The organism is Micromonospora sp. NPDC047762 (genome assembly GCF_043204655.1).
Taxonomy (GTDB): domain Bacteria; phylum Actinomycetota; class Actinomycetes; order Mycobacteriales; family Micromonosporaceae; genus Micromonospora.
Genome location: NZ_JBIDCQ010000001.1, coordinates 223,135 through 279,617, shown reverse-complemented (window position 1 = coordinate 279,617; position 56,483 = coordinate 223,135). Strand labels below are relative to the sequence as shown.

At 70.7% G+C, this 56,483-nt stretch carries 51 protein-coding genes and 1 tRNA gene (2 of these 52 only partly in view); 28 read left to right on the top strand and 24 right to left on the bottom strand.

The window, feature by feature from the left end:
• Window positions 1-1,027, top strand: partial view of a DUF2855 family protein gene (locus ACGF3C_RS01370; protein WP_393217673.1) — the 3' portion only. Its footprint begins 41 nt before the window's first position; 1,027 of the gene's 1,068 nt are visible here — the last part of the coding sequence; the start codon falls outside the window, past its left edge; its stop codon occupies window positions 1,025-1,027.
• 6 nt (window positions 1,028-1,033) lie between these two features.
• On the opposite strand, the gene ACGF3C_RS01365 is transcribed toward ACGF3C_RS01370, so the two are convergent.
• Window positions 1,034-1,852: an RNA polymerase sigma factor SigF gene (locus ACGF3C_RS01365; protein WP_357221944.1), complete on the bottom strand. Its 819-nt coding sequence runs from the start codon at window positions 1,850-1,852 to the stop codon at window positions 1,034-1,036.
• A gap of 245 nt (window positions 1,853-2,097) precedes the next feature.
• Window positions 2,098-2,283: a hypothetical protein gene (locus ACGF3C_RS01360; protein ID WP_393217671.1), complete on the bottom strand. Its 186-nt coding sequence runs from the start codon at window positions 2,281-2,283 to the stop codon at window positions 2,098-2,100.
• Between the two features lie 322 nt (window positions 2,284-2,605).
• Here ACGF3C_RS01360 and ACGF3C_RS01355 point away from each other — a divergent pair, with 322 nt between their 5' ends.
• From ACGF3C_RS01355 to ACGF3C_RS01345, 3 genes are read left to right on the top strand one after another with little or no spacing between them, the layout of a single operon-like run.
• Complete coding sequence (locus tag ACGF3C_RS01355) at window positions 2,606-4,489, top strand: sigma-70 family RNA polymerase sigma factor (protein ID WP_357221948.1); 1,884 nt, start codon at window positions 2,606-2,608, stop codon at window positions 4,487-4,489.
• Window positions 4,490-4,503: 14 nt separating this feature from the next.
• Window positions 4,504-5,166: a DUF305 domain-containing protein gene (locus ACGF3C_RS01350; protein WP_393217669.1), complete on the top strand. Its 663-nt coding sequence runs from the start codon at window positions 4,504-4,506 to the stop codon at window positions 5,164-5,166.
• A gap of 24 nt (window positions 5,167-5,190) precedes the next feature.
• Complete coding sequence (locus tag ACGF3C_RS01345) at window positions 5,191-5,889, top strand: hypothetical protein (protein WP_393217667.1); 699 nt, start codon at window positions 5,191-5,193, stop codon at window positions 5,887-5,889.
• Window positions 5,890-5,899: 10 nt separating this feature from the next.
• Here the strand turns inward: ACGF3C_RS01345 and ACGF3C_RS01340 are convergent, their stop codons facing one another.
• A complete protein-coding gene (locus ACGF3C_RS01340) occupies window positions 5,900-6,460 on the bottom strand; it encodes a GNAT family N-acetyltransferase (RefSeq protein WP_357221954.1) in 561 nt (186 codons plus the stop codon).
• Window positions 6,461-6,541: 81 nt separating this feature from the next.
• On the opposite strand from ACGF3C_RS01340, the gene ACGF3C_RS01335 reads away from it, so the two are divergent.
• From ACGF3C_RS01335 to ACGF3C_RS01270, 14 genes are all read left to right on the top strand, one after another.
• Window positions 6,542-7,252 carry a siderophore-interacting protein gene (locus ACGF3C_RS01335; protein ID WP_393217664.1) on the top strand — a complete coding sequence of 237 codons (711 nt, stop codon included), beginning with the start codon at window positions 6,542-6,544 and terminating at the stop codon, window positions 7,250-7,252.
• Complete coding sequence (locus ACGF3C_RS01330; RefSeq protein ID WP_393217662.1) at window positions 7,249-8,520, top strand: MFS transporter; 1,272 nt, start codon at window positions 7,249-7,251, stop codon at window positions 8,518-8,520. The genes ACGF3C_RS01335 and ACGF3C_RS01330 overlap by 4 nt, the downstream gene beginning before the upstream one ends.
• A complete protein-coding gene (locus ACGF3C_RS01325; protein WP_393217660.1) occupies window positions 8,517-10,016 on the top strand; it encodes an MFS transporter in 1,500 nt (499 codons plus the stop codon). Before ACGF3C_RS01330 ends, ACGF3C_RS01325 begins: the two co-directional genes overlap by 4 nt.
• A 50-nt stretch (window positions 10,017-10,066) precedes the next feature.
• Window positions 10,067-11,236: an acetyl-CoA carboxylase biotin carboxylase subunit family protein gene (locus tag ACGF3C_RS01320; protein WP_393217658.1), complete on the top strand. Its 1,170-nt coding sequence runs from the start codon at window positions 10,067-10,069 to the stop codon at window positions 11,234-11,236.
• Complete coding sequence (locus ACGF3C_RS01315; RefSeq protein ID WP_393217656.1) at window positions 11,233-12,861, top strand: IucA/IucC family protein; 1,629 nt, start codon at window positions 11,233-11,235, stop codon at window positions 12,859-12,861. Before ACGF3C_RS01320 ends, ACGF3C_RS01315 begins: the two co-directional genes overlap by 4 nt.
• Entirely contained in the window at window positions 12,858-14,456 is a 1,599-nt protein-coding gene (locus tag ACGF3C_RS01310) for an IucA/IucC family protein (protein ID WP_393217654.1), read from the top strand. The genes ACGF3C_RS01315 and ACGF3C_RS01310 overlap by 4 nt, the downstream gene beginning before the upstream one ends.
• Window positions 14,453-15,598 carry an alanine racemase gene (locus ACGF3C_RS01305; protein ID WP_393217652.1) on the top strand — a complete coding sequence of 382 codons (1,146 nt, stop codon included), beginning with the start codon at window positions 14,453-14,455 and terminating at the stop codon, window positions 15,596-15,598. Before ACGF3C_RS01310 ends, ACGF3C_RS01305 begins: the two co-directional genes overlap by 4 nt.
• A 211-nt stretch (window positions 15,599-15,809) precedes the next feature.
• The gene (locus ACGF3C_RS01300; RefSeq protein WP_357221971.1) at window positions 15,810-17,105 is read left to right on the top strand and encodes a cellulose binding domain-containing protein; all 1,296 of its coding nucleotides are present in this window, start codon (window positions 15,810-15,812) and stop codon (window positions 17,103-17,105) included.
• Between the two features lie 131 nt (window positions 17,106-17,236).
• Entirely contained in the window at window positions 17,237-18,355 is a 1,119-nt protein-coding gene (locus ACGF3C_RS01295; protein ID WP_393217650.1) for a sensor histidine kinase, read from the top strand.
• On the top strand, window positions 18,352-19,011 hold the full coding sequence (locus ACGF3C_RS01290; protein WP_357221975.1) for a response regulator transcription factor: 660 nt from the start codon (window positions 18,352-18,354) through the stop codon (window positions 19,009-19,011). Before ACGF3C_RS01295 ends, ACGF3C_RS01290 begins: the two co-directional genes overlap by 4 nt.
• A gap of 105 nt (window positions 19,012-19,116) precedes the next feature.
• Window positions 19,117-21,192, top strand: a complete 2,076-nt coding sequence (locus ACGF3C_RS01285) for a multicopper oxidase family protein (protein WP_393217647.1) — start codon at window positions 19,117-19,119, stop codon at window positions 21,190-21,192.
• A gap of 87 nt (window positions 21,193-21,279) precedes the next feature.
• Window positions 21,280-22,725, top strand: coding sequence for an adenosylhomocysteinase (gene ahcY, locus ACGF3C_RS01280; protein WP_393217645.1), 1,446 nt, complete (start codon window positions 21,280-21,282; stop codon window positions 22,723-22,725).
• Window positions 22,726-22,739: 14 nt separating this feature from the next.
• On the top strand, window positions 22,740-23,717 hold the full coding sequence (locus tag ACGF3C_RS01275) for a carbohydrate kinase family protein (RefSeq protein WP_357227928.1): 978 nt from the start codon (window positions 22,740-22,742) through the stop codon (window positions 23,715-23,717).
• A 56-nt stretch (window positions 23,718-23,773) separates the two neighbouring features.
• Complete coding sequence (locus ACGF3C_RS01270) at window positions 23,774-24,697, top strand: hypothetical protein (protein WP_393217643.1); 924 nt, start codon at window positions 23,774-23,776, stop codon at window positions 24,695-24,697.
• A 24-nt stretch (window positions 24,698-24,721) separates the two neighbouring features.
• Here ACGF3C_RS01270 and ACGF3C_RS01265 read toward each other — a convergent pair whose 3' ends face one another.
• From ACGF3C_RS01265 to ACGF3C_RS01245, 5 genes are all read right to left on the bottom strand, one after another.
• A complete protein-coding gene (locus ACGF3C_RS01265; RefSeq protein ID WP_357227923.1) occupies window positions 24,722-25,768 on the bottom strand; it encodes an NlpC/P60 family protein in 1,047 nt (348 codons plus the stop codon).
• A 25-nt stretch (window positions 25,769-25,793) separates the two neighbouring features.
• Window positions 25,794-26,279 carry a poly-gamma-glutamate biosynthesis protein PgsC/CapC gene (locus tag ACGF3C_RS01260; RefSeq protein WP_355005071.1) on the bottom strand — a complete coding sequence of 162 codons (486 nt, stop codon included), beginning with the start codon at window positions 26,277-26,279 and terminating at the stop codon, window positions 25,794-25,796.
• Complete coding sequence (pgsB, locus tag ACGF3C_RS01255; RefSeq protein WP_355005072.1) at window positions 26,276-27,553, bottom strand: poly-gamma-glutamate synthase PgsB; 1,278 nt, start codon at window positions 27,551-27,553, stop codon at window positions 26,276-26,278. Before pgsB ends, ACGF3C_RS01260 begins: the two co-directional genes overlap by 4 nt.
• 2 nt (window positions 27,554-27,555) lie before the next feature.
• A complete protein-coding gene (locus ACGF3C_RS01250; RefSeq protein ID WP_393217641.1) occupies window positions 27,556-29,760 on the bottom strand; it encodes a HAMP domain-containing protein in 2,205 nt (734 codons plus the stop codon).
• A 154-nt stretch (window positions 29,761-29,914) separates the two neighbouring features.
• Window positions 29,915-31,126 (bottom strand): CapA family protein, encoded by a 1,212-nt coding sequence (locus ACGF3C_RS01245; protein ID WP_393217639.1) that lies wholly within the window; start codon window positions 31,124-31,126, stop codon window positions 29,915-29,917.
• Between the two features lie 217 nt (window positions 31,127-31,343).
• On the opposite strand from ACGF3C_RS01245, the gene ACGF3C_RS01240 reads away from it, so the two are divergent.
• Window positions 31,344-32,714, top strand: a complete 1,371-nt coding sequence (locus ACGF3C_RS01240; RefSeq protein WP_393217637.1) for a glycoside hydrolase family 6 protein — start codon at window positions 31,344-31,346, stop codon at window positions 32,712-32,714.
• A gap of 112 nt (window positions 32,715-32,826) precedes the next feature.
• Here ACGF3C_RS01240 and ACGF3C_RS01235 read toward each other — a convergent pair whose 3' ends face one another.
• Window positions 32,827-34,059, bottom strand: coding sequence for an MFS transporter (locus tag ACGF3C_RS01235; RefSeq protein ID WP_357227915.1), 1,233 nt, complete (start codon window positions 34,057-34,059; stop codon window positions 32,827-32,829).
• A gap of 202 nt (window positions 34,060-34,261) precedes the next feature.
• Here ACGF3C_RS01235 and ACGF3C_RS01230 point away from each other — a divergent pair, with 202 nt between their 5' ends.
• Window positions 34,262-34,912 carry a CGNR zinc finger domain-containing protein gene (locus tag ACGF3C_RS01230; protein ID WP_393217634.1) on the top strand — a complete coding sequence of 217 codons (651 nt, stop codon included), beginning with the start codon at window positions 34,262-34,264 and terminating at the stop codon, window positions 34,910-34,912.
• Between the two features lie 189 nt (window positions 34,913-35,101).
• A tRNA-Arg gene (locus tag ACGF3C_RS01225) sits at window positions 35,102-35,177 on the top strand.
• 405 nt (window positions 35,178-35,582) lie between these two features.
• On the opposite strand, the gene ACGF3C_RS01220 is transcribed toward ACGF3C_RS01225, so the two are convergent.
• The 7 genes from ACGF3C_RS01220 to ACGF3C_RS01190 form a co-directional block, all read right to left on the bottom strand.
• On the bottom strand, window positions 35,583-36,857 hold the full coding sequence (locus tag ACGF3C_RS01220; RefSeq protein WP_393217632.1) for a hypothetical protein: 1,275 nt from the start codon (window positions 36,855-36,857) through the stop codon (window positions 35,583-35,585).
• A gap of 17 nt (window positions 36,858-36,874) precedes the next feature.
• Window positions 36,875-37,384, bottom strand: coding sequence for a SigE family RNA polymerase sigma factor (locus ACGF3C_RS01215; RefSeq protein ID WP_357205553.1), 510 nt, complete (start codon window positions 37,382-37,384; stop codon window positions 36,875-36,877).
• Between the two features lie 569 nt (window positions 37,385-37,953).
• Window positions 37,954-39,270 carry a M23 family metallopeptidase gene (locus ACGF3C_RS01210; RefSeq protein WP_393217630.1) on the bottom strand — a complete coding sequence of 439 codons (1,317 nt, stop codon included), beginning with the start codon at window positions 39,268-39,270 and terminating at the stop codon, window positions 37,954-37,956.
• Between the two features lie 84 nt (window positions 39,271-39,354).
• Window positions 39,355-39,954: a ClpP family protease gene (locus ACGF3C_RS01205; protein WP_393217628.1), complete on the bottom strand. Its 600-nt coding sequence runs from the start codon at window positions 39,952-39,954 to the stop codon at window positions 39,355-39,357.
• A 136-nt stretch (window positions 39,955-40,090) separates the two neighbouring features.
• Window positions 40,091-40,588, bottom strand: coding sequence for a helix-turn-helix domain-containing protein (locus tag ACGF3C_RS01200; RefSeq protein WP_393217626.1), 498 nt, complete (start codon window positions 40,586-40,588; stop codon window positions 40,091-40,093).
• Between the two features lie 112 nt (window positions 40,589-40,700).
• Window positions 40,701-41,819 carry a hypothetical protein gene (locus ACGF3C_RS01195; protein WP_393217624.1) on the bottom strand — a complete coding sequence of 373 codons (1,119 nt, stop codon included), beginning with the start codon at window positions 41,817-41,819 and terminating at the stop codon, window positions 40,701-40,703.
• A gap of 11 nt (window positions 41,820-41,830) precedes the next feature.
• The gene (locus ACGF3C_RS01190; RefSeq protein WP_357221860.1) at window positions 41,831-42,343 is read right to left on the bottom strand and encodes a SigE family RNA polymerase sigma factor; all 513 of its coding nucleotides are present in this window, start codon (window positions 42,341-42,343) and stop codon (window positions 41,831-41,833) included.
• A gap of 166 nt (window positions 42,344-42,509) precedes the next feature.
• Here ACGF3C_RS01190 and ACGF3C_RS01185 point away from each other — a divergent pair, with 166 nt between their 5' ends.
• Window positions 42,510-43,523 carry a TrkA family potassium uptake protein gene (locus ACGF3C_RS01185; protein ID WP_112603739.1) on the top strand — a complete coding sequence of 338 codons (1,014 nt, stop codon included), beginning with the start codon at window positions 42,510-42,512 and terminating at the stop codon, window positions 43,521-43,523.
• Window positions 43,524-43,581: 58 nt separating this feature from the next.
• Here the strand turns inward: ACGF3C_RS01185 and ACGF3C_RS01180 are convergent, their stop codons facing one another.
• The gene (locus ACGF3C_RS01180; protein ID WP_357221858.1) at window positions 43,582-44,061 is read right to left on the bottom strand and encodes a MarR family winged helix-turn-helix transcriptional regulator; all 480 of its coding nucleotides are present in this window, start codon (window positions 44,059-44,061) and stop codon (window positions 43,582-43,584) included.
• Window positions 44,062-44,143: 82 nt separating this feature from the next.
• Between ACGF3C_RS01180 and ACGF3C_RS01175 the strand changes: the two genes are divergently transcribed.
• On the top strand, window positions 44,144-44,788 hold the full coding sequence (locus ACGF3C_RS01175; RefSeq protein WP_357221856.1) for an NAD(P)H-dependent oxidoreductase: 645 nt from the start codon (window positions 44,144-44,146) through the stop codon (window positions 44,786-44,788).
• A gap of 72 nt (window positions 44,789-44,860) precedes the next feature.
• Here ACGF3C_RS01175 and ACGF3C_RS01170 read toward each other — a convergent pair whose 3' ends face one another.
• From ACGF3C_RS01170 to ACGF3C_RS01160, 3 genes are all read right to left on the bottom strand, one after another.
• Entirely contained in the window at window positions 44,861-45,895 is a 1,035-nt protein-coding gene (locus tag ACGF3C_RS01170) for a 2-oxoacid:ferredoxin oxidoreductase subunit beta (RefSeq protein WP_357221853.1), read from the bottom strand.
• Window positions 45,888-47,735, bottom strand: coding sequence for a 2-oxoacid:acceptor oxidoreductase subunit alpha (locus ACGF3C_RS01165; RefSeq protein WP_196920913.1), 1,848 nt, complete (start codon window positions 47,733-47,735; stop codon window positions 45,888-45,890). The genes ACGF3C_RS01170 and ACGF3C_RS01165 overlap by 8 nt, the downstream gene beginning before the upstream one ends.
• A 280-nt stretch (window positions 47,736-48,015) precedes the next feature.
• Entirely contained in the window at window positions 48,016-49,494 is a 1,479-nt protein-coding gene (locus ACGF3C_RS01160) for a hypothetical protein (RefSeq protein ID WP_357221851.1), read from the bottom strand.
• A 129-nt stretch (window positions 49,495-49,623) separates the two neighbouring features.
• On the opposite strand from ACGF3C_RS01160, the gene ndhC reads away from it, so the two are divergent.
• Window positions 49,624-50,001, top strand: a complete 378-nt coding sequence (gene ndhC, locus ACGF3C_RS01155; RefSeq protein WP_357221849.1) for an NADH-quinone oxidoreductase subunit A — start codon at window positions 49,624-49,626, stop codon at window positions 49,999-50,001.
• A 67-nt stretch (window positions 50,002-50,068) separates the two neighbouring features.
• Here the strand turns inward: ndhC and folP are convergent, their stop codons facing one another.
• The gene (gene folP, locus ACGF3C_RS01150; RefSeq protein ID WP_357221847.1) at window positions 50,069-50,938 is read right to left on the bottom strand and encodes a dihydropteroate synthase; all 870 of its coding nucleotides are present in this window, start codon (window positions 50,936-50,938) and stop codon (window positions 50,069-50,071) included.
• Window positions 50,939-51,094: 156 nt separating this feature from the next.
• Between folP and ACGF3C_RS01145 the strand changes: the two genes are divergently transcribed.
• Both ACGF3C_RS01145 and ACGF3C_RS01140 read left to right on the top strand, forming a co-directional pair.
• On the top strand, window positions 51,095-51,709 hold the full coding sequence (locus tag ACGF3C_RS01145; protein ID WP_393217619.1) for a DivIVA domain-containing protein: 615 nt from the start codon (window positions 51,095-51,097) through the stop codon (window positions 51,707-51,709).
• A complete protein-coding gene (locus ACGF3C_RS01140) occupies window positions 51,706-52,203 on the top strand; it encodes an SRPBCC family protein (RefSeq protein ID WP_355005087.1) in 498 nt (165 codons plus the stop codon). Before ACGF3C_RS01145 ends, ACGF3C_RS01140 begins: the two co-directional genes overlap by 4 nt.
• Here ACGF3C_RS01140 and ACGF3C_RS01135 read toward each other — a convergent pair.
• A complete protein-coding gene (locus ACGF3C_RS01135; protein ID WP_393217616.1) occupies window positions 52,148-53,068 on the bottom strand; it encodes a sterol desaturase family protein in 921 nt (306 codons plus the stop codon). The genes ACGF3C_RS01140 and ACGF3C_RS01135 overlap by 56 nt on opposite strands.
• A gap of 113 nt (window positions 53,069-53,181) precedes the next feature.
• On the opposite strand from ACGF3C_RS01135, the gene ACGF3C_RS01130 reads away from it, so the two are divergent.
• Together ACGF3C_RS01130 and ACGF3C_RS01125 are read left to right on the top strand one after the other, a co-directional pair.
• The gene (locus tag ACGF3C_RS01130) at window positions 53,182-53,763 is read left to right on the top strand and encodes a DNA-3-methyladenine glycosylase I (RefSeq protein ID WP_357195534.1); all 582 of its coding nucleotides are present in this window, start codon (window positions 53,182-53,184) and stop codon (window positions 53,761-53,763) included.
• Between the two features lie 13 nt (window positions 53,764-53,776).
• Window positions 53,777-54,400, top strand: coding sequence for a hypothetical protein (locus tag ACGF3C_RS01125; protein WP_393217613.1), 624 nt, complete (start codon window positions 53,777-53,779; stop codon window positions 54,398-54,400).
• Here ACGF3C_RS01125 and ACGF3C_RS01120 read toward each other — a convergent pair.
• Window positions 54,397-55,638, bottom strand: coding sequence for a DUF1501 domain-containing protein (locus ACGF3C_RS01120; protein WP_357221841.1), 1,242 nt, complete (start codon window positions 55,636-55,638; stop codon window positions 54,397-54,399). The genes ACGF3C_RS01125 and ACGF3C_RS01120 overlap by 4 nt on opposite strands.
• 14 nt (window positions 55,639-55,652) lie before the next feature.
• Window positions 55,653-56,483, bottom strand: partial view of a DUF1800 family protein gene (locus ACGF3C_RS01115; RefSeq protein WP_393217611.1) — the 3' portion only. Its footprint extends 468 nt past the window's final position; only the last 831 of its 1,299 coding nucleotides appear in the window; the start codon falls outside the window, past its right edge — the gene reads right to left on this strand; it ends in the stop codon at window positions 55,653-55,655.

Sequence of the window (56,483 nt, the reverse complement as noted above, 5' to 3'; positions counted from 1 at the left end):
CGGGCAGACCACGCTCGTCGATGGCTCCACCCCTGTCCTGTCCGACGGCGAGGCGCTGCTGCGCGTGGACCGCGTCGGCCTCACCGCCAACAACGTGACCTACGCGGTGCTCGGCGACTCGATGCGGTACTGGCAGTTCTTCCCACCGGCGGCCCAGGGCCTCGGGCCGCAGTGGGGTCTGCCACCGCTCTGGGGCTTCGCCGAGGTGGTCGCCTCGGCGGTGGCCGGTGTCGAGGTGGGGCAACGGATATACGGCTACCTCCCGCCCGCCGGTCACCTCGTGGTGCGGCCGGACCGGGTGGACGCGTCCGGGTTCCGCGAGGCGAGCCCGCACCGGGCCGAGCTGCCGTCGCCGTACAACGCGTACCGGTCGACCACCGGCGACCCGGCGTACCAGCGCGACCAGGAGGACCTGCTGATCCTGTTCCGGCCGCTGTTCTTCACCTCGTTCATGCTGGCCGACCAGGTCGTCGACAACGACTTCTACGGTGCCGAGGCGCTGCTGGTGTCGTCGGCGTCGAGCAAGACCGCGTACGCCGCCGCGTTCGAGCTGCACCGGCGTGGGCCGCGCCTGGTCGGTCTCACCTCACCGGGCAACCTGGCGTTCACCCGGTCGCTCGGCTGCTACGACGAGGTCGTGTCGTACGACGACATCGACTCCCTCGACGTGGTCCCGAGCGTCTACCTCGACCTGTCCGGCGCGCCCTCGACCCGCGCCGCCCTGCGTCGACGTCTCGGCGACCGGCTCGTCCGGGACATCGCGGTCGGGCTCACCAACCAGACGCCGAACGCCGACGCCGCCGAGGAGGTGTTCTTCGCGCCGGTGCAGATGCGCAAGCGCAGCCACGACTGGGGCCGCGACGGGCTCGACCAGCGGTTCACCGAGGCGTGGCAACGCTTCGCCGCCGTCGTGAGCCGGTGGCTCGACGTTCGGGTGGGTGCCGGGCCGGCGGCCCTCCAGCACGCGTGGCTCGACGTCCTCGCCGGTCGTACGCCGCCACGGGTGGGCCACGTCGTCCAACTGTGAACCGGCTCAGGCGATGATGTCGTCGCTGAGCTGGTGACGCAGCGTGGCCAGTGAGCGGGTGATCAGCCGGGACACGTGCATCTGTGACACGCCGATCCGATCGGCGATCTGGGCCTGGGTCAGATTGCCGTGGAAGCGCAGGCTGAGGATCTGGCGCTCGCGTTCCGGCAGCGTCGCGAGCGCCGGGCCGAGGGCGACGCGGATCTCGACGAGGTCGATCTCGTGGTCGTCGTCGCCGAGGGTGTCGCCGAGTTCCCGGCTGCCGTCGGCTCCGATCGGGGTGGACAGCGACGTGGCCCGGTAGGCACGCGCACCCTCCAACCCTTCCAGGACGGTCTCCTCGGACACGTCGAGGTAGGAGGCGATGTCGGCCACCGTGGGCAGGCGGCCGAGGGTCTGGGTCAGGACGCCGTTGGCCGCGCTGATCGACAGGCGTAGCTCCTGTAGGCGGCGAGGCACCCGCACCGCCCAGGTGCGATCCCGGAAGTATCGCTTGATCTCGCCGATGATGGTGGGGATGGCGTACCCGCTGAAGTCGATTCCCCGGCTGTGGTCGAAGTTGTCGACGGCCTTGATGAGCCCCACCGAGGCGGTCTGGGCCAGGTCGTCGTCGGGGGCGCCGCGTCCGCTGTAGCGGCGCGCCAGGTGCCGGGCGAGCGGCAGCCACGCCTCGATGGTGCGCTCCCGCAGCGCCGGGCGCCGGGGGTCGTGCGGCGAGGTCGCCGCCAGGGCGGCGAGGAGGTCCTCCGGGCTCTGGTCGCTGTTGCGCTGGCCGACCCGGGTGCTCGTGGCGATGGGTGTGGCGTTCTCGACGATCGTGGACATGGGTGGTCCCTCCGGCGTTCGCCCGTCGATCGGATCGACCGGAAGGATCTCCGAACCGGCTTGTCGCCGGGGGCGCACCTGCGGGCAGGAGCGCGCTGTCGCAAGACCACGATCACGGGCCTGGCCACCGCGTCATGCCGTTCACGTGATGAAGCGACCCTACCCGAACGCCCGACTGATTACTAGCCGAAAGTATGAATCGTGGCAGGTCTAGGCCGTCCGGAGAGAAGGAGTTGCGCCCCAGCTCAGCCGCGCTGGGCGTTGGCGTCGACAGCAGCCGAGGCCGGCTGGGCGGGCTCCACCGCGAACGGGTGACGCAGTCGCCGCATGGCCTCCTCGCTGCTGTCGAAGGTCACCGCCGGTCCGTCCAGCACGTCATTGTGCGACGTGGCGAGGAACAGTGCGGGTCGACCGTTGTCGTTCGATGTCATGCAGGGATCCTGTCTCTACGAAAGGGGTGCGTCTGGGGCCTCGGCAACATCGGCCGTGCGACCTGGTGACGCTTCGGCGCACACGCTGGCGCCCGAATGCTGGTGTCCTGTTGCACGGGCGAGAGCCCGGCGACACCGACACCCCGCACCATACCCGCCGCCGCCGACACATATGCGCCGCCGACGGACCCGCCTCGCTTGTGGCGAACCGACCGCCCGGGAATTCTGTAATCCCACCCGCTGCCGCGAGTCTCCGATCTTGAGGGCGGTCAGCACAACCAGCGTGGGCGCCGCGCGGATGAGCACCAAAGGAGTGAGACCCATGTCGTCAGCCGGTCGAGCACTGCCCGATGTCGGGTTGGTCGTCGCGGCCCGGCAGGGCGACCAGCGCGCACTCGACGACGTCGTCGCGGCCTCGCTCCCGCTGGTCTACAACATCGTCGGGCGTGCGCTGCGCGGGCACGCCGACGTCGACGACGTCGTTCAGGAGACGTTGGTACGGGTGATCCGGTACCTGCCCGCGCTCAACGACCCGGCGGCATACCGGTCCTGGCTGGTGGCGATCACCATCCGCCAGGTGCGTGACTGGGAGACGCGCCGACGTGTCGCGCTCAACCGGGATGCCGGGCTGGACGCGATCCACAACGTGCCCGACCCCGCCTCCGACTTCGCGGGGATGACCATCCTCCGGCTCGGCCTCACTGACCAACGACGCGAGGTCGCCGAGGCGACCCGCTGGCTCGACCCGGACGACCAGGAACTGCTCTCGCTGTGGTGGCTGGAGGAGACCGGCGAGATCGACCGGAACGAGGTCGCCGACGCGCTCGGATTGTCGCCCGGGCACGTCGCGGTGCGGATCCACCGGATGAAGGAGCAGATCCACAGCGCCCGGGGCGTCGTACGCGCGCTTCGCGCCCGCCCCGGCTGCCCGGACCTGGGCGCCGTGACCGCCGAGTGGGACGGCACGCCCAGCTCGCTGTGGCGCAAGCGACTGGCTCGACACGTCCGTGACTGCGCGTTCTGCGGACGGCTGGGAACCACCCTCCTGCCGATCGATCGACTGCTCGCCGGCATGCCGTTGCTGCCGCTGCCGGCGGGTCTCGGCGCCCACCTGCCGAGCGCTGCCGCCCCCGCAGCCGCCGCGCAGGCAGTCCCGCCGCCCGGCCCGACTGCCGCACCCGCCGCCGGACCGACGGCACCCGGCACGGTGCCCACCGACGCGGGCGGCGGCCCGAGCGTCGTCGACCTCGCGGTGAACCGGCCCCGTGGCCTCGTGCCGTCCCTCGCCGCCGGGGTGGCCGCCGCCGTCCTGGCCATCACCATGGCGGTGGTGATCCAGCCGGACGACCCCTCCGCGCCCTCGTGGGCGGCGCCGCCGTCCGCCGCGCCCACCGCCGTCGCCACCCCGAGCGTCGCGCCCTCGCCGAGCGCACGCCCCTCGTCGAAGGCTCCGGTAGCGCCGGCGGTCAGTTCCGCCCGCAAGGGCGTCGGGGTGTGGAACTTCGCCGGGGCGAGTCAGGCGTTGGCGAGCTCCAAGGCCGGCTGGTACTACACCTGGGGCACCCAGCACCCGGGGATCAGCACGCCGCGCGGTGCGACATTCGTGCCGATGATCCGCAGCGCGGAGAACGTCACCGCCGCAGAGCTGGCCCGGGCCAGGGCCGCCGGGCCGTACCTGCTCACCTTCAACGAGCCGGACATGCCCGAGCAGGCGAACATGACCGTCGAGCAGGCGTTGGACCTGTGGCCGCAGCTGATGGCGACGGGCAGCAAACTGGGCAGCCCGGCGGTCGCCTGGGGTGGGCCGGACCCGCAGGGTTGGCTGGACAGGTTCATGACCGGGGCCCAGGCCCGCGGCCACCGGGTGGACTTCATCACGCTGCACTGGTTCGGCGCCGACTTCACGACCGCCGCAGCGGTGGCCCAACTCCGGCAGTATCTCCAGGCCGTCTACCAGCGGTACCGGAAGCCGATCTGGCTGACCGAGTTCGCGCTGATCCGCTTCGCCGGGGGCGGTTCGCAGTTCCCCGGTCAGCAGCAGCAGGCGGCCTTCCTCACCGCGGCCACCGCCATGCTCGGTCAACTCCCCTACCTGCAGCGCTACGCCTGGTTCGGGCTGCCCGCCACGGACAAGGACCGGTCCGGACTGTTCAGCGACGGGGCCGAGGCGACAGTTGTCGGCCGCGCGTTCCAAGCCGCCCGTTGAGCACCGACGAACGGATGGACGAGCAGATCATGGCGGAGCGCCGAGGCTTTCGCGTACGGGCCGGGCGGCTGATCGGCGTCGTCGCGACCCTGGTCGCCACGGCGGTGGCCGTCGGGCTCAGCCAGGGCTGGGGCCGCACCAACCCGGCACCAGCAGCGTCGACGGTGGCAGCGTCGTCGGCCGTTGCGGCACCGACCGCCCCGGTGGTGCTCAACGGCACCGATGACGCCTTCATCCAACTGCTGATCCCGATGAACGAGGGCGCGCTCGCGCTGATCGACCAGCTCGACACCCGCCCGGCGGACCCGTCGTTGCGGGCCCTCCTCGGCGAGGTCCGGAAGGCTCATCAGGCGGAATTGCGGGACCTGCGGGGGCTCCTGGCCGCGGGCAACGTGCCGGAGCTGAACATCCACGAGGGGCATCAGATGCCCGGCATGGTCACCCAGGCCAGCCTCGCCGAGCTACGTGCCGCATCCGACACGGAGGTGTCGTCCCGGGCGGCCGGTCTGATCCGGGCGCACCTCGCGCAGACAGTGGTGCTGTGCCGGGGCGAGCAGACCGCCGGGGGAAGCCCGGAGCTGAAGGCGCTCGCCGGCCGGATCCAACAGGCGCGGGCCGCCGAGCTGAACACGCTGGACAACCGGCCCGGCGCGCCCACCGCCGCACCGGGCGGCTGAGCATGCGGCCCGGAGGTCCGGCCGATGCGGACGTCTGACCTGTACGTCGACGTCCACCCACAGTCCCGGGCGTCCCGTCCCGCCCACCGTGCCGTCGCGTCGGACGCCGTCCGCCCGGTGCGGCGCGCGACGCACCGGACCCGCAGCGCGTCCCTGCCCGAGGCGGTCGCCCCGACGCCGGTCGCCGGCTGGCGCGGTGGCCACCGGCGCGCCGCCGGCCGGGCCACCATCGTTGCCTCGGTCCTGACGGTCAGCCTCGGGTGGCTGATTGCCATCCTGGTCGCGCCGCACGTCACCCTCTCTCCGGGTGCGCGGATGGTCGCCCTCTTCTGCCACCTGACCTGCCTGGTGGTGGGTTTCGGCGCGGTGCTGACGGTGGACTGGTTCAGCCTTCGCTGGCTGCTGCGCCGGGAACCGCTCGGCACCGTGCTGACCGCCGCCCGTGGCGCGCACCTGCTCATCTGGCTGGGTCTGGTGGGTCTGCTCGCCAGTGGGGCCGCCCTCGGACCGGACACGTCGTCCGGGCTGGTCTGGGTCAAGTTGCTCGCGGTGCTGGTGGTCGGCATCAACGGGCTGTTCCTCGGCCGGGTCCGGGATCGGCTCGTGGCGGTGCAGGGCCGCACACAGTGGTCCGCCCTGCTGCCCGGTGTCGCCGCCGCCACGGTCTCGCAGCTCGCCTGGTGGACCGCGACCCTCGTCGGCTTCTGGAACGCCAACGGCTGACGGCCGGTGGTCAGGCCGGCGTCGGGTGCCTCTCCGCGAACCGGGCGCGGGTCAGGAACGCGAGTTGAGCCCGCTTGTCCGGCATGTCGATCTCGGAGTCGAAGGTGAAGCCCTCGATCTCCAGTCGGCGCAGGGCGAGGTGGTTGCGGACGTCCGGCTCCACAACGATGCGCTGCGCGGCCGGGTCGCGGAACAGGAAGCGGGCGACGGCCGGGCCGGCCGCGTTGGTGAGGCTGCGGGCGAGGCGTCGGTCGGGGCTGAGCAGCAGGTGCATCCCCACGTCGCCGGGCTGGACGGAATAGCGCTCGCCGACCGGGTCCGCCTCGGGCTGATAGCTCTGGAAGAGGCCGACCGGCTCTCCGTCGACCGTGATCAGGTACGCGTGGTGCGTTGGCAGACTGTCCACAAAGGCGTAGATCTCGCGTACCTCGTCGAGGGTGTGCGAACCCATGCCCCAGAAGGAGTTGCGGGGCATGGTCACCCAACCGTGCAGGAGAGCGGCGTCCCGGTCCGGGTCGACTGTCACCAACGACAGCTCGCCGAGACCGGCGATCTTCTCCTGGTACGTCATCGGGCGCTGTCCTCTGTTCCATCCGGGGCGCAACTTAGGTTAACCTCCCCTAACCAAGGATGACCTTACCTGGAGGGGTGCGTGAAACGGAACTGGGAGGCCCTGGTCCTCAAGGCCATGGGCGGGCGGGACTTTCAGTTGACCGTCCTGGGCACCGAGTCAGTCGACGGGCACTACCAGCGACTCCTCCTGGACGGGGGCGGCCTGCTGGAGGCGTGCGGGGTGCACCCCACGATGTGGATCCGGCTGTGGTTCGACAACGACGGCCGAGCCCACCAACGCGCGTACACGCTGGTTGACCCCGACCCCGCCACCGGCCGATTCACCCTCGAATTCGCCATCCACGACGGCTGCGCGGCCCGCTGGGCCACCACGGCCACTGTCGGCGACACCATCAGCGCGACAGTGCAGGGCAGCGCCTTCGAGCTGCCCGACCCCGCGCCTGAGCACCTTTACCTGGTCGGTGACGCGGCCTCGCTGCCCGCGGTCAACAGCCTGCTCGACGCCGGTGCCGACATCCCGGCGACGGTGTGGCTGGAGTACGCCCACGAGGGCGAGAAGGCACTCGCGCTGCGGGCCCGGGCGCACCACGACATCACCTGGGTGCCGCGGCGCGACGAGGGTCAGCACCTCGTCGACACGGTCTGCGCGGCCCTGCCGACCAGCGGTGCGGGCCACTACTGGGTGGCCTGCGAGGCGGCAACCACCCGGGGCATCACCCGGCACCTCCGCAAGACGTTGGGCGTCGACAAGGACCGGTTGACCTCCCTCGGCTACTGGAAAGCGGCATGAAGGGCCGCCTCGGCACCCTGACCGCGCTGTACGTCACCCAGTACCTCGGCGTCGGCTTCATCACCGTCGGGCTCACCGCCATCCTGCGCGACGGTGGCACCTCGCTGGACACGTTGGCGCTGTTGCAGATCGTCGGTCTGATCTGGCCCGTCAAGTTCCTCTGGGCACCGATCCTCGACCGGTACGGCTCACGGCACCGCGGCCACTACCGCTCCTGGTTGCTCGTACTCCAGACCGCTCTGGTGCTCGCCCTGCTGGCGTTGCTGCCCTTCGCCAGTCCGGCCGACGCGCTCGGCCCGATCGTCGCGATCTGCGCCGCGTACGTGTTCTTCTCGGCCACCCAGGACATCGCCGTGGACGCCGTCGCGGTCCGGATGCTGGCCGAGTCGGCCCGGGGGACCGGCAACGGCATCCAGGTAGCGGCGAGCTACCTCGGCAACCTGCTCGGCGGCGGCGCCTGCGTCCTGGTCTACGACCAGTTCGGCTGGGCGTCGGCGATCGGCCTGCTGGTCGCGATGACGGCGGTCGGCCTGCTGGTGGTGTGGCGGTTCCAGGAGCCACCCCGTACCGACCGGGTGGAACGGGTCGGCACTGCCTACCGGGCGTTGCTGTCGGTGTTCGGCCAGCCGGGCTGCCGGTGGTGGACCTTCGGCGTGGTGCCGCTGGTCTACGTCGGGGCGGGCATGGCGTACGCCCTGGTCACCCCGGCGCTGGTCGACGCCGGGTGGTCGTTGGGTCGGATCGGCGTCGTCACCGGTGTGGTGACCAGCGTCCCGGCCATCGTGGCGGGCCTGGTGGCGGGGCTCGGGATCGGGCGGTTCGGTCGCGGTGGCGTGCTCGTGGTCGGCGGCGTCGCGCTCACGGTGTCGACGTTGCTGCTGCTGCCGCTGATGAACGGCCGCGCACCGCTGGGCGGGACGGTCGCCGCGCTCTGCTGCTTCATGGTGGCCTACACCATCGCCAACGTCGTGCTCTACACGGTCAACATGGACTACTCCCGGCCCGACACCGGCGGTACCGACTTCACGGTGCTGTCGTCGTTCGGCCTGGTCTGCTCGTTCGTGGCGGCGTCCATCGGTCTCGCGGCGGCCGACCGGGTCGGCTACCCGGCGGTCGCGGTCGCGGCCATCGTCCTGGTGGCCGCCGGCGTCGCCCTCGGCCTCGTCCACCAGCGGCGGTTCCCGCACCGGCCCGGCCCCGCCGTCGGCCCGGCGGTCGAGCAGCCCTCCGAGCAGCCGGCAGTGGACGGCGTCAAGGCGGTGGCGTGACAACGGTCCAGCCGGCCACCGACACCGCGACATCGGCACGACTTCCACAGCGATGGCTCATCCTGGCGGTGCTGTGCGTCGCGCAACTGGTAGTGGTGTTGGACAACACCGTGCTGACCGTGGCGGTGCCGGTGCTCACCACCGAGTTGGGCGCCAGCACCGCCGAGGTGCAATGGATGATCAACGCGTACGCGTTGGTGCTGTCCGGGTTGCTGCTCACCGCCGGTAGCGCCGCCGACCGGTACGGCCGCCGCCGGATGCTGCTCGCCGGGCTGGTCCTGTTCGGGGTCGGCTCGCTGGCCGCCGGTCTGGCCAGCACCAGCGGGCAGTTGATCGCCGCGCGGGCCGGGATGGGCGTCGGTGGGGCGCTGTTGGTCACCGCGACGCTCGCGGTGGCGATGCAGGTCTTCGACGCCACCGAGCGGTCCCGGGCGATCGGCATCTGGGCGGCCACCAGCGCGTTGGGCTTCGCCGTCGGGCCACCGATCGGCGGCACGATCCTCGCGCATCTGCCGTGGGGCGCGATCTTCCTGATGAACGTGCCGATCGTGCTGGTCTGCCTGCTCGTCGCTCGCGCGCTGGTCCCAGAGTCCCGCGGGCCGGCCGGCGGCCGACTCGACGTGCTGGGCGCCGTGCTCTCCACAGCCGGTCTGACCGCTGTCGTCTGGGCGATCATCTCCGGGCCGGAGCGCGGCTGGGCGTCGACCGAGGTGGTCGGCGCGGCGGTCGTCGGCGTACTCCTGCTCGGGATCTTCGTGCGGTGGGAGCGACGGATCGCGCACCCGATGCTGGACATGCGCTTCTTCCGGGACCGGCGCTTCGTCGGTGCGATCTCCGGCGTCGTGCTGATCACGTTCGGCGCAACCGGCGCGCTGTTCCTGCTCACCCAGCACCTCCAGTTCGTCAGGGGTTACCCCGCCTGGGAGGCCGGTCTGCGGATGGCGCCCTTCGCGCTGTCCATTGTGCTGCTCAACGTCAGTGGCGTCGTCGCGAGCGTGATCCGTCGGCTCGGCCTCGCTGTCGCCATCGCCGTTGGCATGACGCTGCTCGCGGCCGGTCTCGCGCTGGTCACAGTCTTTCCGTCCGACGGGTACGGGGTGCTGCTGGTCGGGTTGCTCGTCATGGGTGTCGGCTGCGCATTGGCCAACCCCGCGATCGTCGAGGCGGTGATGAGCGCGATCCCGACGGCGAAGGCAGGCGCGGGCGCGGGTGTCGACGGCACCATGACCGAGGTCGGCAGCAGCCTCGGCATCGCGGTGCTGGGTGCCGTGCTGAACGCCCGGTTCGCGGCGCTGCTGCCGGCGGCCCTGGCCGGCGCCGGGTCGTTTCCCGCGGCCCTCGCCGCAGCCCGTGGAGAAGCCGAGCGGGAGGTGGTGACCGTCGCCTTCGCCTCGGCACTGGAGACGGGGCAGTTGGTGGGCGCGGCTGCGGTGTTGATCGGTGGCCTGGTGGCCGCCGGGTTGCTACATAGGGCAGACCGCATCAAATCCGTCTAATAAGGGTAGGCTACCCTAATAGTGGCATCGTGGTAGTCGACGGAGGCGGTATGCAGCTGTACCTGACCGCGCTCAACCCCACCGACGCGCTCCTGGACGGGTTACTCCCGGCGGCGGCGTCGCTCGGGCTGTCGGCGACAGTGCTGACCGACCGGCCCGCCGAATGGCCGGCCGACGTGCGGGTGGCGCGCTGCGCCGTCCGCGACCCGGCCGCCGTGGTAGCGGCGGCGGCCCCCGCCCGGCCCCTGGCGCTACTGTCCAACAGCGACCATCTCCAGGAGGCCACCGCGATCGCCGCCCGAAAGCTCGGCCTGCCCGGCAAGGACCCGGACGCCGCCCGTCTCTGCAAGGACAAGGCCGCGGCCCGCCGGGCGATCGCCGCTGCGGGCCTCGATCTGGTACGCACCGTCACCGTCGACCCCGGCGCCACGCCGGACGTGCCGACAGTGATGTTCCCGGCGGTGGTCAAACCCCGCGAGGGGGTGGCCAGTGAGGACGCCTACCTGGTGACCGACCACGCCGAGCTGGTCGCCCGGGTCGCCGAGATCCGTGGCCGGCGGCCGGAGGTGGCACTGGTGGTCGAGGAGTACCTCGCCGGTGAGCTGCGGACCTTCGAGACCCTCGGTGACGGCACCGAGCTGGCCTCCCTCGGCGGATGGCGCACCGGCCTCGGCCCGCCGCCGACCTTCACCGAGGAGAGCCTCGCCTGGTCGCCCCCGGCGGAGCAGGCACGCACCCAGTTGCGGGAGCGGCTCGACGCCCTCGGGGTCGGCTTCGGCGCCTGCCACACCGAGTACGTCGTCTCCGACGGCCGGGTCCGGCTCATCGAGGTGAACTACCGTCTCATCGGCGACCGGATGGACCTGATCCTCGCCGACCTGCTCGGTGTGCCGTTGTTCGAGTACGTCATCCGGCTGCACCTCGGCGAACCGCTGGCCGCCCTCGGCCTGCCCGACACCGTCGACCGCTACGCCCGGGTCGAGTACGTCTGCGCGGACCGGTCCGGCCGTCTCGTCACCGCACCGGGCCTCCTCGACACCGTCGACGGCGACGTCCGGCTGGGCTGCCGTCCGCTGCGCGAGGTGGGCCGCACCGCCGAGCACACCGGCACGAACCGCGACTACCTCGCCGTGCTGCACGGAATCGGCCCCGACGAGGCCACCGTCCGGCAGTCGCTGACCGCCCTCCGCGACAACCTCCAGTGGATCATCGTCGGGTGAGCGACGACTGTGAGCGGGAGGTCCTCGCCCGGGTGCTCGACGCCCTGCTGCGCGAGGATCACCTCGGTCTGTGCAGCGCCGGCCGAACGGACGGCCCCGGCTGGTGGCAGGGGCCGCACCCTGACGGCCTGCTGCGCATTCCGGTCCGGGCGGACGGGTTTCAGCAGGCCCTGCGCAGCGCCGCGCCGATGGTGCTGCTGGTGACCCACGCCGGCGAAACGCAGCGCGCGGAGACGCTGGACAGACTGTTGACGCTGCTCGCCCCGTACGACAACGCCGAGGCCGAGGCCGGCTGGCGGGACTTCGGCGTCGAGTGCCGCGCCGACCTGCGGGCCCGACGCCTCGCCGCCCGCAACCGGGCACGGGTGTTCACCGAGGTGGCCGCCGAACGCGGGCACACCCCGACCGGCCTGCCGGCGGCGCTCCTGGACGACGTGCTCGCCGCCCACCACGGCCACCCGCTCTACCCCACCGACCGGTGCCGGCACGGTCTTCGCGACGACGAACTGCTCCGGTACGCCCCGGAGCACGCCCCACGGTTCGCGCTGCGCTGGTACGCCGCCCCGGCCGACGACGTGCGACTCGCTGGCGAGCTGCCATCGTGGTGGCCGAGCGCGCCCCGACCGGATCAGCTGCTGCTGCCAGCGCATCCGATCACGGTGGCCCGCGACGCGCTCCCGGTGGTCGACCTGCCGGTGACCCCGGTGCGACCCACCCTCTCCATGCGGACGGTGGCGCTCGACCACGACCCGTACCTGCATCTCAAACTGCCGCTGCCGACCGCGAGTCTCGGCGCGCGTAACCGACGCACGCTGCAACCGGGCTCGCTCGCCGACGGCGCGGCCGTCGCCGGGCTGCTCGACCGGATCGCCACCGCCGAACCCAGCTTCGCCGGCCGGATCCGGCACGCCGACGAGAGCACCTGGGCGCACGTCGACGGCGACGAGCGCCGTGGTTTCCTGCTGCGCCGATTTCCGCGCGACCTGGGCGACGTCCAGGTGGTGCCGGTCGCGGCCCTCGCCGCCGCCGACCCGGTGGCGGGCACTGTCCTCGAACGGATCAGCCCGCAGCGGCCCGTCGCGCTGCTGGAGTCCTACCTGGACCTGCTTCTCGACTGGCACGTCTTCCTCTGGCTGCGCCACGGGATCGCGCTGGAGGCGCACCCGCAGAACATCCACCTGCTGGTGCACCCGGACGGCGCTGTCGCCCTGCTCTACAAGGACAACGACGGCGCCCGGCTCGACCCACGACACGACGGCGTGAACGGGCTCGCCCTGCACGACGACCGGATGTGGGCGCGCGACCCGCACGAGTTGGCCGACGTGTTCATCACCATCACCCTGCACCTGGCCGCTGCCGCGCCACTGGTCGCCCTGGCCGCCCGAGGACTGCCCGTGCCGACACCCGCCGAGGCGCTGGTGCCCCGGCTCGCCGCCGCCCGCGACCGGTGGGGCGACGGACCGGCGGTGCGGACCTTCACCGAGCGGGTCCTGCACGCCGCCCAGTTGCCCATCAAGGCGATGCTCACCGCCGGCACCCTGCTGCCCAAACAGCGGCTCGGCTGCGCCGACATCAACAAGTACTACCTGCGTACCGGCCCTAACTACCTCCGGGAGACACGATGACGAGCGCCCAGCTGCGCTCCCGGCCGGTCAGCGACACCGGTCAGCGCGCCGACCTGGCCGCCGCCCACGCCCTCTTCGGCTGCCTGTTGCGCGAGCTGACCCCGCCGGTGGGCACCCCGACCGTTGTCGACGGCGCGGTACGGCTGCTACTGCGGCACCTCGACGTCACAGTGCGCTGTGCGGTCGCGCGAACCTCGCCGCTCGGCGCGCACCGCTACAGCGGCCCGGTCCAACGCAACACGGGCAGCGGACGGTGGGAAGACCTGGACGCGGACGGGTTGGCCGCCCTGGTCACGGCGGAACTCACCACCCGTACCGGCCTGGCCAACGACGAGTTCGCCGAGCAGGTCAGGGCCAGCCGGGACACCGTGGCCCGGCTGCTGGCCGACCGACCGGCCGAGGATCCGACCCCCACCGGTGATCCCGCCATCGACGCGTACGTCGACTCCGAGCAGTCGCTGGTCTTCGGCCACCCGCACCACCCCACTCCGAAATGGCGTAGCGGCGACCCGGACAGTTGGCGGGCGTACGCGCCGGAGCTGCGCACCGCGTTCCGGCTGCACTGGCTGGCCGTACCGGACGACCTGACCGCCGACGCCGGGCCGTTCGATCCGCTGGTGGCCGCGCTCGACCCGCCACGTCCCCCGCGCGGGTACCGCGTCCTGCCGGTGCACCCCTGGCAACTGTCGCTGATCCCGCCCACCCATCCACGGCTGCGTGACCTGGGGGCGGCCGGTGTGCCGGTACGACCCACGGCGAGCGTCCGTACCCTCTACGCCCCCGAGGCCGACCTGTTCGTGAAGACCAGCCTGCACGTGCGGATCACCAACTGTCTGCGCAAGAACGCCCGCTACGAGCTCACCGGAGCGGTGGCCCTGACCGACCTGCTGGCCCGGGTGCCGCTGCCGGACGGGGTGGGGCTGCTCGCCGAGCCCGCCTACCGCACTGTCGACGTCCCGGGCCCGGACGAGGCGTACGGGACGATCCTGCGCGGCGGTTTGCGTCCGCACCTGCGTCCCGGCGACACCCCGGTGCTGGCGGCGGCTCTGGCCGTGACGCCGCTGGTGACGTCGGATCCGGTGGCCTGGTGGCGCGCGTACGTCGGCCTGCTGGTGCCGGCGGTGCTGCGCAGCTGGCTCAGCCACGGCGTCGTGCACGAGGCGCACCTGCAGAACGTGGTCGTCGTGCTCGACCGGGATCACCATCCGGTACGGATGCTGCTGCGCGACCTGGAGGGGGTGAAGCTGGACGCCGACCGATGGGATACCTGGCCGGACGGTGTCCCGGCGCAGGTCCGCTACGGTCCCCGGGCCGCCCACCGCCGGATCGTCTACTGCCTGTTCGTCAACCACCTCGGGGGGATCAGCGGGGCCCTCGCCGACGCGCGGCCGGGAATCGAACGGCGGCTGTGGCAGGAGGTGCGCACCGTCGTCGATGCGGTGGCCGCCGACCTCGGGGAGCCGGCGGAGCTGCGCGCACTGCTGACCGGGGAGCCGCTGCTGGCCAAGGCGAACCTGCTGGTCCGGTGGCGGCGAGACGCCGACCGGGCCGCGCCGTTCGTACTGGTGCCGAACCCGATGGGTGGGCCACGATGACCCGACCGGTCTACGTCCACGACCTCGACGCGCTGGCCGGGCAGGCCCGCGCCATCCGGGCGGCGCTGCCCCGGCCGGTCGAGCTGCTCTACGCGGTCAAGGCCAATCCGGATGCCGGTGTGCTGCGCACCCTCGCGCCGATCGTCGACGGGTTCGAGGCCGCCAGCCGGGGCGAGCTGCGCAGGCTGGCGGAGGTGCTGCCCGGACGGGCGCCGGCCGCGTACGCCGGACCGGGCAAGACCGACGCGGACCTCGCTGCCGCTCTCGCCGCCGGGGTGCGCCGCATCCACGTCGAGTCCCCCACCGAGCTGGCGCGACTCGGCGCGCTGGCCACCGCGGCGGGCCGGTCGGCCCAGGTGCTGCTGCGGGTGAACCTGCCCGTCGACGCGCCGGGCGCGAGCCTGGTCATGGGCGGTGGACCCAGCCCGTTCGGCATGGACCCGGCCGACGCGGTGGCGTGCGCCCGCCGCCCGCCCGCCGGCATCGACGTACGCGGAATCCACGCCCACCTGGCCAGCGGACTGGACGCACCGCTCGCCGCGACGGTCGCCGCCGCCGTGGTCGACTGGGCGGCGGCCGAGGTCGACGCCTCCGAGGTCGACGTCGGCGGCGGCATGACCGTCGACTACACCGACCCGGACGCGCGGTTCGACTGGGCGGGTTACGGCCAGGCCCTGACGGACGTCCTCGACAGGCACCCGGGCGTGCGGCTGCGCATCGAGCCGGGCCGGTCGGTCACCGCCTACTGCGGGGCGTACCTCACCGAGGTCGTCGACGTGAAGCGTTCCTACGGCGAGTGGTTCGTGGTGGTGGCCGGTGGGACGCACCATCTACGGACTCCGGCGGCGAAGGGCCACGCGCAGCCGTTCACCGTGCACCCACGGCCGGATGCCGGCGGCCCCCGCACCGACGGCGGGCCGGTCACCGTGGTCGGGCAACTCTGCACCCCGAAGGACGTGCTCTCCTTCTCGGCCACCGCGGGGCCGATCGGCGTGGGTGACGTGCTGGCCTTCACCATGGCCGGGGCGTACGCCTGGAACATCAGCCACCGTGACTTCCTGCTGCACGAGCCCCCGCACTTTCGCACCGGTGACCTGCACGAAGTGGCTGTCGAGTGGGCGGCCCGGCCGCTCGGGACGTGAGCCCGGGAGGCTCGATCGGCTCGGTGTGTTATCGATAACATGCTATCTTTCACCCGGGAGTGAAGGGCACGCTCCCGGTCACCCGAGCCAGCGGCGAAGACGCGCCGAGGGGCCCGCCCCCTCCCGCCGCCTTCCCGGTCGGTGACCAGTCCGGGCCCCCGTCGATGCCAGGCGACCACTGTTGGTCGTCGAACGGCAAGGAGCCCCAGCAATGCTGAGACGTAGGTTCTTCCTCCCATCCATCGCGGCCGCGGCGCTTGTTCTCGCGGCCACCACCGGCGGCGTGTTGAGCGGCGGCTTCGGTGCGACGGCGGTGGCCGCCACCAACGGCACCCTCGCGGCGACCGCCGGCTGCGGCAAGGCCCCCACGCTCGCCAGCGGGACGCGGACGATTCAGAGCAGCGGACAGAGTCGTACGTACAACCTGCGGATCCCGGACGGTTACGACCGGAACCGCCCCTACCGGCTGATCTTCGGCTTCCACTGGTTGAACGGCTCGGCCAACAATGTCACCTCGGCCGGTTACTACGGGCTCCAGCCGCTGTCGAACAACAGCGCGATCTTCGTCGCCCCGCAGGGTCTCAACGCCGGCTGGGCCAACACCAACGGTCGGGACCTGACCCTCTTCGACGACATCTCCCGGCAGATCGAGAACGATCTGTGCGTGGACACCACCCAGCGCTTCGCCCTGGGCTGGAGCTACGGCGGAGCGATGAGTTACGCGGTGGCGTGCGCCCGGCCCACGATCATCCGCGCGGTCACCGTCCTGTCCGGCGCGAACCTCAGCGGGTGCAACGGGGGCACGCAGCCGGTCGCCTACTTCGGCATCCACGGCATCTACGACAGCGTGCTAAACATCTCCCAGGGTCGGCAACTGCGCGACACGTTCGTACGAAACAACGGCTGCACCGCGCAGAGCCCACGGGAGCCGAGCCGAGGCAGCCTCACCCACATCACCACGACGTACGCGGGTTGCCGGGCCGGCTACCCGGTGCAGTGGGCGGCGTTCGACGGGGACCACACCCCGAGCCCGGTGGACGGTTCGGGCAGCCCCAACGACTCGCGGACCTGGACGTCGGGGGAGATCTGGAGGTTCTTCAGCCAGTTCGCGTCGACCACGCCGCCGACGACCGACCCGCCGACCGATCCGCCGACTGACCCGCCGACCGATCCGCCGACCAGCCCGCCGCCGACCGGGGGGCCCGGCACCTGCGCTGCCACCTACCGGACGACCAACACCTGGCCCGGCGGCTTCCAGGTCGAGGTGACAGTGGCCAACACCTCCACCGCGCCCTTGAACGGCTGGACGGTGGGCCTGACTCTGGCCAGTGGTCAGGCCATCAGCAGTCTGTGGAGTGGCGTCAACACGGGCACCACCGGCAGCGTCACGGTCAGAAACGCCGCCTACAACGGCACAGTTGGCCCGAGCGCGTCGACCACCTTCGGGTTCACCGCCACGGGCAACGGTGCCACGGCACCCAGCGGCGTCACCTGCACCAGCCCCTGAGTCCGGCAGAGGGGGGCCCGGAGCCGACCGGCTCCGGGCCCCGCGGCTGAGCCGACGGGCCTTTGCGGACAGTTCACGGTCGGGAAGGGCCCTTCGCTGACGGACCGTGCGCGCGTCGTACCGTTGCGGACATGAACCCGGCCGCCAGGCGAATCGCGATCGATGCCCTCATCGCGGTCGTCGTCGCGGCCGTGGTCGCGGTGGCGATCCGGGTCGCCGACGAGCCCGGCGCCCGGCCGCCGGACGCGCGCGCCTACGCGATCGGCGCGGTGATCGGGCTGCTGCTGGTCTTCCGGCGCCGCTGGCCGCTGCTGGTGCTGGTCGGCTCGGTCACCGCGCTGATGATCTACTACATCCTCGAGTACCCGGGCATCCCGCCCGCCCTCCCGCTGGCCGCCGCCCTCTTCTCCGTCGCGGCCGCCGGCCGGTTCACCTGGGCGCTCGTCGTCGCCGGGTTCTTCGTCGTCCTTGAGCTGATCATGCGGTACACGCTGCTCGGCGAGGGTTTCTTTCCCGCTCTCTCGGCCACCCTCGAAGAGGGCTCGCTGCTCGCGGCAGTGGTGCTGCTCGCCGAGACGATCCGCACCCGCCGGGTCCGGTTGGCCGAGGCACAGCAACGTCTCGCGGTGATGCGCCAGGAGCGTCAACACGAGGTCGCCCAGGAGCGGCTCCGCATCGCCCGCGAGGTCCACGACGTACTTGGTCACACGATCGCCGCGATCAGTGTGCAGGCGAGCCTCGCCGACGACGTCTTCGACAGCAAGCCGGCCGAGGCGCGGGCGGCGCTGCGGAGCATCCGGGGCGCGGCCCGTGACGCCATGCACGAGGTCCGCTCGGCGATCGGCATGCTCCGCGACGCCGGTGAGGTGCCCGATCTGGCGCGGGTCTTCGCGGTCGCCGAACAGGCCGGCGTGAAGGTGCGGTCGGGAATCGCGGGCACTCCGCGCCCGATCCCGCCGGAGGTGGCGCTCTCGGTCTACCGGATCGTGCAGGAGTCGATCACCAACACCGTCAGACACGCCGGAGCGACGACCGTCGACGTCACGATCGCCTACGCGGGCGACGCCGTCACAGTGGAGATCGTCGACGACGGAGTCGGGTCCGGGGCTGGCCGGCGGGGGCATGGGGTGGCCGGCATGCGGGAACGGGCCACCGCTGCCGGCGGATCCCTTGAGGCCGGGCCCCGGCCGGAGGGTGGGGGGTTCCGGGTGGCCGCGCGGCTGCCGGTCGAGGTGGGGGAGACAGCGTGACGATCCGGATCGTGCTGGCGGACGACCAGACGCTCGTGCGGGCCGGCTTCCGGGGCCTGCTCGACCACAGCGACGACCTGGAGGTGGTCGGTGAGGCGTCCAACGGCGCCCAGGCTGTCGAGATGGTCGCCGCGACCCGGCCGGACATCGTGCTGATGGACGTGCGAATGCCGGTGCTCGACGGCGTGCGGGCCACGGCCGCGATCGTCGAACGGTTCCCGGCCGTGCGGGTCATCGTCCTGACCACCTTCGAGCTCGACGAGTACGTCTTCGAGGCGCTGCGGGCCGGCGCGAGTGGCTTCCTGCTCAAGGACATCGAGCCCGACGAGCTGCGCCAGGCGGTACGGGTGGTGGCCGGCGGCGACATGTTGATCTCGCCGCGGGTGACGAGCCGGCTGGTGAGCGCGTTCGTCAGCACTGTCGCACCGACGCCCGTCGACGGCGGCCGACTGGCGGTGTTGACCGACCGCGAGCGCGAGGTGATGAGCCTGGTGGCCATCGGGCTGACGAACGAGGAGATCGGACGCAGGCTGTCGATGAGCCCGGCCACGGCCCGTACCCACGTCCACCGAGCCATGGTGAAGCTCCGCGTCCGCGACCGTGCGCAACTCGTCGTCCTCGCCTACCAGACGGGGCTCGTCGCGCCCGGCCGCTGACTACGGCCCCTGTTTCCCGGGTGGTGCTGGCTACGGCGATTCCCGTACGCACCGGCCGTTCCTCAGCGGATGCCACGCGGTACGCAGCCTTCGTACGTTGGCGTCATGTTTGAGGTCGGAGAGAACGCCGACGGGATCCTGGCCGGGGTCCTGTTCCTGATCTGGCTGTCCGCGGCGATCCTCGCCACGCGGCTGGCCTGGCGGCCGACGCCCGATGCGCTGCACAAGAGCGCCCGTCGGTTGCTGCGTCTGCTCGTCGCCGCGCTGGTGGTGCTCGCAATCAAGTGCGTCGCGATCGGGCTGATGCTCGCCGTCGACTGGATCTTTGCCGACAACCGCGTGATCGTGCAGATGCCGCTCCTGCTGCTGCCGATGCTGGCCGTCGCACTCTGGACCGTGCCGGGCCTGCGCGCCCTGGCCAACCGCGTCGACGCACCGGTCGACGCCGGGATGCGCTCCGCCGTCGCCGACCCCCGATTCGTCGTGCCGGTTCAGGTGGCGGCCGTGGCGACAGTGGTCGGCGTCCACGTCGCGTACGTGTCCCGTCCGGTCCCGTCCTACCTCGACGACATCGCGACCCACTCCGCGCCGATCCTGTTGTCGGCGGTGGTGCTGTGGTTCTGGCAGGGGCGTCGCCTGCGGGTCGTCACCGCCACCGACTTCGCGCGCCGGGACCGGCGGGCCCGCGGTCTGCGCGCCACCGCGCAGGCCGCCGTCGTGGTGCTGGTCGTCGCCGCCGGCATCACCTACGTGGCGCAGAGCAGCAGGCTGCCCGACCGGATGAGCATGATGTCGCACGACAACGTCGACTACGGCGGAGGCCCGTCGTTCGGTCACGGCGGTCATGGCGGGGTGTCCGTCGACGACCTGCGTGGGCCGCGGACCGGCAAGCCCGACAGGGCCTTCACGCTGACCGCGAAGAACGCGACGGTACGGCTGTCGTCGGGCGCGGAGATCGATGCGCTGACATACAACGGACAGTCGCCCGGGCCGGAGCTGCGGGTCCGCGAGGGAGACCTCGTCGAGGTGACGCTGCACAACGAGATCCCCGACGAGAACGTGACCATCCACTGGCACGGTCTCGACGTCCCCAACGGTGAGGACGGCGTGGCCGGCGCGACGCAGAACGCGGTGGAGCCGGGCGGCAGCTTCACCTACCGGTTCCTCGCCGAGCAGGTCGGCACCTTCTGGTACCACACCCACCAGAACCCACTGGAGGCGATCAGGCGGGGCCTGTTCGGCGCGCTGATCGTCGAGCCGCGCGACGGCCCACCACCCGGCGAGCGTGACTTCGTCGTGCAGGCCCACGAGTGGCGTACGCCGACCGACACCATCGTCTCGTTCGGCACGAGTGACACGCTGCAACGCCAGGAGGTCGCCCCGGGCACGCCGGTGCGGCTGCGTCTGGTCAACACCGACAACAACCCGTCCACCGACAGCCGTCCGCGGTCCCTGACGGTCAACGGCGCACCGGTGCGGGTGGCGGCGATCGACGGGGTCGACGTCAACGGTCCGACCCCGCTGACCGACCCGCGGTTCGGGCTGGCGACCGGTGGACGCTACGACGTGACGTTCACGATGCCGGCGGTCCCGGTGCGGCTGACGGACCTCGCCAACCGCGACGCCGGGCTGGTCCTGGCGCCACCGGACGACACGTCGACGCCGAGGATCGTCGACGACGGGGACCGGTTCGACCCGCTGTCGTACGGCTCCGGCGGCTCCCGGCCCTTCGACGCCGGCTCGTCGTACGACCGCTCGTTCACCCAGCTCCTCGACGACCGGCTGTCCTTCTACAACGGGGGTCTCCACCTGGTGCCGATCATCAACGGGCACAGCTTCCCCGACACGCCGACGCTCATGGTCCGGACGGACGACGTGGTCAAGGTGCGGATCGTCAACCGCAGTCACCAGAACCACCCGATGCATCTGCACGGCCATCACGCGTTGGTCCTGTCCCGCAACGGTGTCGCCGCGACCGGGTCACCGTGGTGGATCGACAGCCTCGACGTGATCCCGGGCGAGATCTACGAAATCGGCTTCACGGCGGACAACCCGGGTCTCTGGATGGACCACTGCCACAACCTCGACCACGCGGCCAACGGCATGGTGATGCACCTCGCCTACGAGGGCGTGACGTCCCCCTATGAGCTGGGTCGCGGCACTCCCAACCAGCCGGAGTAGACGGACCCGTCGCGTCTTCCCCACCGAGCAAGTGCGCGGTTGAACCGAGCTCCATCGGTTCTCGACACTGGTGGGGGAGGTGCGGACATGACTGGTGACTTCAGCGATTTCAAGGTGGCGGATCTGTCGCTGGCAGCCTTCGGGCGTAAGGAGATCGAGCTGGCCGAGCACGAGATGCCGGGTCTGATGTCGATCCGGAGGGAGTTCGCCTCGCGACAGCCGTTGAAGGGCGCACGGATCACCGGCTCGCTGCACATGACAATCCAGACGGCCGTGTTGATCGAGACGTTGGTGGCGCTCGGCGCTCGGGTCAGGTGGGCGTCCTGCAACATCTTCTCCACCCAGGACCACGCGGCGGCGGCGATCGTGGTCGGCCCGACCGGCACCCCGGACGCCCCGGCGGGTGCCCCGGTCTACGCCTGGAAGGGCGAATCCCTCGACGAGTACTGGTGGTGCACCCAGCAGGCGTTGCTCTGGCCGGACGGCCAGGGCCCGAACATGATCCTCGACGATGGTGGTGACGCCACGCTGCTGGTGCACAAGGGCGCCGAGTTCGAGGCGATCGGCGCGGTCCCGTCGCCGGAGAGCGCGGACTCCGAGGAGTACGAGGTCATCCTCGGTGTGTTGACGCGGTCGTTGCGCGAGGACAACCGCCGCTGGACGCGGGTCGCGGCCGGGATCAGGGGAGTGACCGAGGAGACCACCACGGGCGTGCACCGGCTGTACGAGATGCAGCAGGCAGGGAACCTGCTCTTCCCGGCGATCAACGTGAACGACTCGGTGACCAAGAGCAAGTTCGACAACAAGTACGGCTGCCGGCACTCGCTGATCGACGGGATCAACCGGGCCACCGATGTGCTGATCGGCGGGAAGGTCGCCGTGGTGTTCGGCTACGGCGACGTCGGCAAGGGATGCGCCGAGAGTCTGCGTGGTCAGGGTGCGCGGGTCATCGTGACCGAGGTGGATCCCATCTGCGCCCTCCAGGCGGCGATGGACGGCTACCAGGTCGCAACCATCGACGACGTGGTCGAGACCGCGGACATCTTCGTGACCGCGACGGGCTGCCTCAGCGTGATCACCAACGAGCACATGGCGCGGATGAAGCACCAGGCGATCGTGGGAAACATCGGCCACTTCGACAACGAGATCGACATGGCAGGTCTCGCGAAACGCGACGATGTCGAGCGGATCACCGTCAAGCCGCAGGTGGATGAGTGGCGGTTCGCCGACGGCCACTCGATCATCGTGCTGTCCGAGGGCCGGCTGTTGAACCTGGGCAACGCCACCGGGCATCCGAGCTTCGTGATGTCGAACAGCTTCGCCAACCAGACCATCGCGCAGATCGAGCTGTTCACCAGGACCGACCAGTACCCGATCGGTGTCCACACTCTCCCCAAGCACCTGGACGAAAAGGTGGCCCGACTCCACCTCTCCGCGCTGGGTGTCCACCTCACCGAACTGACAAAGGAACAAGCCAGCTACCTCGGCGTCCCGGTCGAAGGGCCCTACAAGCCCGACCACTACCGCTACTGAGAGGGCCCCTCCGCATGATCGCCGTGTCCGGCTCGATCGCGACCGACCATCTGATGCGCTTTCCGGGGCGGTTCGCCGAGCAACTCATCGCCGGAAGCCTCGACAGCGTCTCGCTCTCGTTCCTCGTCGACGACCTGGTCGTCCGGCGCGGCGGGGTCGCCGCCAACATCGCCTTCGGGCTCGCTCAACTCGGGCACCGGCCGGTGCTGCTCGGCGCGGTCGGTGGTGACTTCGGCGACTACCGCAGCTGGCTGGAGCGGCACGGGGTCGACTGCTCGGAGGTGCAGGTCAGCTCCATCGCCCACACCGCCCGGTTCATCTGCACCACCGACACCGACCTCTGCCAGATCGCATCGTTCTATCCCGGCGCGATGGGCGAGCCCGACCGGATCAGCCTCGACGGTGTCGCCGAGCGTGCCGGAGGGCTCGGGCTCGTCATCGTCGCCGCGGAGAACCCGGACACGATGCTCGCCCGCGCCGCCGCCTGCCGTCGGCTGGGCCTGCCCTTCGCCGCCGACCCGTCACAGCAGTTGGCCCGGATGCCGTCGGCCGACATCGAGGCGATGATCGACGGCGCTGGCTACCTGTTGACGAACGAGTACGAGGCGGCGCTGCTGGAGTCGAAGACCGGGCTCAGCGAAGACGACATCCTGCGCCGCGTGGGCGTGCGGGTCGTGACGCTGGGCGCCAACGGGGTACGGATCACCGGGCGGGACGGCGACGTCCTGGTGCCGGCGGCCCGGGTGGGCGACATCGTCGACCCGACAGGCGTCGGCGACGGCTTCCGGGCCGGCTTCTTCGCCGCGCTCGCCGCAGACCTGCCCATCGAGCGGGCGGCGCAGGTCGGCTGTGTTCTGGCGGCGCACGTCTTGGAGGTCGAGGGTCCACAGGAATACACGATCGACGCGGACGCTTTCGAGCGCCGCCTCGTCGAGTCCTACGGCCCCGACGTGGCGGTGGATGTGCGCGCGCTCGGGCTGGCCCGGGTCTGACCGGGCCAGCCGGCCGAGCCGGAAGGCACCCGGGGGTGATCGGCTAGCCTGCACGGGTGCGTACACCGCTTCCGGCCGCGGGTTCAACTCGCCGCGGGCTGATCGCCGCGGCGACGCTGGCACTGCTCGTTTCGGGGGCGTGCGCCGACGCCAAGCCGACATCCGAACAGCAGCGAGGGCCCGATCCCGAGGTGCTGATCGATGAGCTGACCGCCGGCCTCTCCCGGGACAACCCCTACCGTGACCCGGACACGGAGGAGCGGGCGACGGCCCGGCGGGCAGCGCGGTCGCTGGTCACCGAGCCGACTGCCGCCAACGACCTGGATCAGGTCTTCGGTGACCTCGGCTTCCGGGCTCATCATGGTACGGACCCGGTCACCGACCGGCCGTTCGCGCTCTACCTCGCCGATGGGTCGGACGATCGTTCCTGGGGTGCCGTGCTGGTGGACCGGGGCACCGCCCCACGCACGGTGATCGAGGTGCCGCACCCCGGCTTCGACATCAACACGGAGAAGCTGGGCCTGGCCGTCTACCGGAAGACGCCGGCAAGCGTGCTGCTCGTCGCCGGGGCACACCGGCAGGCCGCCGACAGCGACGCGGACGTCGCCCACAACGACCGCTCGCTGTTCCACACCCTGGCGGCCGAGCTCGCCAGGAACGACCTCGACCAGATCCAACTGCACGGCTTCGCCGACCGGAATTTGCCCACGTCCGACGCGGTGGTGTCGACGGGGTCGGCTCCGGTGACCCCGGTGGCCCGCCGGATCGCGGACGGCCTCTCCGGGGCCGGGCTGAACACCTGTCGGGCGTGGGTGCGGAAGTGCGGCCAGCTTGAGGGTAAGACCAACCAGCAGGGCCGGGCCGCGGCGGAGCTGGAAGCGGTCTTCGTCCACCTGGAGCTGAGCTGGTCGGTCCGGCGGGACGCCGAGGCCCGTGGCCGTGTCGCGGACGTGCTCGCGGCGCAGCTCGCCGTGGCCTGACCCGTCGCAGGGTCGCCGTCGAGGTCAGATCCGGCGGGCCGTCCGCCAGCGCAGGGCCCAGTAGCCGGTGCCGTCCAGGATGGACTCCCCACCCAGGTCACCCATGGTCGGGCCGTTCGCGGTGGTACGGCTCGAGATGAACCTGTGGTGTCCCCGGTCGTCGACGCCGAGGTACATGCCGGAGTGCTCGATGTTCGCGCCCTGCACCGGCCCGGCGTTGAAGAACAGGAGATCGCCGGGGAGCAGCCGATCCAGCTCCCGGGCCCGCTTGCCGGTGTTCGGCATCAGCAGGGCCCCTGGTCCCACCGAGGCCATCGCGGTCGCCCGCCGGGGCAGGCCGGGGCCGGCGTTGTTCGTGCCGAGGAGCGGGTAGCCCATCCGGTAGCCGTAGACCATGCGCAGGAAGCCCGAGCAGTCCAGGCTGCGGATGTGCGACGCCGTCGGCTTCTCCTTCTTGTCGGGGAACTCCCACGACACGCCGAGGTAGTCGTAGAAGTCGGAGTTCTCGGCGCGACCGTCCGGGTCGATGTCCGACAGAGGCCCGAAGGCGGCGTCGCCGGAGTACTGCCGGCCTTTCGCGTCCTTCTTCGGCACGGCGACGTAGGTGTACTCCCGGGCCACCGCCAGCACGTCGGGCGAGCGGTCGGTACGGGCCTTACGGAACCAGTCGGTGAACCACTTCTCCTTCTCGGCACCCGCCCGCCACTCCCGTGGTGCCAGTCGTACCCAGAGCTCGGCGGGGACCTTGGCCTTGGTGAACCGCGACTCGGCGAACGTCCGCTTCGGGCCGCTGATGTGCACAGTGCGGGCACCGTCGGTCATGATCGCGACGGTCTTGCCCTTGGCGTCGACCATCTGCGTCCGGTTCGGTGCGGCCAACCGTCGGTAGCTGTAGCCGGAGCCGCTGGTCACGGCGGCCTGCGCGGCCTGCGCCCCGAGGCTCAGCTCGATCGGATCCGCCGCGCTGTGCCGGGCGATGACGTAGGCGAAGGTGCTGCCGCCGCTCAGCAGAGCGAAGGCGGCGACGGTCATCAGCATGGCGCGGCTGCGGGAGTAAGTCCGGTAGTTCATGCCTGTTCCTCGTCGGTGTGGGGCCTCAGGTGACCGGCACGAAGCCGGCCACGACGCCGCTGAACGCCACCCCGTAGGTGATGACGGTGACCATGACGGTGGCCAGCACTGTCGCCTTCGGCGGCTGGCGCACGAGCTGGTAGGCGATCAGCCCCGGTGCCACGAAGCCCAGGGTCTGGTGTGCGAAGAGCAGCGGCAGGTCCCGTTGGACGATCACGAACAGAGTCATCTGGAGGAGGACGCTGAGCAGGACGATCGCGGCGAAGAGGCGTTTGCCGTAGAGGATCACCATGCGCTGCATCAGCCGCGTGAGGGCGTAGGTGACGACGGTCATGACCACGATCACCGCAGCCTGGAGCGGGTCCTCGATCAGCGCGAGCGCGATCCAGCCCGGCGTGATCATCCCGCCTGGCGAGAGGTTCGTGGTGAGATAGCAGAGCAGCGCGAAGACCAGGCCGATGCCGAGGCACGCGGTGGCCAGCTGGGCGCTCAGTTCTCCTCCGAATGTCACCGGTAGGTCCTTCCCAGGAACACGGTCTCGCCGTCCACGGCGGAGGCGCGCGCGGTCGGCGGACGGAGCATCGATTCGGCACGACTGTGGTCCTGCGGTTCCCAGCTCGGCAGGGCGGCCAGCTCGTGCAGCAGCACCTCACCCTGCCCGTGGATGTTCCCGACGGCGACGATGGAGGCATCCTCCGCCGTCACCGCCATGACCTCGCTGATCAGCCGTTCCGACGGGAGCTTGCCGCCCAGGTCGACCACCCGGCTCTGCAACTCGGCGGGGACGTTGACCTTGGCGCTGCGGGTCATCTCACCGATGAGCACGATGCACTGCGGCTGTACCCGGCCGGCGAGCGTACCCATCTGGCCGTTCCGTTCCACCCGGTCCGGTCGACAGTTGATGACCATGGTCAACGGCTTGCTGATGAGCCGTTGCTTCTCCAGTTGTTCGATGTTCATGTACGTCGACTCCGGGTCGTTGGCGGCGAAGATGTTGGCGAAGCGGACGCGCTTGTCGCCGTACAGGACCCGGGCCACGGAGAGCACTCCCGGGTCGGGTGGGGCCGACCACATGCCGGTGAGCGCGCTGTGCCTGTCGACGCCGAGCTGTTCGGCAACGGCGAGTGCGATGGCCACGTTCTCCTTGAAGGTGATCCAGCCGAAGCCGGACATCTCCTGGTCGGTCACGGACTCGGGGTCGACCGCGATCAGTCGGCAGTTCCGTTTGGCTGCCTCCTTCTCCAGGATCGCCAGTCGGTCCTTCTCCGCGGTGATGCAGATGCCGTCCTCGGGCATCGACCGGCTCAGCGACCGGGCCACGTCGTCGAGGGTCGGCCCCATCTCGGCGAGGTGGTCCTCGCGGACGTTGCAGAGCACCCCGATGGTGGACCTGATGAGCTTGCTCTGGTTGATCTCCTGCAATGCCGGCATGACCGCCATGCACTCGATGACGAGCGAATCCGGGTGGTAGACGGCGGCCCGCCGGACGATGCCGATCTGCTCGACCACGTTGGCGATCCCGAACTTGCGGTGCACCGGCTCCTCGCTGGCATCGGGGAAGATGAACCTCGCGGCGGTGCCGGTGGTCTTGGCCACCACCACCTTGCCGCCGCCGCGCAACGCGCCCGCGCAGAGTCGTGTGATCGAACTCTTGCCACGGATCCCGTTGACGAGCACCCGGTGCGGGATGGTGTCGAGGTTGCGGTTGTGGTTCCGCTGCTCGATCACGCCGGCCACCAGGAGGGCGAGGCAGCAGAGGCTGTAGACGGTGTAGAGGTAGAACATGCTCAGCCTTTCGTCGCCCGGTTGCGGGTCCCCGCCGCGTGCCGGACGCGGGCGAGGACGCTGGTCCGGTCGGCTCCCGCGCCGCGTAGCCGCAGCGCACCACCGAATCGGGCGGACCCGGTGTGTCGGACCTGGCGACAGATCTCCAGGCACATCGCGATCGCACCGATGTCGTCGTGGCGCTGCGGCGGGACGGGCAGATCCACGGTCCCGTCGGCCATCCGCTCGGCGAAGGAGCTCAACCTCCGCAACGGCCGGACGAAGATGTAGAGCTGCCACAGGTGGGTGAGAAGGGCGATGCCCACCACGGCCCCGGCCACCAGCAGGGTCCACCGCCGCTCCACCATCGTCGGCAGGCGCAACCCGGCGACGTCCTGCTCCAGCACGACCGCCCACTCAAGGTGGGCGACTGTCGTCGGCACGGTCAGACCGGAGGCGGCGACCATCGCCGGGGTACCGTCCTCGGTGGTCGACCGGCCAACAGTGCTGCCTGGCAGCACCTCGACGGCGACGCTTCGGGCCAACTCTCCCTGTAGCGGCTGGAACGCCTGGAACCCCTCCGAGTCCAGGATCGTCCGCAGCTCGGCGTCGACGACCCGGACGCGGCCATCCACCCGACGGACCAGCCCGAGCAGGCGGTCCGGGTCGAACTCACCGATCACAGCGAAGCCGTCGGCGCGCTGGTTGAAGGCGTACACGAGCGGCAACCGCTCGGCTGTGTCGTCGAGATGGACGCCGACCTCGCCTGGCAGTGGCGCGACGGTCCGCAGCGGTTTCCGGCCCGCGCCGGCCACCATCTTTCCGTCGTGGTCGACCAGGTACAAGGCCCGCAGCCGCTGCTCGGCGGCGAGTTCCCGGTCAAGGGTCCGGTCCGCCTGCCCGAGGTCCTTCGAGGTGATCCCCTGCGAGACCCGGGAGACGGTGGTCAGGCCGTCATCCAGCAGGTGCCCGAGGGCGTTGCTGGCCTCCTCTGCCCGGCTCTCCGCATCCCGCACCAACTGCACGGGAATCGTCGGATCGGGAGCCTGCAACGCGACCACCGTGGCCGCCGCCGGCCAGAGCATGGCGACCACCACGGCGACGGTCAGGCCCTGGAGGACGGTTGGCCGCCAACGCTGGTCCAGCGGGTACTGGTCGCCGGAGGCCAGGGCCAACGCCCGGGTGATCCGGTGCGCCTCGCGGATGCGCATCGGCGGACGGCGCCGGGTCATCACGCCGCAGGCGTCGGCCTTGGCCTGGTTCAGCAGCGCCCGGACCGGCCGGACCAGCGACATGCGCATGAGTACGAAGCTGAGCAGTGTCACGAGCAGCAGGCTGAGCCCGAGCAGCACCCCCTTGGTGCCCGAGGTCCCCGCGCTCACGTCCGCCGCGAGCAGGGAGACGACCACGAGCCCGGTCTCACCCACCGGCGCGGACGACACCACGAGCCTGCGGTCCGTCCACTCCTTGACCACCACCTCGCGGCTCTGGGGCGAGTCGGACCCGGCCAGGCCGGCGAAGACGGTCGGCAGGTGCACGGCGTCGACCGCACTGGCCCCCTGCATCAGGCTGCTCTTGCCGTCGGGGCCGATCATGTGGACGCCATGTCCCGCGTCCGGGTTGAGTCGCAGGTTCCGCATGGTGACCTGCTGGAGTGCGAGTACTGCCCGGGTGTCGTCCAGCGCGACGGCATAGACCAGCACCGGGCCATCAGCCGTGGTGGCGGCGATCGTCCTGTCGACTTCCAGCACCGGCGGCAGGAGGTCGAGCGGTAGCGCCGCGCCCTTGGCGGCGAGAGGTCGCCGGGAGGCGGTTTCCACGATCACCGCGCCGGTGAAGCCGGCGCCCTCCCCGACCAGGCGGGTCAGCAGATCGGTGTCGCTCGTGGTGCCCCGGTCCTGCACGGTCCGGCTGAGGTTGGTCGCCCGGCTGCGGGCCTCGGTCTGCATGCTCGAGGCCAGTTTGGACACGACGTCCCGCTGGGAGTCGACGACGGCTGGGAGCACCCCGCGCTCGGCGCTGACCGCAAACCCGAGGATCGCCATGGCGACCACGAACATCGTGGTCCAGAGATAGACGAGTGAGGGTGCGCTCGTTCCGGCGGGAAAGGACGCAGCCGGCAACTGCTGGTCGAGCGCCCGTCGCCTCCAGGCCAGCAACTGTTCATGATCGTCTGCGGGCCCAGCCGTCGACTGCCATGGCGCGTACTGCGCCGACCTGCCTGACACGAAACGACAACCTTCCCCGTGGAGCTACTCCCTGGACCGCTGCCTGTCCAGCTCGTCAGCCAGGCGACGGCCGCTGGCCGCCGCGAATGCTAGCAAGGTGTGCCACCACGAGATCTGTGACGATTTCGCCTTTGTGTCGGCTCAGTTGCGGTTGTTACTTACGCGGCACTCCGCGTACCACCAGGCCTGCGCTGTCGGCGGCCCTGGTTAAGAGGTTGCCTTCGATCCGCTCGACCGCGGCCTCGTAGATCCGGCGGCGCCCCGGGGAGAGGGCCGGATCCGCCAACGCCCGCTCAAGATCGACCAGACGGATGTCCGGATTCAGATCAACGAAGGTGGGGATCGCCTCGATGGCCACCACCTTCCACCTCTTCGTCTCGCCGGCCGGACCGAACGTCACCCGGGTCATCGCGCCGTCACGGTTGGCGTTCACCGGCTCGGCGTGCCGGGCGATCTGGTTGCCCATCCCGTAGACGATCCAGGTGTCGCCGATCCGCTCCACCGGCTGGACGACGTGTGCGTGATGCCCGAAGACGACGTTCACGTCGTCGATGGCGGCGATCTGACGGGCCCAGGTCTGCTGGTCGACGTCCGGTTCGTGCTCGTACTCGGTGCCCCAGTGCAGGCTGACCACAACGATCTCCGCGCCCGCCTCCCGGGCCGCCGCCGCGTCCCGCCGAATGGCCTTCACGTCGATGAGGTTCGCCACCCACTCCTTGTCGGCGGGCGGGCGCAGACCGTTGAAGCTCTTGGTGAAGCTGATGTGTCCGACCTTCACACCCTTGGCCCGATAGATCTTGACGGTGCGGGATTCACGCTCGGTCCGGTAGCTGCCGGTGTGCCCCAGATCCGACTTGTCCAACGCGTCGAGGGTTCGCTTGACGCCGTCGTACCCCTGGTCGATCGTGTGGTTCGAGGCGGTGGAGCAACCGTCGTACCCGGTGCTCTTGATGCCCTTGACCACCTCCTGCGGCACGTTGAACTTCGGGAAGCCGATGTAGGGGCCGCCCGGCGGTGCCAGCGGGGTCTCCAGGTGGCACAGGGCCAGGTCCGCGCTGGAAACGGTCTCCCGCACCGGCGCCAGCATGGGGGCGAAGTCGAACTCGCCGCCACCGTCGCGCCGGGCCTGGTCCCACAGTTCGGGGTGCAGCAGGATGTCCCCGGCGCCGAGCACGGATACCGTCCGTCCGGCCGCCTTCACCGGGGCCCCCAAGGGGCGGGGCGGGTCTGCCGGCGCGGGAGATTCAACGGACCAGGGTCCGAGGACATAGATCGCCCCGACCCCGACCGCCAGTGCGATCACGCAACTGAGGATCGCCCGTAGCGTGCCGGAGAACCCGCCGCTCACCTGAGAATTGCTCGCCACCGCGACAGGCTAGTACGCCTTGTCCGCCGCCCGCTGAGGGGTTGGCCCGCTGTCCCCCGGTCGATCAGCGACCTCAACAGTCGGAGAAGCCGGCGGTTTCGTCGTGCAGACCCTGAGCGAGCACGCCCGCGCATCTTGGCAGCGGCACGTGCCTCCGCTACCGTGGGAACGCTCCCATGAACTTAGATACATCTATGTGATCTGGAGGCAACACGTCGTGGCTATCCTCTCCTCGCTCCGCCGCAGATCGGCGGCTTTCAGCGTGGCGGCCGTCGCGGGCGCCACCGCCGTCGGCGTCTGCCTCGCCGTCAGCAGCGCCTCCGCGGGCACGCTGTCCGGGTCGCTCTACCGTGACCCGAGTTCGGCCGTCGTCCGCTGGGTCGCCGCCAACCCGGGCGACTCGCGTACGGCCGTCATCCGGGACAAGATCGCGAGTCAGCCGCAGGCGCGCTGGTTCGCCAACTTCAACCCCTCGACCGTGCAGTCCGAGGTCTCCGGGTTCATCGGCGCCGCCAACGCGGCGCAGCAGATCCCGGTCCTGGCCGTCTACGAGATCACCAACCGGGACTGCGGCGGCGCCAGCGCCGGTGGGGCGCCCGACCTCAACCAGTACCAGACGTGGGTGTCGAACTTCGCCAGGGGACTGGGCAACCAGACCGTCATCATCATCCTGGAAACCGACTCACTCGCTCTGCTGACGTGCCTGAGCAGCGCCGAGATCAACGCGCGCAACGCGGCGATCTCGACGGCCACCCGGACCATCAAATCGGGCAACCCCAACGCCAAGGTGTACCTCGACGGCGGCCACTCCACCTGGAACAGCGCTGGTGAGACGGCCAACCGGCTCCGGGCAGCCGGTGTGCAGTACGCCGACGGCTTCTTCACCAACGTCTCGAACTACAACTCCACCTCCAGCGAGGCGAACTTCGGTCGGGGGGTCATCTCCGCCCTCAACGGCATGGGGATCTCGGGCAAGCGCCAGGTCATCGACACCAGCCGTAACGGGGGTGCGAGCGGGGACTGGTGCGGCGACGACAACACCGACCGGCGCATCGGGCAGTACCCGACGACAAACACCGGCGACGGCAACATCGACGCGTACCTGTGGGTGAAGCCGCCGGGGGAGGCGGACGGCTGCCGCTTCACGGCCGGCTCGTTCCAGCCCGAACTGGCCTTCAGCCTGGCCAACGGCGCGCCCAACCCGCCCACCACCACCCCGCCGACGACCCCTCCGACGACGCCGCCGACGACGCCGCCGACGACCCCTCCGACCACGCCGCCGACCACGCCGCCGGCCGGTGACGGCTGCTACGCGTCGATCGCGGTCAACCAGTGGGCTGGCGGCTTCACCGCGAGCGTGACGGTCACCGCCGGCAAGTCGGACATCAACGGCTGGACCGTGACCGTCGCGCTGCCCAACGGCTCTGTCACCAGCGCCTGGAACGCGCAGGTCAGCGGCACCAGCGGATCCGTAGGGTTCACCAACGTGAGCTACAACGGACGTGTCCTCGGCCGGCAGTCGACCAACTTCGGCTTCCAGGGCACCGGCACCGGCCCGGGCGTGTCGGCCGACTGCGTGACCAACTGACATCAGTCGATGCGGCGGCCCGGCGCGGAGGACCACTCTCCGCGCCGGGCCGTTCCTCGCCACCCCGGGTCGCGCTCGCGCCCCCCCGTAGCCGTCGGGGACGCCGCGCCAGCTAAGTCCGCACGTTGGTGGCCAGTGGCTTCTCGGCATCCCGGCCACGGGTCGGTCGTACCGACCAACTGCTGTGGTTCCTCCCTCTCCTGCGGGACATCTCGTGGCCGGCGAGCAACGCGATCGCCACGGCTGTCAGCAGGCCGCCGAACAATGGGATGACGCGCACCCCGGCCGTTGCCAGCAGACCCGCGCCGATCAACGAGCCGGCCGCGAGGCCGAAGTTGAACGCGACGCTGAGGCTGGCCGACGCCATGTCGGTGGTCGACGGGGCCACCTGCATGACGCGGTGCTGGATTCCCGCGATCAGCGAACTGAACGACATCCCCGCCACGGCGAGCAACGGGATCGTCAACACCTTGCTCGCGCCAGCTCCATAAAGGCCGACCATCGCGGCGGTGAGGAGTCCGAGGAGAACCAGCACGACACCGAGCGGAAACCGGTCGAGGACCCGGCCGACCGCCCAGGTCCCGGCGACGCCGAACGAGCCCTGGACGAAGAGCAGCAGGCCGAGAGATGCTGCGGCGAACCCGCTGACGTCGAGGAGGAAGACCGTCATGTAGGTGAACGCGCCCATGGCGCCGGTCACCGCGAGGACGGTGGCGAAAAGGAGCACGACGAAGCGTGCTCGGTCCGGCATCGGCCCGATGTCGCCGGCACTCTGTTGCGGTGCGACGCTCGGCAGGAGCAGGGCGACCGCGACGCAGGTGACGAAGCCGAAGACGGCCATCGCGACGAAGGCGGCCCGCCACCCGGCCTGCCCGCCCAGCCAGGTGCTCAGCGGCACGCCGAGGACCGGGCCGAGGGCGTTGCCGATCGACAGCCGAGCCACGATGCGGCCGCGGATGTTCGCGGGGAACATCGAGATCGCCACCGGAAACACCACAGCCCAGAAGACACCGTTCGTGGTGGCGGACACCAGTCGCGCGGCGAGCAACACCTCGTAGGAGGTCGCGAAGGCCGACACCGTCGTCGCCGCGGCGAACACACCGAGGGCACCGGCGAGCAGTGGGCGCCGGGGCACACGCCGAGTGATCCGGGTCAGCGGGAGCGCCACGATCATGACGACCACGGCGTACCCGGTCACCAGCAGGCCGGCCTCGGACCTGGAGCGTCCCAGGTCCGGGGCGATCAGCGTGAGCAACCCGATCGGAAGCACCTCGGTGGTGACGTAACAGAAAGTGGCGGCGGACAACGCGGCGAGGGCATAGACCGCGCGTCGTTGGGGTGCCATCGGCTACCTCCCAGATCCCGAACGTTGATCGATGATCCCGGCTAAATGGATTTTGACGGTAGCATAGAGGAGTAGGCATCTCTCGTTGTTCGGCCGCAAGCGCTGTGCTTGTACCGATGCGCAGGGCTAAGCGTGGCGCACCAACTCCCAGATTGGACAAGCATCAACCGCCTTCGGCGCTTTAGGTGGTAGCCTCGCTGGTATGCCACTCGACGTGTGCCAGCTACCGATGGTCGGCGGGCACCCCGTGCTGGATCTGGTCAACACACTGGAACGCGGCGGCACGTCGCCGCACGACTTCCTGTCCGACAGCTCCGCCCTGCTGCGTTGGTCGGTCCAGGTGGGCCTGATCAGCGACGCGGAGGCCGACCGGGTTGGCCGCGCCTGGGGCGACGAGCCGGCGGCGGCGCACGCGGGCCTGGCCGCCGTGCGGGACATCCGCGAAGGGCTCTATCTCGTGATGCTCGCGGCGATCACCGACGCGGACGACGGCGCGGCGGACGACCCCGTCGCGGCCGGTGCCGCGCTGGTCGCGCTCCACCAGCGCTGGTCCGGCGCGGCCGGTCGAGCGAGATTCGTGCTCGACTCGTCGCAGGTACGGCTGGTTTACGGCACGGTGCCGGCCATGTTGGTGCCCGACCGGATCGCCGAGGCCGCCCTGGACCTCATGGTGGCGGCCGACCTGACCCGGGTGCGTCGCTGCCCGGTGCTCGAAGGCGGCTGCGGCTGGCTGTTCCTCGATCGGACCCGCAACGGTTCCCGCCGCTGGTGTCGCATGGCCGACTGCGGCAACGCGGTGAAGGCGCGACGGCTCACCGAGCGTCGCCGCGCCGCCCGGCCCGCCAGTCCGTAGTCGGTCGACGGTGGTGAACGTGGTGAGTCTCCGCCGGCAGTGGACGGCTGCCGCCCTCATGTCGGTCCCCCTGGCGTCCCGCCGGGGGTGGCCCTGTGCTGGGACAAGAGGCGTCTGGGTGGCGGGGTGAACGCAGGCCGCTCCCTGCCACCTCAGCTGGAAGCCCGGGTCGCTAGACTGAGCCCTCGCGCCCCCGTAGCTCAGGGGATAGAGCATCGGTTTCCTAAACCGTGTGTCGCAGGTTCGAATCCTGCCGGGGGCACCAGGTCAGAGCCTTGATCACCGATCAATCTTCGCTCTTACGCGACTTCCGTGCCCGATGCGTGCCCGTTCAAGGTTGTCCAGGTGAGCGGCTACCTCAGCATCTCGGGAGTCAATCGCGCGGGCGTAGTGCCGGGTAGTGTGCACAGTCTTGGGCTTCCACCCTGACTCCGCCGCACTGAACCACAGTTCGGCCCACTCGCCGATCGTCGTTCGGCCGGCAGACGGAGCAATCCACCGCCCCTGGGCGATGTCGGCTTCGACGATGCTCAGGAACCGTTCCGACTCCGCCTTGCTGCGGAAGGCCTTGAATCATTTGGCAATCTTCTAGTGGTGCCTATCGGTGAGTTGCGGAGGCACTGCGGCCGGGCCCGCCCTGCTCGGGCGGGCCCGGCACTTGCTGGAGCAGCTATGAGCTGACTCGTTGCCAGCTCCGATCTGCGGCAAAGGGACGGTACGACCACACCTGTTTTCCGCTTGTGGTCGTGACGGTTACCTGCACGATGCCTTCGCTGACTTCCGCCTTCTCAATACGGGTGACTCCGTTGACGCCCGACCGGAGAACCTCCGAGCCGAGCGGGTAGTCACCATCCCGCCGGAAGGATTGCAGGGTCTGCGACGTTTCGCCGCTAGGGGACCGCAACGTGAGGATGGCGAACGTCGCTTCGCCGTCGCTGGCGTTGACGAAGGACACGGCGCCGATCGTGCTTGTGTAGTGGGTCGTGCCCTTGCTGGGGTCATCGCTGTTGTTGTACATGTTGACTTCGCCGGCCCCGTTCACCATCGGCACGCAGTAAACCGACTCGCCGAATCCGTCGGGCTTCCGGCGGCCCACGAGGAGGCCGGTGTTGCGGAAGTCGACCTCGTGGAAGTTCTTGGATGGCTTCTGGAAGGTGGTCGGACCGTCCACCTGACGGAAGGCGCCCTTCCGGAACGCATAGCCCCGCACCTGTTTCTCGCAGGGCAGCCACCCGTTGGTCTGGTACGGGCCGTAGGCGGCGAGCCGGACGACGCCGTTGTCGACTGTTATTGCCTCGCGGGAGAACGTCGCGGCCACGTTGGGAGTGTCCGCCGAGTTGATGACGTATCCCAACGGTGTCAGTGCGCCGTCCGACGCGACCTTCAGCGCCAGCAGTTGGGTAACGTTCAGCGACTCATCGTTCTGGCAACGGATGGTGGTGAGTTCCTCGTCGCCTGGCACGCCATCGAGGTCGGCCTTGATGGGAGCCAGCTCCCCGATGACCAGTTTCGCGCCATCCGCCAGCGTCGTCGTACCGTGGACAAATTTCCTCGTTCCCTTCGCCTTGCACCCGTCGTCTTCCCAGCCAGGGAACGCCGGGAGGTTGAGGGAGGCATTGCGCAGATCGGCCGACGATGGAGCCGACGATGCTGGAGTCGATGACGGGGCGAGCGACAGAGTCGGAGTGGCCGGTTCGACCGGGTTGGCGGATCCGATCGCATCGGGTGGCGAGTTGTTGCCCCGTGGACTGGCGGAGTAGGCCGTGATCGGCAGGGCGATCAGCAACGCACCGGCCACGCTGAATGCCGTGAGGTGGACTCTCCGCCGGAACGCCACCTTGTGGCGGACTGCGGGGGCGCCCGGCGCAGGCAGGTAGGAGGAGCGCTCCGCCGCGTCGAACTCGGTGAATGCGTCGTTAATGAGGTTGTCCAGGTTGTCAGACATATGATTTTCCTTTCCGGTCATCCCTTGAGGTGCTCGGCGAGGGCGGTTCTCCCGCGGCTGAGCCAACTTTTTACGGTGCCCTCGGCCACGTTTTCCTGCACGGCGATTTCCGCGACTGACAACTGGCCCAGGTAATGCAGAACGACGGCCTTGCGAAGCTTCGGCGGTATCTTGGATAAGGCCGCGACCAGCGCCACGCGGTCTGGCGACGGGCCGTCGTGATGTTCTTCGCGCTGGCGGCGCAGGAATATCGCGGACGTCTTTTGTCGCCGGAGCCTACTGGTGGCGAGATTCCATGCGACCCGGCGCACCCAGGCATAGGAGTCGTCGTATTGCCTGATCCTTGCCCATCTGGTGTAGGCGCGGCAGAATGCCTCTTGCACCAGGTCCTGTGCCTCTGCTCGGTCACCCAGGTACGCGTAGAGCTGGGACCTGAGGACGTCGAACTTTGTCGCATAAAATTCGTCGAAATCGCGCTGGTCGTCTTTTGTCGAGGCTCGAGGTGCGGCCGCGGCTGCGGTCATCACTGCGGTCACGTTTCCTTCCTCCCGTGGTGCCACCCTCGTGGGCGAGCAACACGAACACGTGCGGGCCCTCCCGTCGGTTGCATAGGGATTTCCGGTGCCGCCCGCGCTCCGGCGGCAGGGTTGGCACTTCAGGCCGACGGCGTGTCAAGAAACCCCGCCGAGTGGGCGGCGCGCGGCTCGGGCCACGACAGTCGTGGTCCCGCGTGCACAATTCCGGTCCGATACATTGCCGCAGGGTGTCGACCAGGTGAACGAGCCGGCATATTTCGCTGAGTGCGACGCCTAGAGAAGGACTTTCCCGCCTTGCGGAACGAGCTGGCTACCAAGGAGAAGTAGCTGCGCAGCGAGATTGGCGCGGTGGGCCAACGCCTCTATGACTATTTGCTGTCGCCGGAGTCCGACCCGGTCGACGGCTTCGAGACTGCAGAGGAACGAAATCGCTGACTGGGAGCAGGCGCACCCGACCTCGATACGGAGATCAGCTGGCGGCGCATGAACGGTGTGCACCCCGAGGAGCGCACCGCACCATCCGGGCCGGTCGGTCACGACCGGCCCGGGCGGTGGGCGACTCAGGCGGCGTAGATGAGCTTGACGCCGTCCAGCCCCAGGGCGGCTGCCCGGGTTCCGCGGACCCCGCTGTTGAGGTTGCGCCAGCCGTTGTTGCTGGCGGCCTCGTGCACGTACCCGTCGACGGCGTTGTAGATGTGCTTCACCCCGTTGACGTTGAGCGCGGCCAGGGCGTCGCCCTGTGCGCCCTGGATGCCGGTCCACAGGTTCGCCCAGCCGGCGTTGCTGGCGGCCTCGTAGATCCGGCCGCCGTTCAGGGCGTAGAGGATTTTCGTGCCGCCCACTGTGATCGCCGCTACCGCCGAGGCGGGGACGCCGGTGTTCAGGTTCCGCCAGGCGTTGGCGCTGTGCGCCTCGTGTATGTAACCGCCGACGATGCTGTAGATGTACTTGACGCCGTTCAGCGCGATCACCGAGATTGAGGACGAGCTCGCGCCGCCGATGCCGGTGTTGAGGTTGCGCCAGCCGTTGTTGCTGGCGGCCTCGTGCACGTACCCGTCGACGACGTTGTAGATGTGCTTCACCCCGTTGAGGTTCAGCGCGGCCAGCGCGGTGCCCTGCGCCCCGTGGATGCCGGTCCACAGGTTGTTCCAGCCGGCGTTGCTGGCGGCCTCGTGGATCCGGCCGCCGTTGAGGGTGTAGAGGATCTTCGTGGATCCAAGGGTGATCGCGGCTGCCGCAGTGCCGGTCACCGCGCCCGTGCTGCCGGAGACCGGCAGGGCGCGCCAGCCGGCGTTGCTTGCCGCCTCGAACACCTGACGGGGCTGGTCGGCGGGGTTCTGCTGGATGTAGACGAGTGGGCTGATCAGGGCACCCGACGGGTTGATCATGTGCCAGTGCAGGTGTGGGCCCGTCGAGCTGCCCGAGCCGGGCGCCCCGGCCGCGCCGCCGGAGCGGCCCACTATCGTGCCCGCGCCCACACTGGCGCCGTTGGCGAGCAGGAACTGCGACAGGTGCAGGTACTGGCTGCGATACCCGTCCGCGTGGTGGATCGTGACGGTGTGCCCGCCCGCGCCGTTGTTCGGGATGTTCTGGATGGTTCCCGCGCCGCAGGCGGGCAGCGGCGTACCCACCCCCATCCCGAAGTCGATGCCGCCGCGCGAGCCGCGGCTGAGGTGGCCCTCCCAGGTGTCGGTGATCGGGTAGGCGCTGAACGGGTTGTAGATCGCCGGTGCGGCCTGTGCGGCCTCGGGGACCAACAGGCCACCCGCGCCGATGGCGCCGGCGCCCAGCACCGCCGCGCGCAACACGGTGCGGCGACTCACTGCGGAGGTGGTCGTGTCGTCGCCGCAGCAGCTGCCTTCGTGACCGTCAGTCATTCCCACTCCTTCTGCGCCCGCCCAGGTATCCACGGAGGCTAATGGGTTGGGTGGTCGGGCGGTACCGCGGCCACCAGACGTTGATCAGAGTGTCGGCAGCTGTTCGGCTCGGGTGACCACCTGGTCGATGAGGCCGTACTCCCGGGCCTGCTCGGCGGTGAACCACCGGTCCCGGTCCCAGTCCCGCTGGATCTCGTCGAGGGTCCGTCCACTGTGCTGGGCGATGAGCTCCTGCATCGTCCGCTTCACGTGCAGCATGTTCTCCGCCTGGATGGTGATGTCGGCGGCGGTTCCGCCCATCCCTCCGGACGGCTGGTGCATCATGATCCGCGAGTGCGGCAGTGCGTACCGTTTGCCGGCCGCACCCGCGCAGAGCAGGAACTGCCCCATCGAGCCGGCGAACCCGAGCGCCAGCGTCGCCACATCGTTGGGGACGTAGCGCATCGTGTCGTAGACCGCCATCCCCGCACTCACCGAACCGCCCGGCGAGTTGATGTAGAGGTAGATGTCCCGGTCGTCGTCCTCGGCGGCGAGCAGCAGGATCTGCGCGCAGATCTGGTTGGCCGACTCCTCCGTCACCTCGGTGCCGAGGAAGACGATCCGCTCCCGCAGCAGACGCTCGAATACGTGATCACCGAAGGACGGTTGCCCGCCGTTGAGCATCTGTACGCCGTACCCCATCATGTGCCGCCGCCCTCCGCCGTGCCGGCGGGCGGTGGGACCACCCGGTGGACCGGCCCTACCAGCGTGCCGGCGGTCGCGACGGCCAGCCCACGGATTCTGCCGCCGGCAGATCCGCCGACGGCAGAACCGGCGCGGCCTACGCGGCGGTCAACCGCCGCGCGCCGACCGGGGCCGACCCCCTGCCAGCCAGGCAAGGGGTACGCGGGCCGGGGCGCGAGCCACCAGCGGAGACCGTCACGCCGACCCGCATGGTCGGCTCGCCGGCCCTGGGCACCCGCTGGAGGGCCAGCCCGCCGCCGAGCGGACCCACCAGAAGGGTGGCATTGCCGATCTCACGTCGGACCGCCTCGACAGGCTCCAGGTGGGTCAGTGCGGCGCGGGGTGCCGCCGGGAGACGGGGTTCGACCCGACGCATGTCGTCGCGGGCCTCCCCGAGCAGGTCGGCGAGGCTGATGCCGAGCGCCCGGCAGATCGCCGCGAGCACCTCCGAGGAAGCCTCCTTGCGGCCCCGCTCCACCTCCGACAGGTAGGGCACCGACACGTCGGCCGACTCGGCCACCTCGCGCAGCGTGCGGCCCTGACGCTGGCGGTGGCGACGCAGCACCCCGCCGATGACTCGTCGCAGCAACGACATGCCGGCCTCACTTTCGCAGTCGTCGTCGGGAACACCCTCATCATGCCCGTCCCCGGCCGTTAAGGCCGACCCGTCCGGGCCCGCGCCGCTCGACGGCGCGGGCCCGGGGCTCTCACCGGTGCAGGTGGGTGTGCCAGTTGACCGGATCGGCCACCAGCGTCACCGCCGGGAACAGCGCCCGGGTGCCACCGCTGGGGAGCAGGGCGCTGTCGTCGATCGACACGTTCGCCCCGTCGACGTCGTAGACGGTCAACGACTCGTTGCCGTTCTCCCCGCCGAACCGCGCCGGGTGCCCGTCGACGGTCGTGTTCGGGTCGACGTACTCGTTGTCGGCGGGATCGCTGATGTTCCGGTAGCGGGAGATGCTCACCGTCATCGTCCGGGCCCGCTGCTGGCCGGGATCGTCGGTGATCGACTTCGGTGACCAGGTGGTCGACGCGTACCAGACCTTCGGCTCGTCCAGCGACTCCTGCACGTCGACGGCGATCACCTGTAGTGCGGCCGGTACACCCGCCACCGCGGCCGGCATCGGGATCGGGTCGTCTGCGAACCGCAGCGCCCGGGCCACCCGCGTCGCGGTGCTCCGGACGTCGGCTCCGACGCCGACCACCCTGAGCTGTGCCCAGCCGTCCGGGGCGTACCGCCAGCGGAGGATCGCCTCCGGCTGCTCGGCCCCGCTGTACGAGGCGAAACTGCTGGTCCCGCCGTTCAACTGCGGGCCGGGTGTGGTCTCGCCGGGCCGGGCCGCTTCGCCGCTGTCCCGCTGCGGTGGCGAAGGCTGCACTCCCTTCGGATAGAGGGTGATCGCGACGCCCTTCCATTGGCCGCCGCCGGGCGCAGTGGACGCGCTGAGATAGACGCCGGGGCCGGAGAGCAACAGCCCGGCCTGGTATTGAAGTTTGGGCAGCCCGTCCGGCAGCCAGCCGAACCGGACGTACACCCGCTGTGGGTCGATGGTGGTGAGCGCGGCCGGTAGCCCGGTCTGGCCGGCGAGTGTCGTGGCGTCGAACGGGGCGGGGGCCGGCGCCCGGTCCGCGGTCAGCAGGCCGGGGACGGTGAGCCCGCCGACGGTGAGCGCCGCCGCCAGCAGCGCGGCGCCGGCACCGTGGGCGAGGCGGCGTTGCCGCCGTGCCGTGGTCATCGCCCGTTCCACGTCCAGCACGACGGAGGGCCGCTCGGCCGACTCGATCTCGGTCAGCATGAGCTCGCCGATCTGGCGTTCGTCAAGCATCGTCGCTCCTCTCAGTTCCCGGTCAGGGTGGGGGTGAGCAGGGTGCGCAGGGTGGCCAGGCCCTTGGCGGTCTGGCTCTTCACCGTCCCCGTCGAGCAGCCCATAGCGCGGGCGGTCTCCTCGACGCTGAGGTCCTGGAAGTACCGCAGCACCAGCACCGCGCGTTGGCGCGGAGGCACCTGCCGCAGCGCGCCCACCAGGGTGATCCGGTCGGTCGGGTCAGCGAATGCCCTGGACATGTCGGGCAGCGCGGCGCCGAGGCGGACCCGCGTCCACCGCAACCGCCGCTCGTCGATCAGTCGCCGCAGCAGCATGGTGCGCACCAGGGCGTCCAGATGATCGGCCTGCCGCGCCCGCGCCCACGAGCGGTACAGCTCGGTGAGCACCCGTTGCAGGATGTCGTCGCCCCGGTCCCAGTCCCCGCACATCAGGTAGGCGGTGCGTCTCCACTGCGCCATCCGGGACCGGACGTACTCGGTGTATTCGTCGTCGGCCTCGGCTCGCCGTCTGCCGCTCGTCGTCACGAGGGTCGCGCCCCCTCCGTCTGCCGGCCTGCACCGGTTCGTCGTTGTCGTCCGGTAGTCGGGTGCGGGAGCGGCGTCGGTTGTCCGCCGCGGCCCGGACGTGCGATCAGCGGTGCACCCGCTATGTTGTGGGCGTGCAGGCGACGGCGGGGCAGCAGGTTCGACGGTGATCCATTTTCCCGCGCAGCGGCGGGGCCCACTGAGCGCGCTGAGCCTCCGGCTCGCGGCCGCCCTGGGCCTGGTCTTCGCAGTGGTCGCCGCGGTCTATCTCGGCCGGGACGGCTACCGCGATGTCAACGAGGACGGTCTCACCCTCCTCGACTGCTTCTACTACGCGGTCGTCTCGCTCTCGACCACCGGTTACGGGGACATCACCCCGGCCGCGCCGTCGGCCCGGCTGGTCAACGTCCTCTTCATCACCCCGGCCCGAGTGATCTTCCTTATCATCCTGGTCGGCACCACCCTGGAAGTTCTGACCGAGCAGTACCGGACCGGCCGTCGCCTGTCGCGGTGGAGGAGAGCCGTGAAGGACCACGTCATCATCTGCGGCTACGGCACCAAGGGGCGTAGCGCTGTCTCCGCCCTGATGGAGAACGGTCTGGACCGTTCGCGGATCGTCGTGGTGGAGCGCAGCGCCGCCGCCCTGCGGCAGGCCACCTCCGCCGGGCTGGTGGCGATCGAGGGCTCGGCGACCCGCTCGTCGGTCCTGAACGAGGCGCACGTCAAGAACGCGAAGGCCGTGATCATCGCGACCGACAGTGACGACGCGTCGGTGCTGGTCGCGCTGACGGTACGGCAGCTCACCGCCGGGCAGGTCCGCATCATCGCGGCAGCTCGGGAGGCGGAGAACGCCCCGCTGCTCAAGCAGAGTGGCGCGCACCATGTGATCGTCTCCTCGGCCACGGCGGGCCGGCTGCTCGGCCTGTCCACCTCGGCGCCGCCGCTGATCGACGTGGTGGAGGACCTGCTCACCCCCGGCCAGGGCATGGCGCTGGCGATGCGTTCGGCCGAGCGGGACGAGGTGGGTCGCTCGCCACGCGAGCTGGAGTCGTTGGTGATCGCCCTGGTGCGGCGGGGCAAGGTGGTCACCCTGGCCGACCGGGCCGGTGCGGTGATCGAGACCGGCGACATGCTGGTGCACGTACGCGACGACCGTCCCCAGTCGGCGACCACCGCCTGATCGTCCTACCGCTGCCGCGGCGTGCCGGCCCCGCTGTCGCCGGTGTGGTGAGGCGGCGTCAGCAGGTGTCGTCGGCGACGCAGATCGCTTCGGTGCAGTTGACCGCTGTGCCGGTGGACGCCCGGCTGAGCAGTTTGTAGAGCGTCTCCCGCTCGGCGGGATCCAGCGCGCCCAGCACCTCGTCCTCGGCGCTGGCCAGGGCGCATTCGGCCTCGCTGAGGCGTTTCGCACCATCTTCGGTGAGTTCGACGACGTGTCGGCGACGATCCTCGGGTGAGCGCCGACGCTCGATCAGCTGCTCCGCCTCCAGGTCGTTGAGCAGCCCGACGATGTTGGTGCTGTCCATTTCCAGGATGGTGGCGAGCGCCTGCTGCCCGGTGCCGCCGCCGGCGCGCAGCACGGTGAGCGCGACCAGATGCCGGGGGCGTAGTCCCAGCGGCGCCAACACCGACTCCGACCGCAGTCGCATCCGCCGGGCCAGATGGTCCAGGAGTGCGCCCGAGCGGTGCTCGGAGGAGTCGAGCGGCTGCGCGGACATGTGACCCAGTCTACCGAGTCTGCGGAACATCGGCCTGCTATAAATAGTTGGTGCTTCACAGACGATTCCTGGAGGAGGAATAATGCATCTGCTGCATATCGACTCGAGCATCCGCGGTGACTGGTCGGTCAGCCGGCGGCTCACCGCCCGCGCCGTCGACGCATGGCGTGCGGCGCACCCGGACGGCACAGTGACGTACCGGGACCTGGGTGCCGACCCGCTGCCGCACCTGGACTCGGAGGGCGGCCTGGCCCGGATGACGCCACCGGACCAGCACACCCCGGCGCAGCGCGAGTCCTGGGAGCTCAGCATCCGGATCGTCGACGAGGTCAAGCAGGCCGACGTGGTGCTGCTCGGGCTGCCGCTCTACAACTACGGTGTGCCCAGCAGCGTGAAGTCCTGGGTCGACCACCTGATCGTCGCCGGCCTCACCTACGACCCGACGACGCAGGAGGGCCTGCTCGGCGGCCGCGAGTTGGTGGTGCTGGCCACCCGTGGTGGCGGCTATGGCGAGGGCACCCCTCGCCATGGCTGGGACCACGCCGAGCAGTGGCTCCCGCACGGTCTGTCGATGACCGGCCTGGAGCCGCGCTTCATCGGCACCGAACTGACCCTGGCACCCTCGGTGCCGGCGATGGCCGAGCTGATCCCGCTGCACGAGGCGAGCCTCGCGGCGACCGAAAAGGAGATCGACAACCTCTGGACGCCGGCCAGCGCCCAGCGCTGAGGCAGCACCGGTACGACGAGAGAGCGGCCGCCCCCCGGATCGGGGACGGCCGCTCTCGTCAGTAACGACGGATCAGATGATGGTCCAGGTGTCGCCGCTGCCCAGCAGGCCGGCGAGCTGCTGCTCGGGGGTCTCGGTGACAGTCGCCTTGGCGGCCGCGAGCTGAGCCTGCACCACGCTGTCGTAGGACGGTCGGTCCACCGAGCGGAACACCCCGATCGGAGTGTTGCGCAGGTCCAGGCCGGGCAGCCGGGACAGCGCGAACGCGTACGCCGGGTCGGTCACCGTCGCGTCGTGCACGACGATCTCCTCGGGGCGGACCGAGCTGGTCTCCCGGACCTCCAGACCGAAGCCACCCGGCGGGTGCACCACGCAGAACCGCCCGTCGGCACCGAAGGTGATCGGCTGCCCGTGCTCCAGGCGGATCAGGTAGTCGTCCCGGGTCGACGGGTCCTTGAGCTGTTCGAACGCCCCGTCGTTGAAGATGTTGCAGTTCTGGTAGATCTCCACGAAGGCCGAGCCCTCGTGCTCCGCGGCGGCCCGCAGCACCGACTGGAGGTGCTTGCGGTCCGAGTCGATGGTGCGGCCGACGAAGCTGGCCTCCGCCCCGAGGGCGAGCGAGAGCGGGTTGAACGGGGCGTCCGCCGAGCCGGCCGGGGTCGACTTGGTGACCTTGCCGACCTCGGACGTCGGAGAATACTGGCCCTTGGTCAGACCGTAGATCCGGTTGTTGAACAGCAGGATCTTGAGGTTGACGTTGCGACGCAGCGCGTGGATCAGGTGGTTGCCACCGATGGAGAGCGCGTCGCCGTCGCCGGTGACCACCCAGACCGACAGGTCCGGCCGGGACACCGACAGGCCGGTCGCGATCGCCGGGGCCCGACCGTGGATCGAGTGCATCCCGTACGTGTTCATGTAGTACGGGAAGCGGGACGAGCAGCCGATCCCGGAGACGAAGACGGTGCGCTCCCGGGGGATGTTCAGCTCCGGCATGAACTGCTGGATGGCTGCCAGGATCGCGTAGTCACCGCAGCCGGGGCACCAGCGCACCTCCTGGTCGGACTTGAAGTCCTTGGCGGTGAGCTTGACGGCGACGGGCTCAGACATTCTTCAGCACCTCTTCCAGCGTCGTCTCCAGCTCGGCGGCCGTGAACGGCAGACCGCGGACCTGGTTGTAGCTGATCGCGTCGACCAGGTAGCGGGCCCGGATGACGTGGGCCAGCTGGCCCAGGTTCATCTCCGGGATGACCACCTTGTCGTACGAGCGGAGCACCTCACCGAGGTTGGCCGGCATCGGTGCCAGGTGCCGCAGGTGCGCCTGGGCGATGGAGAGGCCACGCTGGCGGACCCCGCGGCACGCCGCGCCGATCGGCCCGTACGTCGAGCCCCACCCGAGGACCAGCACCCGCGCGTCGCCGTCCGGGTCCTCCACCTCGATGTCCGGCACCGGGATGGTCTCGATCCGCGCGGCCCGGGTGCGCACCATGAAGTCGTGGTTGGCCGGGTCGTAGGAGATGTCCCCGGTCTTGTCGGCCTTCTCCAGACCGCCGATCCGGTGCTCCAGGCCCGCGGTGCCGGGGATCGCCCATGGCCGGGCCAGGGTCTCCGGGTCACGCAGGTAGGGCAGGAAGGTGGTGCCGTCCTCGCCGTTGGGCTTGGTGGCGAACTCGACCCGCAGGTCGGGCAGCGACTCCACGTCCGGCAGCAGCCACGGCTCGGAACCGTTGGCGACGTAGTTGTCGGACAGCAGGATCACCGGGGTGCGGTAGGTGAGCGCGATCCGGGCCGCCTCCAGCGCCGCGAAGAAGCAGTCCGACGGTGACCGGGGCGCGATCACCGCGACCGGCGCCTCGCCGTGCCGACCGTAGAGCGCCATGTTGAGGTCGGCCTGTTCGGTCTTGGTCGGCATGCCGGTCGACGGGCCGGCGCGCTGCACGTCCACGATCACCAGCGGCAGCTCCAGCGCCACCGCGAGCGAGATCGTCTCGCTCTTGAGCGCCACGCCGGGGCCGCTGGTGGTGGTCACCCCGAGCGACCCGCCGTAGGAGGCGCCCAGCGCGGCGCCGACGGCGGCGATCTCGTCCTCGGCCTGCACTGTGAGAACGCCGAAGCGCTTGTGCTTGCTCAGCTCGTGCAGGATGTCCGACGCGGGCGTGATCGGGTACGCGCCGAGGAAGACCGGAAGCCCGGAGCGGACCCCGGCGGCGACCAGCCCCAGCGAGAGGGCCGCGTTGCCGGTGATGTTGCGGTAGGTGCCCGGCTTCATCTTGGCCGGCTTGACCTCGTAGCGGACAGCGAAGTCCTCGGTGGTCTCGCCGAAGTTCCAGCCGGCCTTGAAGGCGGCGACGTTCGCGGCGACCAGCTCCGGACGGGCCGCGAACTTGCGCTCCAGGAAGCGCAGCGTCGACTCGTAGGGCCGGGAGTACATCCAGGAGAGCAGGCCGAGCGCGAACATGTTCTTCGACCGCTCGGCGTCCTTCTTGGACACCTGGTGGGCCGCGAGCGCGCCGACAGTCATCGAGGTCAGCGCCACCGGGTGCACCACGTAACCGGCCAGCGAGTCGTCGTCCAGCGGGCTGCTCTGGTAACCGACCTTGGCGAGGTTGCGCTTGGTGAACTCGTCGGTGTTGACGATGATGTCCGCGCCGCGCGGCAGATCGGCCAGGTTGGCCTTGAGCGCCGCCGGGTTCATCGCCACCAGCACGTTCGGCGCGTCGCCCGGCGTGAGGATGTCGTAGTCGGCGAAGTGCACCTGAAAGCTCGACACGCCGGGCAGGGTGCCGGCGGGAGCCCGGATCTCGGCGGGGAAGTTTGGCAGTGTGGAGATGTCGTTGCCGAGCTGCGCCGTCTCCGAGGTGAACCGGTCGCCGGTCAGCTGCATGCCGTCGCCGGAGTCACCGGCGAACCGGATGACCACCCGGTCGAGTTGACGGATCTGCTTGGTCACTGTGCCACCTTCGTTCGCGACTGCGGGGCTTGCCCGGCCACGGAACCTCCTCGACGCAACGCTTCACCGCACCGCCCCAGGCTGGTCCGGCCGCTGTCGTTCCTCTCCTGAGAGCCTACGTCTAAGGGAGCCCTAACCATCCCCGGAGGTCCGCCGACTGGGAACGGATCTGGATGCAAAATGCCCGCCTTTGCGGGGTTACGCACCGCCCGCCGTAATTCAGATCACCACCCCGGTCGCGCCGACGACCCCGGTCGCGCGGGCCGGGGTCGTCCGTCGATCAGTCGGCGGGGTTGGGCGCGGGCTCGGGCGGTGGGCCGCCGAGCCGGCGCCGCAGCGAGGTCGTGGCCAGCGTGAGGGCGAGCACCACCAGCAGCGTGGAGACCGCGATCAGGATGACAGCGGTGCGCTGTACCGAGGTCAACCCGCCGTCTCCGGTCGTGGCACCGGCGGGCAGTACGCCCTGCGAGCCGGTCGGCGCGGGTGGGGAGACCACCGGCGTGGCCAGTGCGGCTGCCGCGGTGATCCGGAAGCTCATCTGCACCCGCCGGGTCGGGCCGCTGCGTGGATCGAGTTGCCCGATCACGGCACCGGACAGCGGCGCTTCCCGCTGAGCCTGCGGCGTCGCCTCCACCGGCAGCTGCACCTCGGCGGTCGTGCCCGCCGGCACCAGGCCGGCGTCGCAGCGGGTACGCGTGGGGTCGATCGCCACGCAGCCGAGCGGTGGGGTCGGCACTGTCACCCCGGCCGGCAGGACGACGTCGACCCGGCCGGCGGCGTCCACCGCGCCGGTGTTGCCCAGCCGGAGTGTGAGGGTGCTGGGGCCGCCGCTGATGTCGAAGGCCACCTCGTCGGCGGCGAGCGCGATCCCGGGCACCGGCGGGCCCGCTGGGAAGAGCACCGCGAAGCCCTGGTCGTCGGTCGCCTCCCCTTCCGCTCCCGGCGCGTCCGCGATGACCTGGACCGAGCCGCTGAGCGGCATCTGCTTCCACGCCGTGCCGGCGACCCGCAGCCGCAGCACGGTGCTGAACCGGACGTCCGCTCCGGCGGTCCAGGCACCGCACCGGTACGTCCCACCACCGGCGGCGGCGCAGCCCTTCGTGCCGGCGTCGGTCAGCCCGACGGGCAGCGTGTACGAGAGTCGGATCTGTTCCGTTGTGGTGCCGGTGTTGTGCACGGTGACCTGGAGGGTGGCGGCCGTGCTCGGCGTGTTCCAGTACGCCTCGGTGAGGGTGACGTCGCCGGTGGTGACCTGCACGCCCAGCGGGCTCTGCGGCGGCGGGGCCGAACCCGGGGCGGGCGGGCGGACCGTCGGCCCCGGCGGTGTCGGCGGGGCGGGGGGCGCCGTCGGTGGCACCGGGGGAGCCGGGCTGGGCGGTCGGGTGGTGGCGCCCGGCGCGGGCGCGCTGGTGGTGGGCGCCGGCGGGACCTCCGGGGCGGTGGTCACCGGCGCCGGTGGTGTCGTCTCCGGTGGTGGCGCGGAGGTCTCCGGCGCCGGGCCGGTCGGCTCCGGTTCACCGCCCGGGTCCTCGGTCGGGGTGGGCTCCTCCGCCGGTGTGGTCGGGGGCTCCTCGCCTCCCGGCTCGTTGACCGGCTCGGCCGAGGTCGCGACCGGCTCCGCGTCCGGTGCGGCCGCGCTGGCCCAGGCCGGCCCCACGGCGAGCGCCGTGAGCAGGCCGAGCGCGAGCGCGGTCGCCAGCAGGGGCGTGGAACGCCGCCCCTCCGCCCGGTTACCGGGCGATGCCTTCACGCGGGACATCAATCCTCCGGTGACATGGGTGGGGGTCCAGTATTCGGTAACAGTTGCCCCGGAGCACTAGTCCCATCTGGAAACAAATCCGTAACGTGTTTGGGACGGCCCGTCCGGGCGGACGGTAGGCTGCCGACTGTGAACGGATACCTGGGCTCGTACGCGACGCTCGGGCTCCTGCTGCTCGCCAGCGTTCTCTTCTTCGTTACGGCGTTCTCGGCCAACCGGGTGTTACGCCCGGTGCGTCCGGCCGACCCGCCGGGCAAGCGGGCCAGCTACGAGTGCGGGCTCGACCCGGTCGGTGACGACTGGGCGCAGGTGCAGATCCGCTACTACGTGTACGCCTACCTCTACGTGCTGTTCGCGGTCGAGGCGGTGTTCCTCTTCCCCTGGGCGGTGGTCTTCGACCGGCCGGGCTTCGGTCTGGTGACGGTGGTGGAGATGGCGGTGTTCGTGGCCGTGCTCGCGCTCGGCATCCTCTACGCCTGGCGTAGGAACATCCTCCGCTGGACCTGAGCGCCACTGCTTCCGGCGATCGTGTCGGTCCCTCCGACCGTTCGCTGTCGGTTACGGCGACGACCGGTCAGGCGAGCCCTCGGCGGGTGGCGGTGGGCGGGCGGTCGCCTCGGATCGAGGCCACCATGTCCAGCACCCGGCGGGTCGGGCCGACCTGGTGGGCCCGGAAGACCCGGGCACCCAACCAGGCCGAGACGGCCGTCGCGGAGAGCGTCCCCTCCAGCCGTTCGGCCACCGGCAGGCCCAGCGTCTCCCCGATGAAGTCCTTGTTGGAGAGCGCCACCAGCACCGGCCAGCCGGTAGCGGTCAGCTCGTCCAGTCGGCGGGTGATCTCCAGCGAGTGCCGGGTGTTCTTACCGAAGTCGTGCGCCGGGTCGATGAGGATGCCGTCGGGGCGTACCCCTGCCGCCACCGCGCGCTCGGCGAGCCCGGTCACCGTCGCGACCACGTCGGCGACCACATCGGTGAAGGCGGCCCGGTGCGGCCTGGTCCGCGGCGTCAGCCCGCCGGCGTGCGAACAGACCAGGCCGGCGCCGGTCTGCGCGGCCACCCGGACCAACGCCGGGTCGACGCCCGACCAGGTGTCGTTGAGGAGGTCGGCGCCGGCCGCCACGGCCTCCGTCGCCACCTCGGCCCGCCAGGTGTCGATGGAGATCACCACGTCCGGAAACGCGGCTCGGACGGCGGCGATGGTGTCCACCGTGCGCCTGATCTCCTCGGCGACGTCCACGTCCGCGCCGGGGCCGGCCTTGACGCCGCCGATGTCGATGATGGCCGCGCCCTCGTCCACCGCCCGCTCCACCGCGCGCAGAGCGCTGTCGGCGGCGTAGGTGGCCCCGCGGTCGAAGAACGAGTCCGGCGTGCGGTTGATGATCGCCATCACCACCAGCTCGCCGGGGGCGAACGTGTGCCCACCCAGCCGAAGCGCCCCGGCCATGCCCGCCTCCTGCAAGTTCACGCCGCCGCCGCCGCGTCGGCCGGTCCCGACGCTAGTCGGTCGCCCGTCCACCATCCCGGGCGGGCGTCGGCACCGATCGTGATCGAGGCGGGTGGCGGGGTCGCTCCCGGCCGGCTGCCATGCCACGATCAGTACATGGGTCAGCTTCTGCTCCTCCTGGTCGTGGCGTTGACAGTCGCAGCGGTGATATTCGGTGTGACGGTGCTGGTCAGCGGGCGTGATCCCGGCCTGGTGCCGGCCGAACCGGATTCGCAGGCCGTGGCGTTGCCGGGCACCCGCCCGTTACGCGAATCCGACGTGGGGGCGGTCCGTTTCGACACCGGGTTGCGCGGGTACCGGATGGACCAGGTCGATAAGGCGTTGCGCCGTGCCGCCTACGACATCGGTTACAAGTCCGAGCTGATCGGCGTACTGGAGTCGGAGGTCATCGCCTTGCGTGAGGGGCGCACCGACGACGCGGACGTGCTGCGGCAGGCCCGCGAGCAGTCCGCCAGCAAGGTGACACCCGCGGACGCGACCGAGCCGGGCGAGGCGGTCGAGCCGGGCGGAGACGTGCCGCTGACCGGCGAGGCCGGCTCGGCCCCGGTCGGCTCGACGACTCCCGGCCCGTTCCCCGCCGCCAGCTCGTCCCCGGCGGATTCCGACGGAGTGGCGCCTGCCGCCGCGCCCGCCGACGACGAGTCGGCCGATCGTGAGCAGACCGCCGGCACCGACCAGCACGACGCGGTGGTTCGGTCGGAGTCGGCGTGACCGAGCCGGAGGGCGCTGACGATCTTCGCGAGGCGGCCCGACCCGGTGCCGGTGAGGTGACCGCCACGGTGATCGTCGAAGCCCCGGCGGAGCGGGTGTTCGCCGCGCTGCTCGCCTGGGAACGTCAGTCCGACTGGATCCCGTTCACCCGCGTCCGGGTGGTCGAGGGCGACGGCCGCGAGGGCAGCCGGATCGAGGCGGTGACCGCGCTCGGCCGGGCGACGCTGCGCGACGAGATGCTGGTGGTCCGGGTCGACGAGCCGTACGAGATCGGCGTCGTGCACCACGGCCAGCTGCTGCGCGGCCCGGGGGTGCTGCGCTGCACCCAGCTGGACCGGGACCGCACCCAGGTCGTCTGGCACGAGTGGTTCCACCTGCCGGGCGGTCGGGCCGGTCGACTGGCGTGGCCGGTGCTCTGGCCCGGCTCCAAGCTCGGCCTCACCCAGGCGCTGAAGAGGTTTGCCCGTCTGGTCGAGCAGGGCCGGCTGCCCTGACCGGGGAGCCCGGTGCCGGCTGCCAGCCCGGTGCGCGGAAGAGATGCCCGACCCGGTGCCGCCAGGTCACCGCGGCGCGCAGGTCCCGGGCGATCGAGGCGTACTCGTGGAAGGCCACGCGGACCGGGTTGTAGCTGCCGACGTTCTTGGTCAGGCCGTACACGCAACGTTCCCCTTCCGGCGCGAACGACCCGAAGAGCCGGTCCCAGACGATCAGGATGCCGCCGAAGTTGCGGTCCAGGTAGCTGCCCTGCGACGCGTGGTGCACCCGGTGGTGCGACGGGGTGTTGAACACCGCCTCGTACCAGCGCGGCATCTTCTCGATCCGCTCGGTGTGGATCCAGAACTGGTAGAGCAGGTTGACCGAGCCGCAGAACGCGACAACGGCCGGGTGGACGCCGGCCAGGATCAGCGGGATGTAGAACACCCAACTGGTCAGGGCGGTCCACGGCTGGCGCAGCGCGGTGGAGAGGTTGAACCGCTGCGACGAGTGGTGCACCACGTGCGAGGCCCAGAGGATGCGGATCACGTGGTGGCCGCGGTGCGACCAGTAGTAGCAGAAGTCCTGCGCGAGCAGGATCAGCGGCCAGGTCCACCAGAGCTCGGCGACCCGCAGCGGGGTGAGCGCGTAGAGCAGCGCGTACGCGGCGGCGATCGGCACCTTCCAGAGCAGGTCGGCGAAGATGCTGCCCAGCCCCATCGTCAGGCTGGTCGCGGTGTCGGCGCCGCCGTAGCCGACCTCGTCGTCGTCGCGGTGCAGCAGGTAGGAGATTCGCTCCAACACGATGAGAAGCACGAAGGCCGGGATCGACCAGGCGATGACGTCCGGGAACTCCTTCACCGCGCGGCCTCCGCTCGCCGTCACCGGTCGGGGCGCACCGTCGGGTGACCTCGACCTACCGGTCGGTAACAAGCACCATAGGCAGCCGGGCGGCCGGTGGCAATGGGGTGTCGGTGCGATGCCCTAGCGTGTACGAGGTGACTGACCTGGTGATCGGCGCCGACGGGCTGGCCCGCTGCGCCTGGGGGTCGAGCACCCCCGACTACGCCGTCTACCACGACACCGAGTGGGGGCGACCGCTGCGCGGAGACGACGCGCTCTACGAGCGGATGACGTTGGAGGCGTTCCAGTCCGGGTTGTCCTGGCTGACCATCCTGCGCAAGCGTCCGGCGTTCCGACTGGCCTTCGACGAGTTCCACATCCCGACCGTCGCCCGCTACGACGACGCCGACGTCACCCGGCTGCTCGCCGACGCCGGCATCGTCCGCAACCGGGCCAAGATCGAGGCGGCGATCGCCAACGCCCGCGCCGCACTGGAGCTGCCGGAGGGCCTGTCCGCGCTGCTCTGGTCCTTCGCGCCGGAGCCTCGGCCGACTCGTCCCGCCTCGTTCGCCGAGCTGGCGCCGATCACCCCGGAGTCGACAGCGATGGCCAAGGCACTCAAGAAGCGCGGCTTTCGGTTCGTCGGCCCGACCACCGCGTACGCGCTGATGCAAGCCACCGGGATGGTCGACGATCACATCGTCGGCTGTCACGTCACCGTCCCACCGGCGGCGTGATGAGATGGCAGGCATGACGACCGAGACCGCGCACCGGGCCGGTGCGGCCGGCAACGCCGACGGGGTGGGCACCTGGGCCGTGCTGCTGCCCGCCGAACGGTACGATGCCGAGCGGCTCGTACACCACGACGCGCTGGAGCTGACCGGGCTGACCGACGTCGCCCGGCCAGGGCCGGGCGACCAGGTGGCAGTGCTGGTCGACGCGCCGCCCCGGCTGGTGGCCCTCGGTCGGGTCACCGAGCCGGGACGACGCCACCGCGAGGACCCGGACGACCCGCAGTCCCCGGTCGAGCCGGGCACGCTCGTCGTCGCGTACACCCGGCGGGCCTTCGACGAGCCGGTGCCGGCCGACCTGCTGACGCTCGACGGGCCGGTGACCGCCGTGGAGCCGGCGGCCTTCCGGGCGCTGGCCGACCAGCTCGGCCCGCCCCGGGCGCGCCGCACCTGGCTGGTCAGCCTCGACCTGCCGATCGAGGCCGACACGCCGGCCGAGGCGGTGCGGCTCTTCTGGTCCTACGTGCAGGAGCTGGGCCCGCATGAGCTGCCCGCCTTCGTCTCGCCGGCCGGGGACGAGCTGGCCATGCAGGCGTTCGTGCTGGGCGAGCAGGCCAACCAGGACCCGGAAGAGGACGATTAGAAGAGCTTGTCCACCCGTCCCCGCCAGTCGGCGAGGACCGGGCCCGGGTCGGTGTCCAGCACCCGCTCCAGCAGCGTGGCGTAGACGTCCCGGAAGTCCGTGGTGTATTTCAGGTCGCCGTCGTCGAGGTCGGTGAGGCTCGGCGGTGCGCCGTGCCAGCCGCCCCGGACGCCCGCGCCGAGCAGCAGCACATCCGAGGCGGTGCCGTGGTCGGTGCCGTCGGAGGCGTTGGCGCGTACCCGACGGCCGAACTCGGAGTAGACCGCCACCACCACCTTCCGGCCCGCCTCGGTGCGACTCATCCGGTCGGCGAACCCGGTCAACGCCCGGTCCAGCTGACCCAGCAGCACCGCCTGCAACTGCTTCTCGTCGGCGTGCGTGTCGAAGCCGCCCAGCGACACGGAGAAGGCCCGGGTGGACACTCCCGCCTCGACGCACTGCGCGACCAGGTCCAGTTGGGCGTCCAGCGGAGTCTTCGCCCCGCCGGTGGCGGTCGCCGGCGCCTGCTCGCCGTCCGGGTCTGCCATGTCCGGGTTGTCGGAGTCGCGGACCTGGCGGATCATCTCGTCCACCGATCGCAGGTCGGCGAAGCAGGCGGCGGCCCGGGCTCGCGCGGCGGACTCACCAGGCTCGGCGGCTTCGAACGCGGTCAGCGTCTGCGCCGACAGCCCCTTGGCTGCCTTCCGGTCGGTCACCGGCACTGCCGCACCGGCGCTCTGCGCCCCGGCCAGCAGCGGCGGCAGCGCCGGCTCGAAGGAGACCGCCAGCCGGGGGTCGCCACCGGCACCGTCCAGCCACCGCCCGAGCCAGCCGGTGTTGCCGGGCCGGTCCGGTTGCGCCGTGTGCCAGATGTCCATCGAACGGAAGTGGCTGCGGTCCGGCTTCGGGTAGCCGACCCCACGCACGATCGCCAACCCACCGTCGGACCAGCGCTGGTGCAGGCCGGCCAGCGCCGGGTTGAGGCCGAAGTCGTCGTCCAACCGCCGCACCTCCCCGTCCGGGTACGCCAGCTCCGGGCGAGCCGCCCGGTAGGCCGGGTCGCCGTACGGAATGACCGTGTTGAGGCCGTCATTGCCGCCGTAGAGGGTCACCAGCACCAGCGTGCGGGACTGCGGGTCCCGGTCTCCGCTGGTGTCCAGCAGGTCCCGCAGACTGTACGCGCCGGCCCCGGCGGCCAACGCGCCCGCGCCGACCACCCCACTGGTCACCAGGAACCTGCGTCGGGTCACTGTGTCCATGTCGACTCCTCCGCTCAGCTGACTGTGTATTCGGGGCTGACCAGGCCGGCGGCGAGCAGTTTGCGGGGCTCACCGGCCAGCGGGGTGAGAGCGGCGCGGGTGCGCGCGCCCCAGCCGTCGACCACGAGCAGTCGGGCCAGCGCGTCCGGTCGCCCGGCGGTGGGTGCGGCGGTCAGCCGGGCCAGCACCGCTGGTGCCGTGGCGGCGGCGAGCACCCCGGCCGTCCGCAGCCGGGCCTGTAACGACGAGGTGGTCAGCCAGGCGGACCCGGCTGGCCAACCGCCCACGCTGGGTGGGCGCAGCGGCACCTGGTCCAGCGCGTTCAGACCGGCCAGCAACTGTTTGCGTTGCTGCTCGGGCAGCGCGGACGGACGGATACCGAGTTGCCGCAGCGCACCCACCAGCCACTCCACCGGCTGCTTCACCAGCGTGCCCCGGGTCTGCGCGAAGGCCGGTGCGGAGAAGAGCGCGCGTACTGTCGCGATGGTGTCCGCGCCGGCCAGGCCGTCCGGTGCCGGGGTCTCGGTGCCGGCATAGCGGAACCAGAGCCGACCGGCCACGAAGGTCGCGGCCGCCGGTTGGGCGGCCAGCAGACCGGCGTACGCCTCGGCGTCGAACCGGCCGCTCTGCCCGAGGATGCTCTTCTCGCCGGGGTCGTGCCGCTTGGGCTCGAAGCGGGCCGCACCGGTACGCCGGTCGACCACCCAGCCGGTCAGGGCCCGCGCGCCGGCCTTCACGTCGGCCTCGCTGTAGACGCCGATGCCGAGGGTGAACAACTCCATCAGCTCACGGGCCAGGTTCTCGTTCGGCGCCTTGCGGGTGTTCTTCTGCCCGTCCAGCCAGAC

What these genes read in the sequence shown, in the direction of transcription:
- ACGF3C_RS01365 (WP_357221944.1), bottom strand. Translation starts at nt 1,852, where the DNA reads ATGTCCACGATCGTCGAGAACGCCACACCCATCGCCACGAGCACCCGG.
- ACGF3C_RS01360 (WP_393217671.1), bottom strand. Translation starts at nt 2,283, where the DNA reads ATGACATCGAACGACAACGGTCGACCCGCACTGTTCCTCGCCACGTCG.
- ACGF3C_RS01355 (WP_357221948.1), top strand. Translation starts at nt 2,606, where the DNA reads ATGTCGTCAGCCGGTCGAGCACTGCCCGATGTCGGGTTGGTCGTCGCG.
- ACGF3C_RS01350 (WP_393217669.1), top strand. Translation starts at nt 4,504, where the DNA reads ATGGACGAGCAGATCATGGCGGAGCGCCGAGGCTTTCGCGTACGGGCC.
- ACGF3C_RS01345 (WP_393217667.1), top strand. Translation starts at nt 5,191, where the DNA reads ATGCGGACGTCTGACCTGTACGTCGACGTCCACCCACAGTCCCGGGCG.
- ACGF3C_RS01340 (WP_357221954.1), bottom strand. Translation starts at nt 6,460, where the DNA reads ATGACGTACCAGGAGAAGATCGCCGGTCTCGGCGAGCTGTCGTTGGTG.
- ACGF3C_RS01330 (WP_393217662.1), top strand. Translation starts at nt 7,249, where the DNA reads ATGAAGGGCCGCCTCGGCACCCTGACCGCGCTGTACGTCACCCAGTAC.
- ACGF3C_RS01320 (WP_393217658.1), top strand. Translation starts at nt 10,067, where the DNA reads ATGCAGCTGTACCTGACCGCGCTCAACCCCACCGACGCGCTCCTGGAC.
- ACGF3C_RS01310 (WP_393217654.1), top strand. Translation starts at nt 12,858, where the DNA reads ATGACGAGCGCCCAGCTGCGCTCCCGGCCGGTCAGCGACACCGGTCAG.
- ACGF3C_RS01305 (WP_393217652.1), top strand. Translation starts at nt 14,453, where the DNA reads ATGACCCGACCGGTCTACGTCCACGACCTCGACGCGCTGGCCGGGCAG.
- ACGF3C_RS01300 (WP_357221971.1), top strand. Translation starts at nt 15,810, where the DNA reads ATGCTGAGACGTAGGTTCTTCCTCCCATCCATCGCGGCCGCGGCGCTT.
- ACGF3C_RS01295 (WP_393217650.1), top strand. Translation starts at nt 17,237, where the DNA reads ATGAACCCGGCCGCCAGGCGAATCGCGATCGATGCCCTCATCGCGGTC.
- ACGF3C_RS01285 (WP_393217647.1), top strand. Translation starts at nt 19,117, where the DNA reads ATGTTTGAGGTCGGAGAGAACGCCGACGGGATCCTGGCCGGGGTCCTG.
- ahcY (WP_393217645.1), top strand. Translation starts at nt 21,280, where the DNA reads ATGACTGGTGACTTCAGCGATTTCAAGGTGGCGGATCTGTCGCTGGCA.
- ACGF3C_RS01275 (WP_357227928.1), top strand. Translation starts at nt 22,740, where the DNA reads ATGATCGCCGTGTCCGGCTCGATCGCGACCGACCATCTGATGCGCTTT.
- ACGF3C_RS01265 (WP_357227923.1), bottom strand. Translation starts at nt 25,768, where the DNA reads ATGAACTACCGGACTTACTCCCGCAGCCGCGCCATGCTGATGACCGTC.
- pgsB (WP_355005072.1), bottom strand. Translation starts at nt 27,553, where the DNA reads ATGTTCTACCTCTACACCGTCTACAGCCTCTGCTGCCTCGCCCTCCTG.
- ACGF3C_RS01235 (WP_357227915.1), bottom strand. Translation starts at nt 34,059, where the DNA reads ATGGCACCCCAACGACGCGCGGTCTATGCCCTCGCCGCGTTGTCCGCC.
- ACGF3C_RS01230 (WP_393217634.1), top strand. Translation starts at nt 34,262, where the DNA reads ATGCCACTCGACGTGTGCCAGCTACCGATGGTCGGCGGGCACCCCGTG.
- ACGF3C_RS01220 (WP_393217632.1), bottom strand. Translation starts at nt 36,857, where the DNA reads ATGTCTGACAACCTGGACAACCTCATTAACGACGCATTCACCGAGTTC.
- ACGF3C_RS01210 (WP_393217630.1), bottom strand. Translation starts at nt 39,270, where the DNA reads ATGACTGACGGTCACGAAGGCAGCTGCTGCGGCGACGACACGACCACC.
- ACGF3C_RS01205 (WP_393217628.1), bottom strand. Translation starts at nt 39,954, where the DNA reads ATGATGGGGTACGGCGTACAGATGCTCAACGGCGGGCAACCGTCCTTC.
- ACGF3C_RS01200 (WP_393217626.1), bottom strand. Translation starts at nt 40,588, where the DNA reads ATGTCGTTGCTGCGACGAGTCATCGGCGGGGTGCTGCGTCGCCACCGC.
- ACGF3C_RS01195 (WP_393217624.1), bottom strand. Translation starts at nt 41,819, where the DNA reads ATGCTTGACGAACGCCAGATCGGCGAGCTCATGCTGACCGAGATCGAG.
- ACGF3C_RS01180 (WP_357221858.1), bottom strand. Translation starts at nt 44,061, where the DNA reads ATGTCCGCGCAGCCGCTCGACTCCTCCGAGCACCGCTCGGGCGCACTC.
- ACGF3C_RS01175 (WP_357221856.1), top strand. Translation starts at nt 44,144, where the DNA reads ATGCATCTGCTGCATATCGACTCGAGCATCCGCGGTGACTGGTCGGTC.
- ACGF3C_RS01170 (WP_357221853.1), bottom strand. Translation starts at nt 45,895, where the DNA reads ATGTCTGAGCCCGTCGCCGTCAAGCTCACCGCCAAGGACTTCAAGTCC.
- ACGF3C_RS01160 (WP_357221851.1), bottom strand. Translation starts at nt 49,494, where the DNA reads ATGTCCCGCGTGAAGGCATCGCCCGGTAACCGGGCGGAGGGGCGGCGT.
- folP (WP_357221847.1), bottom strand. Translation starts at nt 50,938, where the DNA reads ATGGCCGGGGCGCTTCGGCTGGGTGGGCACACGTTCGCCCCCGGCGAG.
- ACGF3C_RS01145 (WP_393217619.1), top strand. Translation starts at nt 51,095, where the DNA reads ATGGGTCAGCTTCTGCTCCTCCTGGTCGTGGCGTTGACAGTCGCAGCG.
- ACGF3C_RS01125 (WP_393217613.1), top strand. Translation starts at nt 53,777, where the DNA reads ATGACGACCGAGACCGCGCACCGGGCCGGTGCGGCCGGCAACGCCGAC.
- ACGF3C_RS01120 (WP_357221841.1), bottom strand. Translation starts at nt 55,638, where the DNA reads ATGGACACAGTGACCCGACGCAGGTTCCTGGTGACCAGTGGGGTGGTC.